Raw genomic sequence first — 57671 nt, 5'->3', positions numbered from 1 at the left:
CGATCTTGACCTCCTCGTACTCTTCCTTGTTCTTGTACTTGGACTTGGAAGGACGGTTGGTCAGCGTGGGAGTGCCCTCACTGCTCTTGAAGGACTTCAAGTTGTTCTCTTTGCGCCGCTCTGCCGCATTATTCCGCCGGATCTGGGTGTGCTGGCGACTCACCACTTTGGGCGTGGCCTCCGCGCGGGCGCGCTCGCTGGAAAGTAGCAGCACCCCGGAAAGGAGCAATACCGGGCCACAAGCAAGGGACACCGCCACCAGCGAAGCAAAGGCACGGCGGCGGTATAGACCCAGCTTTTTCAAGATTGCATAGTTCATTGTCAATAGTATACCCGCATTTCCCATAGAGGACAAGTACCTGTTTTGAACAAAAACTGGCAATTTCCCGATTCAATCTTGCGCTCGCACCGGTGCCGATGCTACGGTTAGGGCAACCCGAAGGAACCCACATTGCCTCACCGTTCGTCACCGGAAAATCGCGTCATCTCCTATCTTATCGATAGCGGAAAAACGATTGCAACCGCCGAATCGTGCAGTGGCGGCCTTATAGCCCATCGTCTCACTAATGTGCCCGGCGCGTCAACCCCTTTTATTGGCGGCATCGTGGCCTACAGCAACGCCGTAAAGATGGCGCTTCTCGCCGTTCCAGCTTCCACGCTCGAAATCCACGGCGCCGTGAGCGAGGAAACAGCCCGGGCGATGGCCGGTGGGGCGCGTAAAGCGCTCGGTTCCGACATCGCCGTCGCGGTCACCGGCATCGCCGGGCCGGGTGGCGGTACGGCGGAAAAACCCGTGGGCCTGGTCTACATGGCCGTGGCCGGTGCCGGGATTACCCGTGCGGTGAAGCACCAGTTCCAAGGGGACCGTGAGTCCATAAAAACGCAGACGGCGGATGCCGCATTGAATCTGGTTTGGGAGAGTTTGAATTCATGAGTTGTGGTTTTGTGCACCTTCACGTCCATTCCGACTACAGCGTGCTCGATGGCGCCTGTAAGACCAAGGAACTGTTGGACCGTTGCCAGAAGTACGGCATGGAAGCCTGTGCGCTGACCGACCATGGCAATTTGTTCGGCGCGGTGGAGTTTTACCAGGCCGCCAAGTCCAAAGGCATCAAGCCCATCATTGGCTGCGAACTATACGTGGCGCCGGAAAGCCGGACCGACACCAACAAGAAGTTTCTGAACTCCTACAACAACCATTTTCTTCTCCTGTGCGAAAATGTGACGGGCTACCACAATCTCTGCAAGCTCAGTTCTAAAGGCTACCTTGAAGGCTTCTATTATAAGCCCCGCGTGGACGATGAACTCCTCTACAAGCACCGGGAAGGCCTGATCGCCACGACCTCCTGCCTTGCCGGCCGCGTGCCCCAGGCCATTCTGGCGGGCAACATGGACCTGGCCGTTCAGGAGCTGAAGCGCTACATCGAGATATTTGGCAAGGACAACTACCTCGTCGAATTGATGATCCACGGTATCGAAGAGCAGGAGCGGGTCAATCCGGTGCTCTGCCAGCTCGCCGAAGACTTCGGACTCATGGTCATCGCGACCAACGACTGCCACTATATCGACAAGTCGGACGCGGAGGCCCACGAGGCCCTGCTCTGCGTGCAGACGGGCACGACACTGGAAGACGAGAAGCGCTTCCGATTCCCCACCAACGAGTTTCACTTCCGCTCCCCGGAGGAGATGGTCGAGGTATTCAAGGACTACCCTGAGGCGGTCTCCAATACCGTGAAGGTCGCCGAGCGCTGTAATCTGGATATTCCTCTGGGGGAGAGTCTGATTCCGAAGTACCAGCCGGAAGGCGGGTATAAAGAAGGGGAGACGCCCTTCACCTACCTCCGCGATCTGGTTCTCAAGGGGATTGAAGTGCGCTACGGCACCCCGCCACCCCAGGAGTTCGTCGACCGGGCCGAATTCGAGCTCAGCGTCATCGATCGCATGAAATTCGTCGATTATTTCCTGGTGGTGTGGGACCTGATCAATTTCGCCAATACCGAAGGCATCCCCGTCGGTCCGGGTCGCGGTTCGGGCGCCGGCAGCATCGTGGCCTACGCCCTCAAGATCACCAATATCGACCCCATGCGCTACAAGCTCCTCTTCGAGCGCTTCCTGAATCCCGACCGCGTGTCCATGCCCGACTTCGATATCGATTTCTGCTACAACCGCCGCGAAGAGATGATCGCCTACGCCTACCGTAAATACGGTCGGGAAAACGTCAGCCAGATCATCACCTTCGGCCGAATGCTCGCGAAAAACGTGATCCGCAACGTGGGCCGCGTTCTCGGCATGAGCTACGGCGACGTGGACCGCATCGCCAAGCTGGTGCCGGACGAGCTCAAAATCAAACTCAAAGACGCCAAGGAAAAGGTGCCGGAGCTCCAGGAGATCATCGCCCAGGATCCCCAGGTCGCCAAGCTCTGGCGTCTGGCCGAGCGCTTGGAAGGCACCATTGGCAACTGCGGCACCCATGCGGCCGGCGTCGTGATCTGCGACCATGATCTGACCGACCACGTGGCGCTTTACAAAGCCTCCAACTCCGACACCGTCGCCACCCAGGTGGAAATGAAGTGCGTGGAGGAGGTGGGCCTGCTGAAGATGGACTTTCTCGGCTTACGCACCCTCACCGTGGTGCATGAGGCCGTCCGCCTCATCCGTGAGGGCCGCGGCGTCCATATCGACATCGACAATATATCCTGCGACGACGACAAGACCTACGCGCTGCTCCGATCCGGCCAGACGACCGGCGTGTTCCAGCTCGAAAGTTCGGGCATGCGCGATCTGGCCAAGCGGATCGGGCTTCAGAGTCTGGAAGAGATGAGCGCCCTGGTGGCCCTGTTTCGTCCGGGTCCCATGCAGTTTATCGACACGTACATCCAGGGCAAGTACAACCCGGAGACGATCGAATACGATCACCCGGTGACCAAGCCCATCCTGGAAGAGACCTACGGTATCGCCGTGTACCAGGAACAGGTCATGCAGCTCGTGCAGGCCTGCGCCGGTTTCAGCCTCGGCCAGGCCGATATCGTGCGCCGCGCCATGGGTAAGAAAAAGAAAGATCTGCTGGACGAGCAGAAGGCGAAATTCGTCGCAGGCTGCAAGACCAAAGATATCGATGAAAAGCTCGCCAATGTGATCTGGGACAAGATCGAGACCTTCGCAGGTTACGGCTTCAACAAGTCTCACAGCGTGGCCTACGCCTTTGTGGCCTACCAGACCGCTTATCTGAAGGCGAACTACCCGGTGGAGTTCATGTGCGCCCTGCTCACCAGTGAATCGGGCAACCTGGACAAGGTGGCGCTGTACGTGGACGAGTGCCGCCGCATGGGTATCGATGTGCTGCCCCCCGACGTGAACCACAGTTGGAACCACTTCGCCGTGGACGGCAAGTCCATCCGCTTCGGTATGGGCGCCATCAAGAACGTGGGGGAGGGCCCCACCGCCGCCATTACGGACGAGCGCACGAAGAACGGCCCCTTTACCAGTATCTTCGATATGTGCCAGCGCGTGGATACCCGCACGGTCAATCGCCGCTGCATCGAAAGCTTGAACAAAGCGGGCGCCTTCACCGGCATGGGCTGGAACCGCCGCCAGGTGGAGGCCGTGCTCGACCAGGCCCTCGGCGAAGGGCAGAGCACCCAACGGGATCGCGACGCGGGCCAGTTCTCCCTCTTCGACATGGAAGGCATGGAAGACACCATGACCACCATGCACCAGAAGCCGGACCTTCCCGAATACCCCGACCATGAAGTACTCCAGATGGAGAAGGAGCTTCTCGGCCTCTATATCAGCAGCCACCCGCTGGATCCCTATGCCGACGTCTTGAAGCGATTCAGTTCGGCCAATCTGGCCAATCTCCGCGAATACAAGGAAGGCGAGATCGTCAACGCCGGTGGCGTGATCAGCACCCTGCGCATCCATGTGACCAAGACCAACAAGCGCATGGCCTTCGTCAATCTCGAAACCCTTCAAGGCCCCATCGAAGTCACCGTCTTCTCCGATGTCTTCGAACAGAAGGCCGGTATCATCGCACAGGACATGATCGTCATGATCCCGTCCAAAGTGGGCTATCGCAACGACGAGCCCGGCCTCCTGGCCAATGACGTGTTTGCGCTGGAAGACTCCGAGAAACACCTTTCCCGCGCCGTGCATGTACGGCTCCAGCCGGAAATCCTGCAGCAGGATCGCCTCGACAAGCTCGCCGAGCTCCTGGGCAATTCCCGGGGCAATTGCGATGTCTACCTCCACTGCAGCACCGCCGGGGGCAGGGAAGTGACCATCCACCCCCACGAGGCCTGCCTCGTACCCGCAACACGTCCTTTCCTGCGGGCGGTTGAGGCCATCGTGGGCCACGACAACGCCTGGCTCTCCGGCGGAATGGGCCTGCCGACCCACCGTCCCCAGGAAATTGCCCCGCGCGAGAAGAAGCCCTGGGAGAAAAAACGCAGCCCCGAAATGGCCCGGAACTGACAGTGCTCGCGGGCGCGGTCCCGCCACGTGCCGTGGTACCGGATGGAACGCCGCATTTTTCGCTGGCGTAAATCCCGCCTTCGGCGTACAATACGTTCAGGGTTGCGATTGCCTTCATGTTTCGTCGCTTCCGCCTGAGAATCTCAGGATTCCAGGCGAGACTCGCGGCTGGGAGGAGCCGGAGGCCCTTTGAGCCAACGGGGGAATTTTAGCGCCATCGATTGGATTTCAGGCGATGGATACGATCCCGAATCACGCGGGGGTGCCCGGAGTGCCGGTGGGACTGGCGGACTTTGAGCTGCTGGCCGAGGGGGGAGCCCTTTCAAACGGGGATGAATGCACGGCGCAGTTCCCCGACCTTGGCTCTTCGTTTCCCCCTGGGAGTCCCGCTTCGCCGCAAGTCAGCGAGACCACGAATTCACTCCCCGACCAGCGCGACGCCATCCTCGACGCCCTTCCCGCCCACGTTGCCCTCCTCGATGCCGAGGGGTACATCATCGCCGTAAACGAGGCCTGGCGCCGATTCGGGGCACAAAATATTCTCGAGATGGACGAATACTGCGTCGGATCCAACTACGTCTCCGTCTGCGAATCGGCACACGGCGAGTGTTCCAGCGAGGCCCCTATCGTGGCGGAAGGAATACGCCGGGTACTGGATAATTCGGCACAGGACTTCTCCCTCGAATATCCCTGTCACTCCGCCTCGGAGCAGCGGTGGTTTCGCCTGATGGTCACGCCCGTCCAGTTCGGCAAGCATGCCGGCGCGGTGGTGATGCATATCAATATCACCGAGCGCAAACTGGCGGAGAATGCGCTCCAGGCCAGTGAAGAGCGCTTCAGGCGAATGTTCCTGGACGCGGCCACGGGTATCTGCATCTGCACGCCCCAGGGCCGTTTCCTCCAGGCAAACGCCGCCTACTGCCGCATGCTCGGCTATACCGAAGCGGAGTTGCTCTCACTCGATTTTGCCGAAATTACCCATCCCGACGACCTGCCCCGAAACCTGGAGTTGGTCGGAGACCTCCTCGAAGGGCGCGTGGAAAGCTTCGTCATCCTGAAGCGCTACATCGGCAAGGCGGGCAATGCGGTGTGGTGCCGGGTAAGTGTTTCCGCCCAGCAGAGTCCCGAGGGCAAACCCGTCAACCTCATTGCCGTGGCCGAGGACATCACCCAGCAGCGGGAGGCCGAAGAGGAGCTGGCAAAGAGCCAGGCCCTCTTGCGCATGGCCACCCACGTGAGCCGCCTCGGCGCGTGGAGCATTGAAGTCGCCACGGGCGAACTATACTGGTCGGGGGACAACGTCATGTATCCCGATGTGCCCGACGACTTTGTCCCCACCCTGGAGGGCGCCCTTGCCGTTTGTTCCGCCGCATATCGCGAAAGCGTGGCGGAAGCCTTTGTCGCCTGCGTCCGCGACGGCGTCACCTTCGATGTTGAATTTGAGGTCGTGGGCGACGAGCGCTCCCGCGGCTGGGTCCGGGCCATCGGAGAACCAGTGATCGGACCCGACGGCGAGACGATCCGGGTTCAGGGCGCCTTTCAGGATATCACCGCGCTGAAGTTGGCGCAGAAGCGGGAGAACCAGTTGGCCGAACAACTGGCCAGCACCCTGAAAAGCATCACCGACGGCTTCCTGATGCTCGACCACGATGCCAACATCACCTACATGAATGAAAGCGCCGAAGTAATTTTGCGGTGCCCGAGGAGCGGACTCCTCGGCAAGAACGCCCTTATCGAGTTCTCGGAGTACACGGGCACTGTGCTCGAATCCCAATACAAAAAGGTGATATGCGACGGACTTCCCGCCGAATTCGATCACTACTTCCCCGCCAGTGACCGCTGGCTCGGGATTCGCGTTTTTCCCGTTCCCGAAGGCCTTGCCGTCTACGTGAAGGACGTCTCGGAGACCCGCCACGCGCGAAGGGCCATTGAAGAAAGCGAAGAACGCTTTCGCCTCCTTTCGAAAGCCACCAACGACGCCATCTGGGACTGGGATCTTACTTCCAACAAGCTCTGGTGGAACGAGGGGCTCGAAACCATATTCGGCTTCAAACGGGAGGAGATAGAACCAACCGTCGACTTTTGGGTCCACCTCATACACCCGGACGAACGGGACCGCGTATTCTCGGGAGTACAGCACGCGATCGATGGTAATGAGGATCAGTGGGCCGCCGAGTACCGTTTCCAGCGCGTGGACGGAACCTACGCTTTCGTCCTCGACCGCGGCTATATCATCCGCGACGCCAACGGCAAGCCGGTGCGAATGCTTGGCTGCATCACCGATCTTACCAGCCAGAAGCGGGCGGAAGCCCGCCTCGCCGAGCAGGCCGCCCTCATCGATCTGGCGAGCGACGCCATCATGGTTCGCGATCTGGACCAGCGGATACTCTCCTGGAACCGAAGTGCGGAAACAATCTATGGATGGAGCGAAGCGGAAATCCTGGGAAAATCCGTTCTCGATTTTCTCATCGAGAACCCGGAGGACGTCAGAATCGCCGAAGACGCCGTGCTTCGTGAGGGCGTCTGGTCCGGAGAGGTGAAGCATCAAACACATTCCGGTGGTACAGTCACGGTATTCGCCCGGTGGACCCTGGTCCGGGACGACGAAGGCAATCCCCGAGGCGTGCTCGCCATCAACAGCGATATAACCGAGCGAAAGGCCCTCGAAAAGCAGTTCCTTCGCTCCCAGCGCATGGAGAGCATCGGTACGCTCGCGGGCGGGATAGCCCACGATTTGAACAATGTCCTGGCCCCGATCCTGCTCTCCGTCGAAATGCTCCGAGAACGCATCACCGACGACAGCGGACGCGCCATGCTGAATACCGTCCAGAAATGCGCCCAGCGCGGCGCCGACCTGATCAAGCAGGTGCTCACTTTTGCCCGGGGAAATGAGGGGAGGCAAGTCCCCCTGAACCCCGGCCAGGTCCTCCGCGAAGTCGAGCGCATCATCTACGACACCTTCCCCAGAAACATTCACTGCGAAATCAAGCTGGATGCCGATCTCCTCGATATTAAAGCCGACCCCACCCAACTTCACCAGTTACTGATGAACCTGTGCGTCAATGCGCGCGACGCCATGCCCGGCGGTGGAAACCTGTCCATCCGAGTCGAGAACTGCCTCGTCGACGATGTTTACTCCGGCATGAATGTGGACGCTCAGCCGGGCCCCTATATCGTCTTCACCGTCACGGATACCGGCGTGGGGATCCCCCGCGAGCTGCATGATCGAATCTTCGAGCCCTTCTTCTCCACCAAAGACATCGGGCAGGGAACCGGGCTGGGGCTCTCGACCACCTTCGCCATCGTCAAGGAGCACGGCGGCTTTCTCAACATGGAAAGCGAGCCCGGCAAAGGCTCCGCCTTCCGGGTCTATCTCCCGGCCCCCCCCATGGAAAGCGCCCGCAATGAGAATTCCGGACGCGACCAACTCCCGCTCGGGCACGGGGAACTGATTCTCGTGGTCGACGACGAGGAAAGTATTCGCGACGTGACGCGCAGGGCGCTGGAACGTTTCGGATACCGCGTCCTGACCGCCGCGAACGGTGCCGAGGGTGTCTCTATCTACGTTCAGAACCAGGCCGACATCGCCGTCGTCCTGACCGACATGAGCATGCCCGTCATGGATGGCCCCGCCATGATTTTCGCCCTCAGATCGATTAATCCAGCGGTTCACATCATCGGCTCCAGCGGCCTGAATTCAGAGGACAGCGCGGCGAAGGCCGCCAGCGTCGGTGTCGAACGTTTCGTTCCGAAGCCCTTTACCGCATCGGTCCTGCTCAACATGCTGCACGACGTACTCGCCGCGCAACGTCCCCCCGAATCAGCCCGGCTGCTGGTCCTGATACACGACCGTGACGAGCGGGATTTGTGTTGCTACATGCTGGAGTCCGCCGGCTACACCGTGCGGACCGCCGCCAGCGAGGAGCAGGCCGCCCACCTGCTCGATGCGGAATCCGCCGATAGAATCCTCCTCATCGTGGATGCCCAACTGGCCCTGCAATGCGGCGACCGCCTCTTTGAGCGCGCGGCACGGGGCAACGCGAATTTCCGTGTGCTGCTCCTGGCCGGCCCCGAGGACCCACTACCCGCACTGCATTCCGGCGCCGACACCACCTTCAATATCTTCGAGAAGCCCCTCCGCGTGGAGTCCTTCATTCGAAAGATACAGGCCTGCCTCGCCCGCTGAGCGGCGCGGAGTGCCAATAATCTCTTTGCAAAATCCTCCCGATCTGCGGTAAACTGAGAAGTACAAGGCAGTTATCGCCAAAACAAAGGAAGCTTTGCATGTCGGTTGCCCTCGCTCTACTGGTGGGATTCGCGGCGGCCCTGGAAGTATCCCAGGAGCCCATCGCCGTGGTCGTTAAATACCCCGGAATGCAGCAAATCTCGCTGGCGCCGGAAGACGTCATGCTCTATTCGGAAGATATTCCGCAGGTCGAGACCGTCAACGGCGCCCAGGTGACCTACTCCCAGCGCAGCATGACGGACATGATCGCCGCCAACGTGCCGGAACCCCCACCCGAATCCAAGCCCACGCTGCCCAATGAAAGCCGTACCAAGAAACGCCTCGATCATACGCCCCCCTTCAACGGCACCGTCACCGGAGACGTTTCCATCATCGAGAGTGCGCCCGACGAGCGGATCATCGTGGTTTCAAACATTCAGGGCGATGGAGTGCTCCAGGTTCTCGTGAAAGGCGGCACGGCAAAGAAAGCCACCGGCGCGCCCGCCGCCGCCGTGGTGGAATCCCCCAAGGTTATCGTGAGGAATTCCAAGGCGGCGACCAAAGTGGCCGTCGGCGGCACAGCGGAACCCAAGGCCGCGTCCGCCATGAGTGCGCCGCAGAAAAGTTCCCTGGAGAAGCACTTCAAAGGGGCCCTGCCCGAGAACCTCAAGATTGTTTCCGAGCCCATCACCGTAAAGTGATGACCGATCACACGCGTCGCGTTGGTCGGTCCGGGGCGGTATTCACGTCATGAATGAAGAAATCGCCGCCCTGATCGAGTTGCATCGGGGACTCGAAAGACTGGGCCCCGGTTCTCGCGAGTTCTCCCTCCAGATACTGGCATCCCTGCCCACCCTCCGCGAAGCGCCACGGATCGCCGACTTGGGCTGTGGGGCGGGAGCCGCAACCCTGCTCCTCGCCGAATGGTTCAACGTGCCCGTCAAGGCCGTAGACCTCAGCGGTGTTTTTCTCCAGCACCTGGACGCCCGCGCTGCGGAATTGGGCCTGACCCCAATGATTCAGACCTTCCACGCCGACATGGGGGCGCTGAACTGGCCCGAACAATCCCTGGATCTCCTCTGGTCGGAAGGCGCAGCCTACAACCTGACCTTTCCCGGCGCGCTGAACGCCTGGCGGCCCCTGTTGACGCCAGGCGGACTTGCCGTAGTCTCGGAACTGAGCTGGTTTTCCGACAATCCGCCCGAAGAAGCCCGCGACTTCTGGGCGGCGGCCTATCCCACCCTGGCCGGCGAGCAGGCAAACACCCGTCACGCGCGCGAAGCTAATTTTGAAGTCCTGGCGACCCGGCGCTTGCCAACAGCATGCTGGTGGGAGTTCTATTATGGACCACTATTGGAACGTGTCGAAGCGCTCCGTGCCCAGGCCGATCCGGTGATGTCCCAGGTCATTCATGACACCGAGGTCGAAATCGACCTGTTTCGCCGCTACGCGGCGGAATACGGTTATACGTTCTATATCCTGCGCGCCCGCTGAGTGGGGCTTCCTTCCTTTCACGACGCCATCCTGCGAAGATGTCGGCCATTGACCACGGACTGTTTATTTGCTAAACTCAGCCTGATCAACTGGATACAACAAAGAGGCCCCGCAGGCGCTTATGGGACTCGATCCATCACATCTCGCGAAAGAACCGCGCGCCCGCGCAGCGACCCCGGAAATCCTGGTGGTCGGGGGTGGCAAGGGCGGCGTGGGGAAGACGTGCTTTTCCGTCAACACCGCCGTGGAAATCGCCCGGCGTGGATGGCGGGTAGTGCTCATGGATGCCGACCTGAGTTGTTCCAACATTGAGACCGTGCTCGGTTTTCGCTCCAATACCCGGCTGGACGATTTCTTCCACCAGAAGGGAGCGAAATCACTTAAGGACATCGTGTGTGATACGCCCTTTCCCAACCTGCGCCTGATTCCGGGAACCAGCGGGTTGATGGATGCGGCGAATCCGCGGTTTCAACAGAAAATAGCCCTGATCCGGGAGTTGAAGAAGCTTGAAGCGGATCTGGTTATCGTGGACCTGGATGCCGGAGCCCATCTCAATACCCTGGACTTTTTTTTGATGACCAGTTCGAATGGTGTGCTGGTCATTACACCGGAACGTACGAGTATCGACAACGCTTTTAAATTCTTGCGCGCCGCCCTTTTTCGGCGGATCGAGCGCTTCTATCAGAGCCCGGAGGTGGGCTTTCTCCTGAAGCGCAACGAAACTTTGAACGATTTTCTGGTCTCGATTCGCCGGGCGGACTGCTTCGATTTGAACGTGAAAGAGCAGCTCTGCAAGGAACTCGTGGCCCTGGCGGAAGCCTTCCGGCCCAAGGTGGTGGTCAGTAAGGCCACCAACGCGTACGAGGCCAAAATTGCGGCCAACATCCTGGCAAAATACACCCGACAGCACCTGTGTATCGAACCCGAGACCCTCGGTTTCGTCTATTTTGATAAGTACGTCTCCGACGCGATAAACTCCGGCGTTCCCTTTGTGATAGGCGAGCCCCGGCGCAAAATATCGGGCTGTATCGTCGATATGGCCAACCGATTGGGATATTTTTGACCATGACACAAGAAAAGACCACTGAAGTGAACGCCTCCCACCTGGAGTTGGATTTTGACAACGATTCCGACTTCGAAAAGATGGGCAACGCCGGCAAGAAGGGCTTGCTGGGGCGTTTCAATTCCCGGTTCAATGATAAGTTACAGACCAGCCGCGGCCAGGATCGCCAGCGGGACGTAGTTGCGGAAACCGCGAGTATTCCGGAAGTAAAAGCGGATGACCTCGCCATGCGAAGGGCCAAAACGGTGACAAGTGGTAGTGCACAGCGAATGATCATCCCCGAGGGGGTGATAATTGAAGGTTCATTGACGAGCAGCTCGGATACCGACATCGGCGGGCGCATCGAAGGGAATATAACAGTGGAAGGCCGCCTGAATCTCGGGCCGAGCGCACTGATTTCCGGCAATATCCGGGCGGGTTCCTGCAAAATTGAAGGGCTCGTTGAAGGCAAGGTCGAGTGCACCGAAGATCTCGAACTCGGACCGACCGGTCGCCTCAACGCCGACGTTCTCGCCGGCAAGCGAATATATCTCGCGGGCCAGGTGTATGGGAATGTGACGACCCCCGGGATGTTGCGCCTGGCCGCCACCTCGCGGGTCGAAGGCGATGTAAGAACGAGAAGTATCATGGTGGAGGAAGGTGCGACGTTGAATGGCCAGTGCACGATGCGGGCGCCTTCTCAACAGCAAACCCAGCAACCACAAAAGAAGTAGAAAGTAGGTAGTACCGACTATGATGATGTTTGACCCGATCAGCATTACAATTATGGTTGTCACCGGCGCACTCTCTCTCTGGGCGCAGGCGCGGGTAAAATCCGCCTATCATCGCAATGCCCAGATCGCGACGCGCTCCGGAATGACGGGAGCGGATATCGCCCGTCTCATGATGCGCAATGAGAACATCAACGATGTCGAACTTGAAGTGATTCCCGGCGAACTGACGGATCACTACGACCCCCGCGCCAAAGTGGTGCGGCTTTCACAGGCGGTCTATCACGGAAACAGCATTGCTTCCCTGGGTATCGCCGCCCATGAAGTGGGTCACGTGATCCAGCATGCCCACGGCTATGCGCCCATGCACCTGCGCTCCATCGTGTATCCCGTGGCCAGCATCGGCAGCGGCCTTGGACCCTGGCTCGTCGTGGCGGGCATCGTCATGCAGTTTCCCGGCCTGCTCTGGGCCGGCGTATTCCTCTTCGCCGCGGCGACCGCCTTCACCGTGGTCACGCTCCCCGTGGAGTTCAACGCCAGCAGCCGCGCCCTCCACGCGCTGGAATATGGCAATGTGCTGCTGCCCGATGAAATGAAAGGAGCGCGTCAGGTGCTCAACGCCGCCGCGCTCACCTATGTGGCCGCCGCGGTAACCTCCATCCTGTGGCTCCTCCACTATGTCATGATGGCCAACCAGGATCGCGAGTGATTTCGCCCATGAAGCGGGGACCCGGGGCACAACAGCGAATCAGGCAACTTTCGGCAATGCTGCTGGCGGTACTCACCGCCAGTAGCATTTTTCTTGTGGCCCGCGCGGCGCCCGCCGATGGCGAACTCGTTCTACGCATGCTCGGAAACGCCGAGGGGACCGGCTTCGCCGCGCGCCACGCCGCCGTTCAAGACGCCCGCGAAGACGTCATCTGGGAAATTCTCAAGACCAAGATCGCCTCGGGAGATTTGCGCCCCTTCCGCAGCATGGTTCGCAATGCGGACAAATATATCACCCGGGTCGTCGAGCTCCACCTCGACTCCGACAGCGGTCAGACCCGCGTGGAAATCGACGCCTATGTTGACATTCAGGCCGTGGAGCACGACCTCGCCACCCTCATGCTGCCCCGCCTGGCCACCCCGCCCCGCGTAACCTGCCTTGTCGCCCTCGAGGATGAAAAGGGGGAGCTGTACCTGGAAGAACCGGGGCTGGCGGAGACGACCCTCGCCGAAGGACTCAAGAACCTGGGGCTGGTACCCAGCAACCACCTCGAGACCGCCGCCCAGTTTACACCCGAGCACCTGAGAGCCGCCCTCACGGGCGATCTGGAGAAGGCCGCCTCCTACGCCAAGGAGTCCCTGGCCGATGCCGTCGTGCTGGGCATCATTTCCACCGAACGGGGACCCGACCTGGACAATGCCGGCACGGCCAAGACACGGGTTACGCTGGATGCGCGCATCTTCCGGGGCAGCGACGGCGATCTCCTGGATGCCTTTGCGCGCTCCGCGGCCATCACCGGAAACGACCCCGTAGCCTGCCAGGAGGAGGCCATCAGGGATTCCGCTCAGAAGATGCTGGGCGACATTACCGTGGCCACCGTGCTTTCGGTCTTGAGCACCCAGAAACGGGACGAGGTCCTGATCACGCTGCATAACCCAGGGACGCGCAGCCGCGTGGAGGCATTCATGGGCCTGCTGGATCAGGACACCACCGTCAACTCCATAGAAGAATCCTTTTTCTCCGAACGACTTGCCCGCCTGCGGGTGGGCTACGAGGGCCCCATGGCCTATATCGTGGACAAGATCACCAGTCACAGCTATGAAAACTGCACTGTGGAGGTACAGAATGTCATCGGGCGGGAAATGAATCTTCTCATGGTGCCGGGCAAGTCGCCAGCGGAGTGAAGGGATTCGCCGGATCAGGCAATACCATCGCGCTGTTGGACTTTTCCTTGCAGACAGATTCGGTGCTACGCGTTCCGCCCCGAACCCCAGTCTTCGATCACATGATCGTGCTCGGACGCGTGAGGCAATTCCCCTTCGGTCTCCAACGCCGCCACCGCGCCCGGATCGGGATACAGCTCGTTCCAGTAGCGCAGCCCTATCCCTTCGGTCACGAGCGGCAATGCAACAGGCAACCCACACACAAAATGCTCCAGCGCCGCTTCCGCCTCGTTGTAGCCGAAGTGGGCCCGGATGGGCGCACTGCCTGAAAAACGGGGATTAATTTCGAAGCACACCGGACCATGCTCGGTCATCCGCAACTGAACATTGCATGGGCCCCTGGGCCGAAGGGCCGACACGATCTCTTCCGCCGCGCGGCGAACGTCGTCGAAGGCCCCGATCACGGCGCGGTAGGTGGTTCCCGCCAGCAGCTCTCGCCGCATGCAGCAACTGGGAGCGAGCACACCGTCGCGCCCCATGAAACAGCCCACCGTATATTCATCGGCGTCTGTTCCCACCCGCGCCTGGAGCAGATAGTCGGCCTTGCGACAGGCATAGGCGAGGTCGTCGTCGCTTTCCACGAGGAACAGTCCCCGCGAGCCGCCGCCTCGTCGAGGCTTCGCCACAAGAGGATAACCGGACCTCTCCACCAGGCGCCTCGCATCCTCAGGCGCATCCGCGCGGGCGAAGGCGGGATGGGGGAGACCAAGGGCCTCCAGCCATTCGCAGGTTCTCAATTTATCGTCGCCGATTTCCATAGTTCCGAGGTCGCTGACGAGACATACCGCGCCCGTATCCCGCTCTATGGCATCCCGGTGATGCGCCAGCACCGTCAGCACGGCTTCCGCGCCGCTCAGAACCGCGTCCACCGATTCACGGCGGCAGGTCTCCAGCAGCCACGGCAGGAATTCCGGGGCATTGGCCCAGGGAGAAACGAAGGCCCGATCCACCGTGAAGAGCCCCATCTGGTGGGCGCTGATATCCGCGCCGATAATGCGATAAGCGCGACGGGATCGGGCCAGCGCCTTCAGGATGCCCTGACTCACATTGCCCCCCACGGCAAGCACCAGCACGGTCAGGGGACGCCCCGCCATCACTCCAGCTCCTCCTGGATGACAAAATAGGGCTTGGCCTGCACTTCGATATAGATCCGGCTGATATACTCGCACATCACACCCGTGGCAACCATCTGGCAACCGGAAAGAAAGAAGAATATTGCCACCACCGTCGCCATATGCTCCAAGTCACCCACGGTCACACGGACATAGGCCACGCGCAGGCTCATGCAGAAGCCGATAAGGGCAAAAAACCAGCCCAGGAGACCGATAAACTGGAGCGGGGCCGCCGTGATACTTGTTATCAGGTCGAAGGCCGTTCGGACAAGCTTGAGCAGACCATACTTGCTCTCCCCGTGGCCGCGCTGGTCGTGCCGCACTTCGATCTCGGCCACGCGACCGCCGAGCGCCGCCGCGTCGACGGGCAGATATCGGCACCGATGGGTCAGCGAAAGCATGTGATCCACCAGTTCCCGACGAAAGGCCTTCAGGGCGCACCCGTAATCATTGAGCGCAACCCGCGTTACGGAGTTTATGTAGCGATTCAGCAGCTTCGAAGCTCCGGTGCGGAAAAAGCTGTCCTTGCGATTGGCCCGCCACCCGCTCACCATGTCGTAGCCCTCTTCCAGTTTCGCGACGAGGCGGGGAATGTCTTCCGGGTAATTCTGCAGGTCCGCGTCCATCATCGCGACGTATTGTCCCCGAGCCCGCGAAAAGCCCGCGTAAAGCGCGGGACTCTGGCCAAAATTCCGGGAGAGAAACACCACCCGAATGCGCGGATCCCGGCTATGCCAGTCCCGCAAGGCCTGGCGGCTGCCGTCCGTGCTGCCATCGTCCACGGCGATGATCTCATATCCGCCCGGCTGGCGTGAGAGCGTATCGGTCAGTCGTCGAAAAAGCTCTTCCAGCGTCCCCACCTCGTTGAAGACCGGGATTACAACCGAAAGCAGGGGGGCGTCGCTGGGCATGCGGAATTCCTGTGCTGGGGGGAATATGGGAGTCTGAACCCACAGAATAGTACAGGCGCGGAGAGCGATGCAAAGATAGTTGTTGGAAGCGACCGCTCAACTATCGAGGGTCTTCCGGATCTTCGGCGCGAGCACTTCAGGGCGGAAGGGCTTCTTCACATAGGCATTGGCGCCCGCATCGAGCAGATCCTGCGCCCAGTCGTCCAATTCGTCGGAACCCGCGAGAATGATTTTCACATCAGGGTTCGCGGCGCGCAGATCCGCGACAAGATCGCCGCTGTAGCGATGGGTCGCGGCCGTATCCACGACGATGGCATCCACGGGGGGAACGCGAGAAGTCGTGCAGTGGATGGCCTCCTCCACATCCGTCGTGAGCACCACGGTATAGGCCAGGCGCTCCAGAATCCGCCGCGCCTCGTCCAGCACGCGCGACTCGGGATCAATAAATAGAATCGTCTCCGTCCCCGAAGGAATCTGGGGCGACGTGTTGCTCGATTCCAGGAGGGCTTCCGTGGCGGGGAGGTAGACCGTAAAGGTGCTGCCTTTGTCGACTTCGCTCTTGACGGTCACCAGGCCATTGTGCTCCTCCACATTGCGCGCCACCGAGGCCAGACCCATACCCCGTCCCTTGAACTTCGTGGTGATAAACGGCTCGAAAATCTTGCCCGCCAGCGACGGACTGATTCCCCGCCCCGTATCGCTGATTGCCAGGTACACGTAGTGCCCCGGTTTGAGGCGCGGATTGTCGCTGAGCCACTCCCGCGTGAGCTCGACGTTGCGCGTGGTATAGGTCAGATGCCCCCGACCGTCCATGGATTCCACCGCGTTTGTGGTGATGTTCAAGATCACTTGTGTGATCTGCGCGGAGTTCGCCACCGTATTCATGAGCTTCGGATCGAGGAGCTTGCGAATGGAAATGCCCGCCGGAATCTGGTCGATCTCCTGATGGATGGCGGCGACGAGAATATCGTTCAAGTTCAGAACGCGACGGTGGGGGACCAGCGGCGCGCCCGTCGCGGCGGGCTCCACACCGGGAAGGGCAGTGGGCCGACTTTCCGGCGCCTCGGCGCGCAATCGAAAGTAGCGGTAGAAGCGCCCCCCGTTTACCGGCAGGTAAACCGCCTCCACGTCAAACTCGACAATGGTGTTGGACTTGCTCCGGTGCAACGTGTGATAGGAACCCGTACCCAGCTTCATAATTCGCTGGTTTCGTTCCCCGTGCTCCTCGGGCGACCCCATCATTTCGATATCGCGCATGTTCTTGCCCAGGAGTTCTTCCCGACCGTAACCCGACAGCAGGCAGTAGGCGTCGTTTACGTCCACGATGTGATCATGGACATCGGTACACCAGAAACAGCGGTGGGCCGCCCCCGTCAGTATGTCCTGCTGATCCCGACAGCGGGCCAGCGCGCTTACGTCCTGCACAACGCATAAAATGCCGGCGCAGCGACCTTCCCTATCAAACACCGGCCGCTTCGTGAAGCGCAGCCACCGCGGACTATCCTGAAAGCTGACGCGCGTCTCGAAGTTGGCCGGCGCCGCCGCTTGCAGTACCCGCACATCATCCTGATGGAAGATTTCGGCCAGTCGTCCGGGAAAGACCTCAAAATCGCCCCTTCCGCGAATTTCGTGTTCCGGCAGACCGGTGAAACGACAAAAGGCGCGGTTCGCCGCCTGATAGGTGTAGTTCGTCCCCTTGATGGCGTAGAGGTCGGGAGTTCCAGAAAGGATGGCGTCCAGCACGCTCCAGTACTGGGCAAGGGCCCGCTCCGCGCGGAACAACTCGTTACGCGCCGACTGGGCTTCGGCCAATTGCTTGCGCAATTGCTGCACCTCCCGCTGGAGGGCCGATTTTCGCTTGCCGGAATCCTTCATGAGAGTGGATGTAACGCCTTGGTTGGAGCCGGTGATCTCGGCAATATTCTACCTGTTCGTGTGGCCCGCGCCATAGTGTGTGCCGTTGCCATTCGCAGCGCCATTCCCCGGAATCGCGCCGTTCTCGTCACCAGAAAAGGGCAGTTCCCGTTGGGAATCTTCCGCGGCCATCCGCCCATCGAGGTTCAATGCGCTCATCCACTTGCTGGAGGGGCCCCGCTGGGCGTCGCCCGTGTTGATCTGCGTGAGTTCCGACTGCAGCGCGGAAACGGTCTGGTGCAGGAGTTGGGCCGTGCGAATCTTCTCCTGCTGTACCGCGTTCTCCTTCTGCTGGATGGTCTCCTGGAGGGAGCGGATCGTGGCCTGGGCCAGGGACAGCTCCCGCGCGGTTTCCTTTTCGCGAATCGTCGCATTCTGAAGTTGCGTCGTCAGGCTCTCATTCTCCGCATCCGTAATAGCCACCCGCTTCTTCGCCGTGTCCAGGTCCTGCGACAGGGCGAGCCGCGCGCTTTCGAGCTGCTGCCGTGACCGCTGCTCGCGCCCGATAAGTTCTTCCTTCTCCTTCAGCACGTTGGCCAGCGCGCTGTTCTCGGCCCGCGTGCCCTGCAGCGCGGCCTCCGTCGCGCGGACGCGGTTGTTCGCCGCGTCAATATCGCACTCCAGCCCCGTGCGCACGCTCTCAAACTGTTCCTTCTGGGCCGCCAAGTTCTGTTCGAGGCGTGAAAGGGCCCGGTTGGCGGATTCCAGTTCTCCCTCGCGTTGCTTCACCAGCGCCGCGCGCTGGGTAAGTTCATGCTCCCGCTGCTGAAGTACCGTCTCCACCTCTTCGTGGCGCGCCTTGGCCTGCCGGAGTTCCTCGCTGAAGTGCGCCTGGATTTCCCGCGCCTGGACGGTCAGCGCGGCAATGGCCGATTCCGCGTGATTGATGCGCCGCTCCGAGGCCAGGGCCGCGTTCTCGTGATCCCGAATCACGGCCTGCAATTGCTGGGCCGCCGCCTGTTCCTCATCGATCGCGCGAAGGAGCGACTGCTGTTCCTCCCGCGCCTGGGTCAGGCTGGCCGTGTATTCCGCGCGCTCCGTGGCAAGCAACTGCTCCAAGTTCGCGTAGCGCTGGCGGGTCGATTCCAAGTCCGCTTCCAGCGTCTCCAGCACGGCCATCCGACCGCGAAGTTCCTGCTCCAGCCCCTGTTGGGCCTGCTCATGGGCCGCGACCGTCGCCGTCAGACGGTCGCGCTCCTCAGTCACGGAATCATAGCGAAGCCGCAGGGCCTCCCGATCCTCGGAAAGTCGCGCCAATTCCTGCCGGCGGCAATCGAGGTCGGCTGAAGCCTCGACCAGGCTCCGGGCCACGTCGTCGCGCTCGGCCCGCAGCGACGCCAAATCCGTCGAGAGTGATTGTTCCCGCGCTTCGGAAAGGCGCAACGAGTCCAGGAGCGCCGCATTGGTTTGATGGGTGTGCTCCAGCGTGCTCGCCAGCAGGGCATTCTCCGAGCCCAGCTCCGCGTGCGCCACCCGAATCTGTTCCAGGGACGCGCGCACTTCCGAAAGGGCCACCCGCTCTCCCTCAAGCTCCGCCTCCAGTTGACCCGCCCGCTCCAGCAATTCGGCGCCGAGCCGGCCCGCGCGCATGAGTTCCTCCCGTACCGCGCTAAGCTCCTTCTCGATTTCGGCGATGGCAAAGTCGCGGTCGGCCAGTTGAGCCCGAAGCTCCCGCTCCGTCGCGTCCCGCTCGGTACGAAGCCCTTCCTGGAGGGATTCGAGTTCGAGTACGCGGTCCCGCAACTCGCCCTTTTCCTCGCCCGTAGTCCAGAGGCTTTCCCGCAGGGAGGCGATTTCCTCGTTGGCCCCGAGAATGGCCTGGTCGCGCCCTTCCAGCTCCGCGCGAAGTGCTTCGACGGTGTGATGTCCGTCGGATATTTCGCTCCGTGCCGCGTCCAATCGGGTCGCCAGCTCGTGCTCACGGACCCGCAGCGCCTCCAGGCGAGCCTCCGCGTCGGCAAGGTGGGAACGCGCCTCGGCCAGAGACTGAATCGTTACATCATAGCGCTCCGTCGCGGCGCTGAGGGCCTCGCCACTCGCCGCGAGGCGGCTTTCAAGTTCCGCGCCGCTCGCCGCAAGCTGGCTCTTCTCACGCTGGAGCATTTCTCCGTGAGCTCGGGAGGCCGCAAGTTCGCCGTCCCGCCGCTCCAGTTCCCGGGTCAACCCGGCCCGCTCCTGCTTCAGCTTCTCCAGCGTTTCCCTGTAGGAGGCGAGGGCCGACTGCACCTGTTCGTGCGCGTCCTGAAGCTGAAGGTAGTCCTCCTGACGCTGCTGGGCACAGCGGCTGGCTTCCTCAAGCTCCGCCTGGCACTGCTCGAAATTTTCCTGCAGGCTGCTGTGGGCCTGTTGCAGTTCGTTCAGCGACCGCGTGGTCTCATCCAGCAGCCGCGAGCTGTCCGCCAGGGCGCTCCGCAGGCCCGCCAGCGTCTCGATGAGTTGCTCATTCTCCCGACGGATTTCCCACGCCTGCTGCGCCATCTGGGATATGCGCCCTTCAAGACTTGACTTCTCTTCCAGAACCAGGCCCGATTCGACCGCGAGTGTGTCGCGCTCCCGGCCGATCCGCGCGATTTCGATTTGCAGGCAGCCGATCTCGTTCTGGTTCTCGAGAATCTGCTGCTGCGCCGACGCCAGGTGCGCTTCCCGCTCGGCAAGCACACTGCCCAGTTGCTCGAGCTCGCGCTGCTTCAGGGCCAGATCCGCCCGGGCATGCTGGTGCTCCGTCTCGGAATTCGCAAGGCGCTCGGACAGCGTCCCCACTTCATGCTCGCCGGTCAGAGCACGGCGCGTAAGCGCGCTCAACTCTTCCTGCAGTTCGGCCATGCGGGCATTCAGCGCCTCAATGCGGGCCTTGTCCCCGTCGGCGTCCCGTTGCTGTTCCTGGATCGTATCGCGGCAGGCCGCAAGCTCAATCTCCAGGGCGGACACCCGCGCCAGCGCTTCACGCGTATCCATGCGCGACTCGCCCAGGGAACGATCAAGCTGTTCCCGCTCCGCGCGCAGCACCGCGATTCGTTCCTCGGCCTGAAGCTTCTGCTGCTCCGCAAGGGAGTTGCGACGCGCCAGGGTCTCACGCTCCGACTGCATTTGCTGCAGCTCCGAGTCCCGCTTGCGCACCGCCTCTTTCAGCCGGGCAATGTCTTCCCTGGACTTGGCCAGCGCGCTGGATTCGCCCTGGCGGCGCGCCATGATTGTGGAGAGGGTATCCAGTTGATCCCGCGCTTCCGCAATCTGGCTGGTGAGCTGGTTGTGCGCCTGGGTTACTTCCTCGGTCCAGTTCGCAATGGTGTTTTCCAACTGCCCATAGACGGGGTCCCGTGACATGGTCTTCTTCCTCTGTTCCCGCAAAAGAACATCGTTCTCGCCTTCCCAAGTAATGCCTTTGCCAGATGCCCCGACGCAAAGGTACCAACCAGGCGCCTCATTACGCATTCTTAGCTATCGGCACCCAACAGAAAAAACTTTAACTATCCCCTTGGCGCAGCAAAGACTTACACGCCTTGTACCCTGTGCGCCTCCCCTGAACCCGGCGACCCGGAGGCGTTTCCGGTCCCAGAGAAACAGGTTGATTGTCCACCGAAGGGAGAATATAATGTAAACACAATACATGTTTAAGCCGCCCCATCATCCACCACCATCGGGAGTCAGCCAGACCATGAAAGTCTCAGCAATAGCCCTGTTTTCCCTGTGTGTCGCCGCCACGGTGGCCGCCGAACTTCAGTCCGTGGAGGTGGGGGGGGAAGTCCGCATACGCGGTCGCTTCTGGAATGACAACTACAGCAACGCCGTCAACGGCCCGGCCACCCCGCGCTATGTGGGATACAATTTTGCCAATCGCCCCCTGGGGCCCTTTGGTTTGAACAGCCGCTTCGACTTCGATGACGCCGGGCACGATCTCGCTTACGTGGAGCACCGGACACGCGTTCAGGTAAAGGCCGACTTCACCGATGACGTAAGCACCGTTATCGAATTTGAAAGCTTCGACATCTGGGGTACGGATTTCCGAAGCAACTACATTACCGGCGTAGACCGGGCGGGCGGCGGGGCCGGTTCGGTGTCGCTGTACCAGTCCTACATCGAAACGCGCAATACCCTGGGCTACCCGGTGCGATTGCGACTGGGCCGCCAGGAGATGAAGCTCGGCAAGGGCTGGCTGGTGGATGACATTACCACCGCGATCATCGGGCGCAGCTTTGACGGGGCGCGGCTAACTTATTCCAGTGGAGCCCTCGAGGTGGACGGCTGGGCCATGAAGCTGTCCGAGACCCTCGCGGGCGACGAAGATGCCGATTTCTACGGGGTCTACGGCACCTATAAGGGCCTGGAAGAGGCGAAGCTGTCGGCCTACTGGATGCTGGTGCGGGATGGCGTCGAAGCCAACGACACCACCCTGAGCGGCGCGGGGGAGTGGGTGGAGTCGTGGTTTGGTCTCGACGACTATGAGCCAAGCTACCTCCACACGATTGGAACGCGGGTGTTCGGGGCCTATGGCGCGTTTGACTATGATTGGGAACTGGCCTATCAATTCGGCGATGCGGACAACGTGGGCGCGCTCTTTGCCCCTGTGGTCTTCGGCGATACGGAAGCGGAACACGACAACCTCGCCACCGATCTGGAAGTGGGCTACACCCTGGACATCAACTGGCAGCCTCGCATCTTCCTGGGGGGCGCTCTCTTTGAAGGGGAAGACAACCGGGACTTCCGCTATCGTGACTGGCTTTTCCCCGGCGAAGGTCGTGCGAGCGTTTCCTTCAATACGCTCTTTATGGGTACACCTTACAGCTTGAATCTCGGTATCGGGCAGGAGTTGACCAACTTCTGGCAACTCCGGGCGGGTATCGGCGCCAAGCCCACGGAAAAGATCTCGTTGCTGTTTCGCGTGGCCCATTTTGAAATCGACGAAACTTTCGACACGCCGGTCTGGCCGGCCTTCGCCGCCTGGACCCGGGCCAACGACGACGACCTGGGCTGGACCACCTTCCTGATGGCCAAATACCAGTATAGCGCCGACCTTTCCATTGCACTGGCCTGGGAACACCTCTTCACCGGCGACGGCCTGGAAGAGGGCCAGTTCTTCGCCCGCAACGGCCTCGAATTCGTGGGAGGCACGGATGGTGAAGACGCGGACTACGTCCATTTTGATGTTCAGGTGAAATTCTAAGGAAACTCGGGGGCCAACAGACTTTGATGGCAGCCTCAACCTTCCCGGCGCGAACGGGTCAACCGGATCGCGCCGGGAAGCAGCGTTACCACGGCGGGCAGATATCCCACGAATTCCCCATCAACTTCCACTTCCACCACCTCGTCGGCCTGGATCTCGACGCGGCTGCCGCGCACATACTTCACCACGTCGCGTCGTTCGCTGAGCCGTCCCGTGTAGAGCTTGGGCAGGGTCCGCAGGGCATCCAGGAATCCGATCGGGCCCACGTGGAAGCAGTCAAACAGTCCATTGTCCAGTCGGGCATGGGGCGCAAGCAGCAGGCCGCCGGCATCGTAGCAGCCCTTCGCGATCGCGAAGTCGAGGGTAGGCCCTTCAATTCGAAGTACCTCGCCAATCTGGATCTTCATCTCTTTGGGTCGGTAGCGAGTCAGCGTCACGAGAATGGCCCGCAAGTAGGACAGGAATCCACCCGGAGCTTTGCTGTGCTCGTTCACGAAGCGGCAGGCGGAAGCCCCTATGCCGATGTGGGCAATGTTCAGGAAATAGATCCTGCGCGTCTCGCCCCCGTAGGTCAGGGGGCAGGTGATGCACCCCACATCGGCGTGCAAGACCTCGCTATCCTTGAGAGATGTGATGCCCTGCAGCCCCGGTGCGATACCCAGCACTTTGGCGAGGTCGGAGCCCGTCCCCATGGGCAGTACCGTCAGGCGTGCTTCGGGATTGATGGGACTGCCGTCCTCAAACCAGCCATTGACCACTTCAAAGTGGGTGCCATCGCCACCCGCCGAAATAATGTGGTCGTAGCCCTCCCGCAGGAGGGCACGGGCCATTTCGGCGCCATGCCCGGGCCCCTCCGTGGGACAGTACCTCATGGGGCCGACCATCTCGCGCAGGGCCGACTGCTGCGCCCGCCAGCGGCGCTCGCAGCGCCACTGGCCCGCCCGGGGATTGACGATGGCCGCCGTCTTCACGGGTGCCTCAGACTCGCACGTCGGAAGAAACGCCCGCGCGGTCCTTGTTCCGATCCAGGATGGGGTCGATTTCGCCCTCAATGAATTCGACGACCTGCATGGGCGCGCGACCGACAAACTCCTTGAGATCGATGCTTGCGTGGATTTCTTCCAGTGTCATTCCGATGGCGGGGTCGCCAGCCAGGCGTTCGAGCAGGTCATTGTCCTTGCCTTCTTCCTTCACCACCGCGCCAGCCTTGTGGCTGTGGGTGCGGATGACCTCGTGGAGCTCCTGGCGATCGCCACCGCGCTTCACCCCGGCCATGATAATGTTTTCCGTGGCCATGAAGGGCAACTCGGCCCAGAGGTGCTTCTCGATGACCTTCGGATAGACCGCCGGATTCTCCATCACGTTGAGATAGAGGTTCAGCACGCCGTCCGCCGCGAGGAAGGCCTCGGGCAGGCTCAAGCGGCGGATCGCGGAGTCGTCCAGGGTGCGCTCGAACCATTGCGTCGCCGTGGTGAACTCGCTGTGCAGCGGCTGCACCATGAGGAAGCGGGAGAGGGCGCAGGCTCGCTCGCAGCGCATGGGATTACGCTTGTAGGCCATGGCGGAGCTGCCCACCTGAGTGGACTCGAAGGGCTCTTCGATTTCCTTCAGGTTTTGCAGCAGGCGCATATCCGTCGCGAACTTGTGGGTACTTTCGCCGATGCCCGCAAGTACGCGGAGCACCAGCGTGTCCACCTTGCGCGGATAGGTCTGCCCCGTGACGCCATAAGAGCTCTTGAAGCCGAGCTTCTCGGCTACGAGCTGATCGAGCTTACGCACCTTGTCGGAATCGCCGTCGAAAAGGGCCATGAAAGAGGCCTGGGTGCCCGTGGTGCCTTTTACGCCCCGGCAGCGCAACCGCGCCAGGATGTCTTCGAGATCTTCCACATCCATCGCCAGATCCTGAGCCCACAGGCACGCGCGCTTGCCCACCGTGACCACCTGCGCGGGCTGGTAATGCGTGAAGCCCAGCGTGGGGAGGTCTTTCCACTTCAGCGCGAAGACTTTCAATCGCGCCAGCACTGCCACGGCCTTCGCCAGAATGAGCTCCAACGACTCGCGGATCTGGATCAGGTCCGTATTGTCGCCCACGAAGCAACTCGTTGCGCCGAGGTGAATAATCGGTTTCGCCTTCGGGGCGATCTCGCCCAGGGCGTGAATGTGCGCCATCACATCGTGTCGTGTCTGGCGCTCGTAGGCCGCCGCCTTCGCGAAGTCGATGTCTTCCAGGTGCTCGCGCAGTTCCGCTATTTGCTCGTCGGTGATATCGAGACCCAGCGCCTGCTCCGCCTCCGCCAGCGCCAGCCAGCAGCGACGCCACGTGGAAAACTTCTTCTGGGCGCTCCAGATCTGCGCCATCTCGCGCGTGGCAAAGCGTTCCACCAGGGGGGATGTGTATACGTCGTTCATGAAAATACCTCAGTGAGGGTAAGTGTGAAAAATCACGATCCAGAATTTCACGGACAACAGCGACGGCAGCGACAACAGGAGGAAAAATGGTGATGGTGCGCTCTCGTCGGTAGGCCTTTGATCTGCCGTCCCTGTCGTCGCTGTTGTCCGTTTAACCCAGGGTCGGCTACCTCAGGCCTGCGAAGCATCCGTAGCCAGCAGGTCAAAGCCCGCGCCATTGTCCAGCGCGGCCACTGCCGTCACGGGATTCGTCCGCTCGGCGAAGACGCCTTTGCCCAGGATAAAGGCGCAGGCTTCTTCGGTGTTGGTCGCGTCGTAGACTCCGGATTGTGTCAGCGAAATCGAATTCTCTTCGTAGGTCGAGACATAGAAAAACTTGCCCGGTTCCAGCGGCATTCTGCGCACTTCGATGCCGTCGTGGCGCACCACGGCCAGCCAGGCCGATCCATCGCGCGCATCGGCCACGGCGCTGATCCGGGGCGTATTGTAGTCGTCCTTTTCAAAGTCCATTGCAAGACTTACGACGGCCAGGGCATCGCGCACCGGAAGGCCCTGGGCGATCTTCTCCGCGATGGGGTCGGTCTGTGAGCCGTTCGTCACCACGGCCACGCGCCCGTCGCACACTACCCGCACGCAGTTATAGGCGATGTAGGGATTCTTGTGGATATCTTCCTCGAAACCCGCTTTCGGCACGATGGAGACTTTGTTCGCGCCGGGTACCGCCGTGCGGTTGGGAAAAGAGCGGCTGGAAACGCGGTATACCGCCCCCAACTTGCCTTCGGGGGTCTGGACCACGCTGACGATACGACCGATATACATGAAAAAATGACTCCTCTTCGCGGGGACGGTGGGGGATAGAGCACATAGTATAACGAATTGCGGGCGGAATGGACAATCGGCAATGGACAATGAACAGTTGACAGTCGCCCGTTGTCCGTTGCCCGTTGTCCGTTGCCCGTTGTCCGTTGTCCGTTGTCCGTTGTCCGTTGTCAACTGTCAACTGTCAACTCCCACATTGCCTCGCCGCACCTCGATGTGCTTTTATAGCCCCAGCAGAAAGGCGGCCAGCGTGAACGACAGCAGTACCCTCAAACGAACCCTCGGGCCCATGGCGCTGATTATCTATGGCGTAGGCGATATCCTAGGCGCGGGAGTCTATGCCCTGACGGGGAAGGTGGCGGCGCTGGCCGGCGAGGACGCGTGGCTGGCCTTCGGGGTGGCCATGGTGGTCGCGGCGCTGACGGCCTTTTCCTACGCGGAGTTCAGCGCGCGCCATCCACACGCCGGCGGCGCGGCCTATTTCCTCACTCGGGCCACGCGCCGCCCCGAAGTGCCCGTGTTTATCGGCTGGCTCGTGCTTTGTTCGGGCATGGTCTCCATGGCGGCGGGCTGTCGTGCTTTCGCGGGTTACCTATGTACGCTGCTGCCCTTCCTGCCCAACGAAGCGGTTGTCGTCGCCTTTCTCGCCTTTACCGGCTTCGTCGCGTTCTGGGGAATCCGAGAAAGTTCGACCATGAACATCGTATGCACGATCATGACGTTGCTGGGCCTGGCCATCGTGATTGGTGCCGGGTTCGCCTATGTTATGGGCGGACATGCTCCGGTGGGCGTACCGACCAACGGGGAAGGGGTGCCGAGTCCCCGTGCGTGGCTGGGCATCGCCGCGGGGGCTGCCCTGGCCTTCTACGCCTTCATCGGCTTCGAGGATCTGGCCAATGTGGCCGAGGAGGCTAAGAGTCCGGAGCGCAATCTGCCGCTCGCCATAATCGTCGCCATGGGCGTCAGTGGACTCATCTACATGCTGGTGGCCTGGGTGGCCACGCGGATTATCCACCCCGCCATGTTGAGCGGTTCCGAGGCGCCCTTGCTCGATCTGGTGGGGGTGGCCGCGCCCGCCGTGCCCGCCGTCTTATTCACCATCTTCGCTTTGTTCGCCGTGGCGGATACCGCGCTCATCAACTGCGTCATGGGATCGCGCCTCCTCTTCGGCCTCGCCCGCGAAGGCTTGCTGCCCGCGCCGCTGGGCGCCGTGCACCCCGCGAGGCGTACGCCCCATATCGCGATCCTGTTCGTCCTTGCGCTGGTGCTGTGCCTCGCGGTAATGGGCACCATCGAAGGACTCGCGGGTACTACGGCCGCGTTGCTGCTCACCGTGTTCGCCTTTGTCCATGCCGCGCTCCTCGTGGTGAAATGGCGGGAACGCGATCACACCGGCTTCCAGACTCCGACTGTCGTGCCGGTGCTGGGGCTGGTCACCTGTCTGGTTCTCATTGGTTTTGCCCAGGGAACCTCGCTGGCGCTCGCCTGCGGGATTCTCGCGGTGGGCCTGGCGCTCGCGGCGTGGCGGGGGTGGGCGAACAGGAAGTGCAAAAAAATGCCTCGAAACTAACAACCCGTTGCGAAAGTCGCGCGAAGGCGAGAACGAGGAATCTTGCCCGAAGTCAAAGCGTGAAACCGCGGGAAATACCAGTATTTTCAAGGTTTCGCAACGCGGAATTCGGGCAAGTAGACCGTTCGCAGCCCGCGTTCGAGTTTTGCAGCGGGCTGCCAGGCCCGATACGCTTTTCCCTTCCCCCCAAAAAACAAAACCCAGAGAGGTGGCGCTCCTTGCGGAACGCCACCCCTGGGCAATGGGGGAGACACTTGGGAGGTGCCTCCTTGGAGAGCCGTTTCAACTGTGCAGGACCACAAGGATCCTGGAAGTTATCATTCATCAGTGGTCAGCCGATGGCCGCCATTCCCGTTTCACCGGTTCGGATGCGAATGCACTGTTCAAGGGGGACAACGAAGATCTTCCCATCACCGATCTTGCCGGTCTTCGAGCCGCGAATGATGGCGTCGATGGTGGGCTTCACAAAATCCTCGTTCACCGCAATCTCCAGCCGGATTTTTTTCAACAGATTCACCTCCACATCCACACCGCGGTAGGACTCGTGATAGCCGCCCTGCTGGCCGCAACCCAGAGAGTTGGTGACCGACATCTTCGTCACCCCGGCCTCATAGAGGCTCTGCTTAACCGAGTTCAATTTCTCCGGCTGGATATAGGCCACGATCAACTTCATTCGATCGAATCTTCCTCCAGTTAAGAAAACATTGGCGCGTTATTGGTTGTTGAATATCTGGAAGCCGGAATAGGCCTCCATGCCGTGCTCGCCCACATCCAGCCCGGCGATCTCCTCGTCTGACGACACCCGCAATCCCACGGTATACTTGAGCGCCAGAAACAGGATCAGCCCGGTCCCGAAGGCCCACGCGAATATCGCGGCGGCGCCGAGGGCCTGAACCCCCAACTGGTGGAGGCCGCCGCCATAAAAGAGACCCGACTCGAGGTTAAAGAGTCCGCACGATATCGTTCCCCAGAGCCCGCATACGCCGTGGACGCTGATGGCGCCCACGGGATCGTCCACCTTGAGTACCCGGTCGATATAAATGATGCTCAAAACCACCAACACGCCGCCGATGAAGCCCAGCGCTATCGCGCCCACGGGGCTCACCGAATCACAGGGAGCCGTTACCGATACCAGTCCCGCAAGAACCCCGTTCAGCGTCATGGAACCTTCGGGCTTCTTGAAAATGACCCAGGCCGTAAACATGGCGCCCAGCGCACCGGCGGCCCCGCCCATATTCGTCGTCACGGCAATGTAACCAATCATGCCGTCGCCCGTTGTCGTGCTGCCGGCGTTGAAACCGAACCACCCCAGCCACAGGATGAACACCCCCAGCGCACCAAGGGCCATGTTGTGCCCCGGGATGGCGCGGGCCTTGCCATCGGGCCCGTACTTGCCGATTCGCGGACCGATAACAATGGCCCCGGCCAGCGCCAGCCAGCCCCCCACCGAATGCACCACGCTCGAGCCGGCAAAATCCAGAAAACCCAACGATTCCAGCCAGCCCGAGGTCCCGGAAGTGTAAAGACTGTTCCAGGCCCAACTACCCGAAACGGGATAGATCACGGCGGAGATGACGAGGCTGTAAATCAGGTAGCTTATAAACCGGGTGCGTTCCGCCATGGCGCCCGAAACGATCGTGGCCGCTGTGGCGGCGAAAACGGTCTGGAAGATAAGAAAGGTGAAGGGCCACTGCGTATCAAAGGTGTCACCGTAGGGCGCGAGATCCAGCATAAAGTCCGACAGGCCGAACCATCCCGTCGTATTGCCGCCAAACATGACCCCGAAGCCCACGACGAAGAAGGCGACGGAGCCTATGCAGAAATCCATCAGATTCTTCATGATGATGTTGACCACGTTCTTCGCGCGGGTAAAGCCCGTCTCAACCATCGCGAAGCCGGCCTGCATGAAAAACACAAGAAAGGCCGCCACACAGGTCCAGACCATGTTCAGATTCGCCTGGAGTTCGTCCGCCGTCAGCGCCACGGCGCCGCCCGCGACGTCCTCCTGCGCCGACCCGTCGGGCATTGCCCCGAGCAGGCAATACGCCAGCAATACGCTGGCGAGTATCGTTCTTAGTTTTCCCATGCCCAGACTCTTTCTTTTCCCCGAACGCCACCCTGGTACGTGCCCCGGAAGTGCCGGGGTCAGACCAAATGGTGGGGGGAATCGATCTAAACTAATTACCGATACAACTATCTGGCACTTGCTGCGTTGCCGGGAACGCCTGTTGCTCCCGCACAAAAAGCGGTGGGGTGCGTACCCGAATCTCCTCGCTCAGCGAGGAGGACAACACGCAACACCGCAACGTAACAGCAAGGTGCATGCCAGTGCCGCAAAACCGGGCGTGACGCGGGTACGGGTGGGGGTGAATCGGGGAAAACTACCGGCGACCCCACGTTCCAGTGGAATTCCACCCGCTGATCCAGCCGGGACGAATGCTCGTGTATGTCGGCTTTTCACGGCAGCGTTCTCATCAGGACCACCATCCGGTAGGATTGAAGCAGGCTCCTACCCGCGCGTACGAATGAATAGCCGCGCCGGATCAATCCTGGACCGCGTAACGAATCCCTCGGCAAGCAGGCTATGTCTCTGGCCAACTCCGACAACGCCACACTCGCAACGGGGAGAGAAGCGCTTCGTTTGGGAATGAGAGCGGGGGGAAGCGCCGCCCCATCGCGCGGGAAGAAACACCTCGGAAATGCTTTACTTTCAGTCGCTTACAAGACGATCTCACTGTCGCCTGCATTTTCCCTTGACAGGATAGGAATCCGGGGCTATAATCCACTATATTTTTATTCAGTGCTTAAATTTTCAGCCAAATATTGACCCCGCCTTGGGAAGGAACTCGCAGTGATGGAGCGTCGAATCGTTCATATCGATATGGATGCCTTCTTTGCATCCGTCGAAGTCGCACGCGATCCCGCCCTCGCCGGAAAACCCCTCATCATCGGGGGAGCCTGGGAAGACCAGCGGGGCGTGGTGTCCACGGCCTCCTACGAAGCGCGAAAGTTCGGCGTCCATTCCGCCATGTCCCTGGCCCAGGCGAAAAAGTTATGTCCTGGGGGTGTCTTCATGCGGGGCAACTACGAGCACTACCGGGAAGCGTCGAGCAAGGTGAGGGCTATCCTCGAGACGGTCACGCCCGTCGTCCAGATGGCCTCCATTGATGAGGCCTACCTCGACGTGACCGGTTCCCAGCGGCTCTTCGGGGGCGATGAAGGCATCGCCGCCTATCTTAAATCGGAAATCAAAGCGCAGACGAAGCTGCCCTGCACCGTGGCCATATCGCCGAACAAACTGGTGTCCAAGGTGGCTTCGGACGAGGGCAAGCCCAACGGCTACGTCCGGGTGGCCGCCGGGGAGGAGGCTTCCTTCCTGGCGCCCCTGGCCGTCCGCAAGCTCCCCGGTGCCGGTCCCCAGACCTGCGCCGCCCTCGAGCGACTGGGTATCCGCACGCTGGGCGATCTGGCCGCCGCCAGCCTCGGCACCCTGGAGCGCGCCTTCGGCCACCAGACCGCCATCGGTCTACAGCGCCGCGCCCGGGGCATATCCACGTCGGAGGTGGAGGTGGAACGGGCCCCCAAGTCCATCAGCCGCGAGACCACCTTCCCCGAAGATGTGCTTGAGTGGCCCCAGGTGGAACAGACCCTGGCCTATCTTACGGAGCGGTGCATGTTCACCCTGCGCGAAGAGGGCCTGGAGGCAAAACGGGTCACACTGAAGGTGCGCTACAGCGATTTTGAGACGAAAACTTTTGCGCACACCCTGCCCGAGCCCACCGCGGTTGATGCGGAGGTCATTGGAGCCCTGCGCGAGCTTGTGGCGAAGGGCAAAGCCCGGCGGGCCCGTATCCGGCTTATCGGAGTGGGGCTCGACCAGCTTCGCTACAACCAGCACCAGTTGCCCCTCTTCGGGGGAAAGAACAATGAGAAATGGGAGAAGGTCCTTGAGCAGGCGGACGCCGTGCGCGGAAAACACGGCTTCAACAGCCTGCGCACAGGGAAGTCCATCGGTCTCGGCCGCGAGGTGACCCTGGCGACCCCGTCCCTGTCGCGATAACACGGAGGGCGCCGTGGCGGTCGGCCCGAAAGGGTACGGTACGGCGGCGTGGCCTCCGGCTAATGATAGAAAATAACACGAGCATCAATCAGGAGACACTGTCATGAGAAACAGCATCGCTTACATGATGATTTTCCGCAACCACGTCCGCTTTTTTGTCCGAAACCAGATCGCCGCCCGGCGTTTCGACGCCTGCGACGATATTGAGGCCCAGCCCTCCTGGCAGTGAGTGCGCACCGGACGCGCTCGTTGAAGCTATCGGTCCAGTACCGAATAGTCCACCGGCTGGTGCACCCCTTGCTCCAGGAAGCGCGCCACAATGTAGAAAAAGTCGCTCAGGCGGTTTACGAAGGCCAGGATCAGGGCCGCATCGAAGCCGGGTACGCTTTCCTTCAAGCCCACAAGGGCGCGCTCGAGTTCTCGGGCGACCGTCGCGGTGATATCGGCCTGTGCGGAAAGCAAGTTGGACGCCGAGGCGATGAAGGACCTGGGCAAGGTTATGCGTTCCTCCAGCGCCGTCTGAATCGCCTCCAGCTTATCCAGGTGCGCAGGGCCCAGATCGGCCACGCGATATTCCGGATGGGCGCATTCAGGGTCATTTACCTGGGTGCCGATAAGGAAACAGGCATGCAGCAACCAGAAAAGAGGTTCCAGCACCTCTCGCTGCTCTTCGTCGCCCTGTTCCATGACTTGAAGTCGAAGCAGGGCGGTATGCGCGCGCAAAGAGTCCAGCTTGCCGGTCGCCTCAAGGATGGGGTGGGACTTGGGGAGGCGCTGGCCGCCCAGAATGAGGGTTGTGCCGGTGTCGCCGCGCTTCGTGGTTACGGGGGATGCCATAGAGGGTACTCCTTGGGCTGATACTACGCGACGCGAATGCCCACGGGGCAGTGGTCGGAGCCGGTGACGTCCTGGAGGATGAAGGCGTCCTTCACCCGTGGCATGAAGTCCTTGTTGACCAGGTGATAGTCAATTCTCCAGCCGATGTTCTTCTCGCGGGAACGGGCGCGGTAGGACCACCAACTGTACTGGTCCGGCTCAGGATGGAAATGGCGGAAAGTGTCCACGTAACCGTGCTTCAGAAACGCGGTCATGGCGTCCCGCTCTTCAATGTAGTAGCCGGCGCTGTTCTCGTTGTCCTTCGGTCGCGCCAGGTCGATGGCCTGATGGGCGATATTCATATCCCCGCACAAAATGACATTCTTTCCCGCCTTCACCAGCTTGTTCGCCTGCTTCGCGAGGGTCTTGCAGTAGTCCAGTTTATAATCCAGCCGCGCCCGCTCCGCCTGACTGTTGGGCCAGTAGCCGTTCAAGATGGTGAACTGCTCAAACTCCAGGACTTGGACGCGCCCTTCGTCGTCAATATGATCCACCCCGGACACGCCCGTTGAAATCACGTTGATGCCATCCCGCACAAAAGCCGCCGTGCCGCTGTAGCCCTTCTTCTTCGCCGGATTAAAGTACGTCGTATAGCCTGCTGGCCGCAAAATGGACTCCTCCAGATCTCCCGGTAGCGCGCGCGATTCCTGAATGCACAGGATGTCCGGCTGAGCACGCTCGAACCACTCCATGAAGCCGTTCTTTAATACGGCGCGAAGTCCGTTTACATTCCAGGAAAGTACAGTGGTCATATCTCGAATCCTCGGGGAAGGCAGTGGGGGAGGGGTTGCCTGCGAAGCATACTGGGCGGAGGCCCGAAAATTCAATATCCAGGCTCGGCGGCCTGGAAGGAGCCCATCGGACGGATCGGACTGATCTGATCGGTCCAATCCGTCTGATCGGTCGGATCCACTTTTCATCATCGCAAGGATGGCCGCCACCATTGTACAATGAAGCCCAAGGAGCCTGACGCACTATGCCCAACCGAGCCGCCGCCGTGGCGGGCCAGTTTTATCCCGCCGCGCCCGACAAACTCCGCAGCGTCGTCGCCCGTTGCCTCGCGGATGCGGAAACGGCGCCCGCGCCGGAGTGTGTCACCGCGATTGTCGCACCCCACGCGGGCTACCCCTATTCCGGTCCCACGGCGGGTTGTGCCTTTCGCCGCATTCAGGGCATGGCGCCCCGGCGGGTCGTTTTGCTCGGCCCCTCGCACCACTATCGGTTTCGCGGGTTCTCCCTCTATACCGAAGGTGCTTTCGATACCCCACTGGGCGCCGTACCGGTGGACGGCGACTTCATGGCGAAGCTCGCCGGACAGTTCCCCAACACCTGCCCCGAGGCCCACGTTCCTGAGCACGCTCTGGAGGTGGAACTGCCCTTCCTGCAAACCGTACTTGCGCCGGGCTTCATGATCGTGCCGGTGCTCTTCGGCGACTACCCGACTCCGGAACACCACGCGCTGGCCGAATCCCTGGCGGAACACCTCGCACCGGGCGACCTCATTCTCGCCTCCACCGACCTCTCTCATTTTCTCACCGAGACCGAAGCACACCAGATCGACCGCCACTCCCTGGACACCGTCCTCGCGGGTGATCCCGAGGCCCTGACCACCGGCCTGCGCGATGGCTCCTATGCCCTCTGCGGCGGTACCGCGGTGGTGGTTGCCCTGGCCGCCGCCAATCTGCTCAGTGCAAGGTCCCGCACCGAGTGGGACTACCGCACCAGCGCCTGGGCCACCGGCGACCCCAGCCGCGTCGTGGGCTATGGTGGCCTGACGCTCGAACGCGCGGGCTGAATCCTGAGCGTATTGGACGGCGGGACCGCGACGCGCCCCAAGGGGACCGTCTCCCGCTTTCGCAACGCGGGACGATCCCGAAGGACCTGAATTGTCCATCAAGCGCCCGCCGCGTTATAGTGAGCGCGAATCGAAGCAACCAAGGGGAGACCAAATGACCATCACCGTAAACACCATTTGCCAGGCTATGGATTCCTGGGCTCCCCAATCCCTCGCATACGAATGGGACAAGGTTGGCCTGCAAATCGGCGAACCCGGCATGCCGGTGGAGCGGGTTCTCACCTGCCTCACGATTACCGCCGCCGCCGCCGCCAGGGCCGAGCAGTGGGGCGCCCAGATGATCGTGGCTCACCACCCGATTCTTTTCAGTGCCCTCAAGACCCTCCGCACGGACGATCCCCACACCCGACTATGCCTCCGCCTCGCCGCGCGCAACATCGCCTGCTTCGCCGCCCACACCAACCTCGATGTCGTCCCCGGCGGCGTGAACACCCTCCTTGCCGAAACCCTTGGCCTCCAGAAAATCATCCCCCTGGTTCCCAGCCCGAAGGCGGGCCAGGTCAAGCTTGTGACCTTCGTACCCGAGACCCACCTCGCAACGCTCCGCGAGGCCCTGTCTCAGGCGGGCGCGGGCGTCATCGGCGACTACGCGGAATGTACCTTCAGCAGCCACGGCACCGGCACCTTTCGCCCCGGAGCCGGCGCAAATCCCTTCAGCGGGCAAGTCGGCAAGCTGAACGAAGAGCCCGAGCTTCGCTTGGAGATCCTCGTCGCCAAAGCCACGCTCCCGCAGGCGCTCCAGGCGCTTCGCGCCGCCCATCCCTATGAAGAACCAGCCTGCGACATCGTTTCCCTCGAAAATCGCGACGCACGCTTTGGCCTCGGCGCCCGGGGAACCCTTGCGCGGCCCGCGACGCTTCGCGATTTCGCCGAATCCGTACGCCAGGCCCTGAAGCTGAGCCACGTGCGCATCGTCGGCGATCCCCGTCGCAAGGTCCAGCGTATCGCCGTCTGCGGTGGCGCCGGTGGGGGCGAAATTCCATCAATTCCTCGCGATATCGATGTCTATGTCACAGGCGACCTCAAGTATCACGAGGCCGATGCCGCCCAGGAACGCGGCCTCGCCCTCATCGACGCAGGTCACGACGGCACCGAGCGCAACATCGCCGCCGCCATTGCGAAGTACCTCAAGAAGGTGGTTCCCGGCCTCGAGGCGAAGGCCTTTGTCGAAACTGAGATTTTCCAGCTCGTGGCGCCCCCGCCGTAACTGAGGAAATCCGGGCGAGTTGTATTTCTATCGGATCGAAAACTTCTGTGCAACTGCCATTCCGTCTCCCCCGCGTGGGTAAATAGTTGATATCACCCTAATCAGCCATTAGGATGAAGGGTGTTCCGGTGACCGGTCGGGGGATCGGGCGCGGGACACGGAAGAGACGGATATGCGAGAGACAACCCGGGGACGTACCCGCAGCTTCACCAACTCCTTGCCCCCGCACATCCGTGCCCGGAGCGCGGTGCGATTCAACTGCGGCGGAGCCCTTTCCCGCGACCTCCTCGGCGCGATGGGTATTCTCGGCCTCGCTCTGATAATCCCAGTGCTTGCGAGGTCGGCTTCAATCGATCTGCGTGTGGTCGCTTTCGCGGGCTGGACCGCGGCCGGACTCGCGCTGTTCATTCTTTGGCGGGCTCGTTCCGGCACCCACGCCCGCACCGTGGAACTCCTGGAAAGCGTGCAGGCCCGCCGTGACCAGTTCTTCATGAGCCCGGCCATCATGCTCCTGATCTCCCCGAAAGAAGGCCGTATAGTCGACGCCAATCAGGCGGCCCTCGCGTTTTACGGCTATCCGGCGGAAAAACTCCTGGCGATGCGCATTGCCGATATCAACCTCCTCCCTGAGGAGGAAGTGCTGCGCGCCATGGCCTCCGTCGGGGAAAATCAGAGCAGACACTTCGATTTCAAACACAGACTGGCGGACGGCTCCATCCGGGATGTGGAGGTGTCAACACGCCTGACCCGCATCGCTGGCCGCCCCATGCTGAACTCCACGATTCACGATGTGAGCGCACGCCGGCTATCCGAGGTTTCGCTGAACAAAGCCCTCACGCGTTACCACACACTGCTCGAAACCGTCAGCGATGGCATCCATGTACTCAATGAGGAAGGGGAACTGGTCGAAGCAAGTTCGTCCTTCTATCGCATGCTGGGCTATGAACCGGGAGACCCCGGCCTGCGCCATATCTCGGATTGGGAATCGCGCTGGGCCCCGGGAGAGTACCGACCCCTCATGGCCGACTGGCTGGAGCGGTCCGAGTGCTTCGAAACGCGCCATCGATGCCGGGACGGGCAATCCATAGACGTGGAAATCAACCTGCGGGGGATCACCATTGAGGGGAAAAACTTCCTTTATGCGTCCTCGCGCGACATCTCCGAGCGCAGGAGAATGCTGGAGAATCTCAGTAAACTCTCCAAGACCGTCGATCAGAGTCCCGTATCCATCGTCATCACGAATGTGGCGGGGGACATCGAATATGTCAACCCCAAGTTCACGGAGATTACCGGGTACACGCCCGAGGAAGCGATTGGACAGAATCCGCGCGTACTGAAATCCGGCGACAAAGCCCCCGAGGAATACCGACAGCTCTGGGAGAACATCACCGCGGGCCACGAATGGCGCGGGGAATTCTGCAATAGGAAAAAAAGCGGTGAAGTCTACTGGGAGCGCGCGCTCATCTCCCCAATTCGGGACAGCGCAAACACCATCACCCACTTCCTGGCAATTAAAGAAGATATCACCGCGAGCAGGAGAACGGAAATGGCGCTCCGGGAGAGCGAGGCCCGCCTGCGCTCCATCACCGATGCCGCGCGCGATGCCATTCTGATGTTGACCCCGGACGGGCAGATTTCCTTCTGGAACCCCGCCGCCGAGCGCATTCTCGGATATACACGGGCCGAGGCCCTGGGCCAGGACCTCCAGTCCCTCCTGTCGCCCCGACACTACCGCGCCGACCAGGAGTTCGCACTCGCCGCCTTCCTCCAGGAGGGGCAGGGCGCACCGAGCGGCAAGGCCCTCGAACTCGAGGTGCGCCGCAATGATGGCGAGGCCATCCCGGTCCAGCTTTCTCTGTCGGGGATCCAGATGGAGGGACGTTGGCACGCCGTGGGGCTGCTCCGGGACATCACCGAGCAGAAGCGCGCGGAAGAAGCCCTCGTACTGACGAATCAAAATCTGGAAGCCGCCACCGCCCGCGCCAGTGAAATGGCGATTCGCGCGGAATCCGCCAGCGCCGCCAAGAGCGAATTCCTGGCGAATATGAGCCACGAAATCCGGACACCCATGAACGGCGTCATCGGCATGATCGGCCTCCTCATGGATACCGAACTCGATGCGGAGCAGCGGCGCTATGCCGAGATTGTCCGCGCCAGCGGGGAATCCCTGCTCAGCCTGCTTAATGATATTCTGGATTTTTCCAAAATCGAAGCCGGTCGACTCGACCTCGAAATGCTGGATTTCGACCTGCTCAGTCTGCTGGATGATTTCGCCGCCACCCTCGCCAGTCGGGCCCGCGAGAAGAAGCTGGAACTCTACTGCACGGCCGATCCGGAGGTGCCCGTGCTCCTCCGCGGAGACCCCGGTCGCCTGCGCCAGGTCCTCCACAACCTCGCCGGGAACGCCCTCAAGTTTACCGAAGCCGGCGATGTGGTCATCCGTGTTTCGAACGTGGAAGAGCGCGACGACGGCGTCACACTTCGTTTTTCGGTGCGGGATACCGGCATCGGTATCCCCGAAGAGAAGAAAGGGATACTCTTTGATAAGTTCAGCCAGGTGGACGCGTCCACCACACGGGTCTACGGCGGCACCGGGCTGGGACTCGCCATCTCGAAGCAACTGGCCGAGCTGATGGGCGGGGAAATAGGCGTGGAAAGCACCCCGGGCGTCGGCTCCACGTTCTGGTTCACCGCCCGCCTCGGCAAGCAGTCCCCGGAAGCGGCCCAGACCGCACCGCCGCCCCCCGAGCTCCGCGGCGTCCGCGCACTGATTGTCGACGACAATGAAACCAGCCGGGAGATTCTCGCCACACGCCTGCTTTCCTGGGGCATGCGCCCCGAGGCGGAAAGAAGCGGAGATCTGGCCGTGGAAGCGCTCCAGCGGGCCGCGCACAACCAGGATCCCTACCGGATCGCCGTGATCGACATGCAGATGCCCGGAATGGACGGCGCGGCCCTCGGGCGGACAATCCGAGAGGATGCGCACCTGAGCGACACCCGGATGGTCCTCCTGACTTCCCTCGGGGCCCGGGGCGACGCGCGACGTTTTCAGGAAATCGGCTTCGCCGGATACGCCACCAAGCCAATACAGCATCAGGAGTTGCGCGACGTCCTGTCCCTCGTGCTCTCCGGCGAGCCCGGTGCGGCGAGCCGCCCGATCACGACGCGCCATTCGGCCCGCGAAACGGCACTGCGATTTCAGGGCCGCAAGGCGCGCATCCTGCTCGCGGAAGACAACATCACCAACCAGCGCGTCGCTCTCGGAATCCTGAAACGCCTGGGCCTCAGCGCCGACGCCGTCGCCAATGGCGCGGAAGCGGTCCGGGCGCTCGAAACACTGCCCTACGACATTGTACTCATGGATGTGCAAATGCCCGAGATGGACGGGATCGAGGCGACCCGACAGATCCGCACCCCGGAGTCCGCAGTTCCAAACCACCAGATTCCCATTATCGCCATGACGGCCCACGCCCTTCAGGGCGACCGGGACAACTGCCTGAAAGCGGGAATGAACGACTACGTATCCAAGCCCGTATCCCCCCAGGCCCTGGCCGCCGCGTTGGAAAAATGGCTTCCGCCGGAAATTGCCGCGCGACCTGTTGGACGGTTGGAAACAAGGGCGACAAGCGCCGCAAGCCGCGTGGATGTCCAAGTCTTCGACCGAAAAGGCATGATGTCGCGCCTCATGGACGATGAAGAAATTGCGCGGAATGTGGTCAAATGCTTCCTGGAAGACATGCCGCGCCAGCTTCAAGCCCTGCGCGATAGCCTGGAAGCGGGTGAGGTCGATGGAATCCGTCGTCAGGCCCACACCATCAAAGGAGCCTCGTCGAATATCGGCGGCATGGCCCTCTGCGCCGCGGCCACCGCGGCGGAAGATGTAAACAATCTGGAAACCGCCCGAAATTGCGTCGCCGAAATAGACCGGGAATTCCAACGCCTGAAGGCCGTGCTATCGCTGGACTTTGACGGCCCGAAAGAACCAGAATGAGCCAGAACCCGACACCGAACACACGGGTGCCGGCACATCGTTTCACGAAAGCAAGTCGCCCATGCGGATACTAATCGCCGAAGATGACCTCACCTCCCGAACCGTCCTCGAGGCCGTGCTGAGAAAAGAGGGACACGAAGTCGTCGCCGTCGTGAACGGCGCCGACGCCTGGACCTTGATGCAGCAGGAAGACGCTCCATCGCTTGCCATTCTCGACTGGATGATGCCGGAAATGGACGGTCCGGAGCTGGCCCGACAGATTCGGGCCCAGTGCTCCAAGCGCAACGTTTACATCATTATGCTCACGACCAAGGGCGATAAATCCGATATCGTCGCGGCTCTCGAGGCCGGTGCCGATGACTACTTGACCAAGCCCTTCGACACTGGTGAGCTCCGCGCTCGGGTCGACGTGGGCCGCCGCACCATTGCCCTGCAGGAAGCACTCGCCGACCAGGCCGAAGAATTGCGCAAGGCCCTCGATGAGATAAAGACCCTGAGCGGCATCATCCCCATCTGCGCGACCTGCAAAAAAATTCGCGACGACAACGGCTACTGGAACCAGGTAGAGGTTTACATCCGCGACCACTCCGATGCCTCCTTTTCCCACGGCATCTGCCCGGATTGTATGGCGAAGTTCGAAGAACAACTCCGGATAGACAATCCCGACTTGAATCCAAATGAATATCGCGATACATGATGGATGCAGACCGGGCAAGAAAGCGGAGGCTGGAGATGAACTTGAGGTGCATGCGAGATGACCGACCTTTTGATTGGACGAACCAGCTACCTCCGATTCTTGTTTGACCTCGTTCTCTTGGCAAGAACAGGGCCCCGGTTACTGGCAGTCGTACTTTGCGTGGGGTGCGGTACCGCGCTGGGCGGGCTATCCTGGAGGTGGGCCAGTGAACCGCCAATAGGGCTTGTGTTGCTACCAGCGCTGGGTGTTCTGTTCGTGGCCCTCTTTATATGGGCCATCCAGCTTGGGCGCTTACGTTTGTTCTATCCATTCCCCCTTTGCCGACAGGGAAAGTGTCGCACCTATCGCGATTACACTTGGGATGTCCGAACCATTTACGGACGAGTTGGCTGGGGATGCTACGTTTACCGGTGCAGTTGTAATGACCATTACTTTCGTCGCGGCAAGCGATTCATGGAGATTATCCTGCCGGAGCATTTGAAGGAAACGTCGGGAGATATCGCCATCACGGGAGAGATCATGCGCCCGTATAAGCGGTTGACCGGATTTCGCCAGTGGGACGAAGACCGTGGCCCCGTGAAGGACGGCGACTCGTGATCGTCAGAAAGGGGGCGCCTTCGAATGGCACGTACTTACACACTGTCCAGGCAAAAAGAGAACTATGGGTGCCACCCCTTGACGGGACACCCATCCCGCCGTATACTTTTCTTACCCGCCTTGGCGGCGTCCCAATGCAGGACGTGGGTTGATGTTTCGTCAACCGGGCTACCAGGCCTTCGGTGAAAGTTCGTGCACTCGTCGCACGAGTAGCAGGGCGGGTTTGGCGCCGGAGCAATCCGGCGCCACTGTTCATTAAAGCACTCGGGAGGAATTCGGGATGTCCCTCTTTTCATGGCTGACGGGTGGGGGAGGGCGAACGCCGGAGGAACTCGCGGCGCGGGTCGGACTGCCCTTGTCCGAACTGGAGACGGCGCCCATTCGCTACCACGCCTTTGAACTGCCCAAGCGAAGCGGAGGCACCCGCACCATCCACGCACCGGACCCCGCGCTAAAAAACATCCAGCGCCAGATTTACCGTCGCGTACTGAAGCGTATGCCCGTCCACGCCGCCGTTACCGGCTTCCGCCCCGGCTATTCCATCGCGAGCAACGCCGCATGCCACACGGGCCAGGCGGTCGTCGTGCGGATGGACATCAAGGACTTCTTCGGCTCCACCACGGCCAAGCGCGTGGAGAAGTACTTTCGTCACCTCGGATGGAACAAGGCTGCGGCCGCGTTACTCACACGCCTGTGTACCCACGAGGGCGCGCTGCCCCAGGGCGCGCCGACCAGCCCCGTGCTGGCCAACGCCGTAAACTTCCAGATGGACGCACGCCTCGCCGGACTGGCCCGAAAGCACGGCGCGGTCTACACGCGCTACGCCGACGATCTCACCTTTTCCTTCGCGAAAGATAATCACAACAGCATCGAGCACATCATCTGCTGTACAAAGGACATCGTCCTGGATAGTGGCGGCTACAAACTCCACCAGAAGCGGAAGCTTCGCATCCGTCGGCGACATCAGCAGCAGAACGTGACCGGACTCGTGGTGAACGAGCGCATTACCTTGCCGCGCAAGACCCGCCGCTGGCTCCGTGCGGTCGATCATCGAATGGCGCATGGGGGAGAGGCGACCCTCACCCCGCAACAGCGCCAGGGTTGGGCCGCGCTGGAGCACATGATCGCCGCCCATCGTGATCCTACGAGGCAGGCGAGGTGAACGCGCAACGGGCTCTCGATGCCTTGCCGGGTTGGCGTCGGCTCAGTCCTTTCGATCGGGTACGGTCAGTTCGCGGTACAGGATCTCCTCGGCCCCGTCCCGGTTCGCTTCCGCGATCACGCCGCCCGTCGCATCATAGATCGTCGAACCTCCTGGACAATCCAGTCCCTGGCTGTTGCCGACGCGATTCGCCACCAGCGTAATCGCGCCAAACCGGGCCACGTGGCCCGGATAGGCATCAAAGGTCTTAGCGGCGCGGTTAATCGGGAAGAACACGAGTTCCGGTTTGAGGTCTGACACCCGCTGGATGCAACGCGGTGCGTCGGCATCGGCGCAGATCAGGCACGTGGCGCGAATTCCATCGATCTCGAAAATCCGGGGGCCATCGCCGGGATCGAACCGGGCAATCTCATTGCGGAATCCAGGGTCTTCCTTGTGCTTGAACAGCCACGTCTTTCGATATTTCTCGACGAAGCCCTTCGGCCCGAAAAACGCATAAGCGATATAGCGGCGGTCTTCCTCTTTCTCGGGTAGTCCAAAGGCGATGTAACAGCCCAGCTCCCGGGCGAGGGATTCAATTCGACGGCAGGAGGGACCACCGGGAACTTCCTCCAGCGCCGCACTCACATCTTCCAGATAGTCCGTGGTGGAAAGTTCGTGAAACATCACGAAGCGGGCGCCTTTCGCGGCGGCCTCGCGGGCCAGGCGCTCCATGGCGTCCAGATTCCGCTGCACCTCGCCTGGCACCGCGTCAAACTGCACCAAAGCGACCCGAACCGTTCGATCGGCAGGAACTTCTTCCGCCAATGTCGAAGTTAGCCACAGTACTCCGTTCAGCAGGAGTGCGAGCGTCAATCGTGAAGTGACTCGAAACATGACCGGGATCTCCAGAGGGACTCAAATCTACCACAGAGGCTGGACCGGGGCAACCATTCTAGAGCGCGTGAGTGGCGACGTTTAAGTCCATGAAGTCCGCATCAAGGGACGGTTATTCAGCGCCGTGACCCGCGCACACTTCCATAAAGCAACCGCGCAGCCAGCCATGAACCGGGTCGCCGTCCATGCGAGGATGCCAGAGTAACGACACCATGATCTCTGGAATGGTCACCGGCAGGGGAAAGGTGTACATCCCGCTGCGGAGCACGCCCGTGTGTCGTTCGGGGACCGTGGCGATAAGGTCGGTCTCGCGGGCAAGGGCCATGGCCGTTGAGAAGCCCCCAACGATGGTGACAACATTCCGCGCCAAACCAAGGGTCTCCAGGGCCGAATCGATGGGACCCTGCTTCGTTCCCTTGCGGGCCACGCTGATGTGCCTGCCTTCCGCATAACGCTTGACCGTGATTATGCCCTCCGTGATTGGGTGACCCGTGCGCACCACCCCCACGAAGCGATCGCGAAACAAGCCCTGTGCCCGCACCTCGGGGCCCATGGTTTTTCCCACCACGCCGGTTTCGAGGTCGACTAACCCATCGCGAAGCAGTGTGCTGTCTTTGTCCACCTTCTGCATGAAGCGTAGCCGAATCTCCGGAGCTTCGTCTGAAATGCGCGTAAGGAGTGCGGGGCCAAAGTTCTCCACGAAGCCTTCGCTCGTGCGAATCGTGAACGTCCGGCTCACCCCTTTCAGGTCGGGTCGCTCCACCGGGCGCAGCACCGCTTCCGAATCCTGCACAAGTTGGCGCACCCGTTCGCGGAGCTCCACCGCGCGGGGCGTGGGCACGAGACCCCGACCCGCCTTGACCAGAAGCGGGTCGCCCGTCACCGTGCGGAGTCGCGCCAAGGCGCGGCTCATGGCCGACGGACTCAGGTGGAGTCGGTCGGCCGCCCGGGCCACGCTGCCTTCGGCCAGCAGCACGTCGAGCGTGACGAGTAGATTTAAGTCGGGTGTGGTCATAATTCAATTATCACATTATACGCAATAAGGCGTCAAGCGCACTTATGGCCTGCAAGCCATGCTATTTACGCCATGCATCCAGTGCGGCTAAGATTCACGCAGTACGCTTCCAACGTGGCAGGAGCACCGAGAAAGGACCAAACATGGCTATAAGCGCAGAAACCAGTATCAGACTCCGAAGCGGAGAGGCGGGTGAAGCAGTCGCGGGGAGTCCGACGCAGGAAGCTTCGATCCGGGGGCCGCTGGCCGCTCTTTCGCTCTCCATGCTCCTTTCCTCCCTCGGCACCAGCATTGCGAACGTCGCCCTGCCGACTATCGCCCAGGCCTTCGGCGCTTCCTTTCAGGCGACCCAATGGGTCGTTATCGCGTACCTCCTAGCGATCACAACCCTGATCGTCAGTGTTGGACGCCTCAGCGACCTCGTTGGGAGCCGGAATCTCTTGCTTGTCGGCGTGTCGCTCTTCACGCTGTCCGCAGGGCTTTGTGGCGCGGCACCTTCCCTCGGCGTGCTCATTGTCGCCCGCGCGGCGCAGGGCCTAGGGGCCGCATCCATGATGGCCCTCACCATGTCCATGGTGGCGGGGATCGTGCCGGGCGCACGGCTGGGCAGCGCCATGGGACTTCTCGCGACCATGTCCGCCGTGGGCACCGCCCTCGGGCCTTCCCTCGGCGGCGTCTTGATCGCAGCCTTCGGCTGGCGGGCCATCTTCTTCGTCAATGTGCCTCTGGGCGTGCTCGCTTTGACCCTCGCGTATTACTGCCTGAGCACTGACCGTGTCGTGACAAGAACCAGGGCGAAGGAGTTCGACATCGCGGGCACCGTACTGCTTGCCCTCAGCCTGGCCACCTATGCACTTGCCATGACCGTAGGTCGAGGAAGCTTTGGCGCGCTCAACGCCGCCCTGTTGTTGGCTGCGGGATTGGGAACGGCCCTTCTCATATTCGTCGAGAGGCGTACATCATCGCCGCTCATTCGCCCCGCCATGTTCCGCGATCCGGTGCTGCGCTCCGGACTCGCCACGAGCGCTGCCGTCTCCACCGTGATGATGGCCACCATGGTGGTTGGCCCCTTTTACCTCACTCGGGCCCTGGGGCTCGATTCGGCCACGGCAGGTCTCATGCTTTCGGTTGGGCCCCTGGTGGTCGCGTTGACCGGAATGCCCGCCGGTCGCTTGACGGACCGCTTCGGCGCGCCGCCCATGACCATCGCCGGCCTTCTCACCATCGCGGCGGGCTCCCTGGCGATGGCGGTCGCACCCGTGAACTTCGGTATCCCCGGTTTCGTCGTCCCCCTCGCGATGATGACCATCGGTTATGCCCTCTTTCAGACGGCCAACAACACCGCCGTCATGTCGGACATCGAAGCCGAGCGGCGGGGCGTCGTCTCGGGCATGCTCAACCTTGCCCGCAACCTCGGACTCATCACCGGCGCATCCGCCATGGGCGCGGTCTTCGCCCTGGCCTCCGGTGAGCCCGACGTCGCTACCGCCCGCCCGGACAGTGTGGCTCATGGCATGGGGGTGACCTGCGCCGTGGCCTTCGTCCTGATTGTGCTCGCGATTGCCATCGCGGTTGACGGCCGTCTCACAGGGAGGCCATCCCGACGATGACTTCGCTCCCGCGTAACCAAAACGGGCGCTCCCGATCTTCGGGAGCGCCCGCTGCATTTCAATTCACTCGATTACAGACCGATGCAGTAGAGCATCTCCTGGCGTTGGGCGTCTTCGCCCTGGGCCACGCGCATGTAAATCTGGTTCCCGCAGATCGCCGGGGTCGCCTGGACCTCGTCCGCCGTTACGGTGTTTTCGCCGACCAATTCAAAGCCCGACGGGCTCGCCTTGAAAATGTGTGTGGTGCCCTTGTTGTCCGTGGCGAAGATTTGCTCGCCCACCAGAATCGGCGACGCCGCAAAATTCCCGCCGAGACGGTGCTCCCACTTCTGTGTGCCATCGGCCATGTCGTAGCAGAGCACTTCGCCCGAATCCGTCACCGCGTAGAGATGGCCGCCATGGACCAGCATGGAGGGTACATAAACCTGCGTGTCGTTCTTCCAGCGCAGTTCGCCCGAACCGTCGCCCTTCACCACCGAAATGTGCTTGGTCGGATAGCCGCCACTGGTCACCACCGCCTCGCCGTCGGAAACGAGGGAGGTCACGCACTCGGTAGTCGCGCCTTCGACCTCCCAGTTGAGCTTTCCGGTCAGGGGCTCATAGCTGGAAATGCGATCACAACCAAATAGCAACACCTGGTCCCGGCCCGCAACATTCAAGATGATGGGGGAGGTGTAGTTGGGCAGCTCCGGGCGCTTCTGGCTCCAGACCGGGGCGCCGGTCACCCGATCAAAGGCGGCCAGCGCGCCACCGGCCTTATGATCCGCCGAAACGATCACCAGCGGTCCGTAGAGCGCGGGGGAGGCGCCGTAGCCCTGATGCACCACAAAATCACTCACCTTCTGCTGCCAGAGCTGCTTGCCCTCCAGATCCAGCGCGGTAAGAATGATCGCATTGTTGTTTAAGAAGGGGATAAACACCCGTTCGCCATCGCAGGCCACCGTGGCCGACGCCTTGGTCGACCGTACATGACCCTGGCGCCCCTCGGAGGCAAAGCCGCCTTTGTGCACGTCCGTCTTCCAGCGCTGCTCACCCGTTTTCCGGTCGTAGCACAGCACCGACTGAATTTCCTGGGCCTCGTCCGCCGTGGCCACGAAGATCCGGTCGCCCACCACCGTCGGCGACCCATGACCGCGACCCGGCACGGGACTCTTCCACAACACATTCTTTTCTTCCGACCACTGCAGCGGCGGCGTCTGGCTGGCCTCCGCCTCGCCGTTTCGGCTCGGTCCACGCCACCAGGCCCAGTCCGTCGAGGCCAGGGACATGCCCGCGTCCGCGGAGGCCTCCGCTTGGACTGGCAGCGATCCATGAAAGAGCACCGCAAGCGCGGCGACCGAAAGCAATACTCTGAACGACATGTAGAATCTCCCTGAATAATAAACCTGCCCGGCATCGATCCCGCGCCCGCAGGAACGCCATGGACTTCGAGTTTCCATCAGAATACCGGGTTCACGCGGGGGTTGCAAGAACGGCAACCTGAGGAAGAGCCCCTTAGTCGTATGGTAGAGATCAGGACGCCGGTTGCGTCAGCCGCCCCCTGACCGTGCGATGCCCGGGGACGTACCGCTGCGCCGTGCTCCCGCATCTCCAACGGCACCGCGCTCTTCCGCAACACCTCGTCGTGCAAGACTCACCATGGTGCGGCGGCGTGCTGACGGGAGCCATGCCAATGCCCCCTGGGCCGCCGGGTCTACCACGAGGCCAACGACCGAGTTAACGTCGGGGTTGCAGGATCGCAGTTCGGAATTCCGCGCGCCGCGATTTTTCCCACTTTCGCCCGGGTCACAGCGAAACTGACACCCCAGTGGTGCCGGGCGTTACAGTAGCAGAACCACACCGGGTGCCAGGACCAGCGCAATGGGAGGAATGACGCCATGGGGCAATTTCGGAAGTGTCTGATACTCGGCTTATTCTCTCTCGCAGGGTTGAATGCCGGTACTGCGGAGGAAGTGGGGGAGCCGCTGCCCACCTTCGACGAAGTCATAACCCTGGTCCAGCAGGCGGCGACCAGGCGCGACGCGTTGCTTGAGCATTCCAAAGGTGCTTGTATGGTCCGGAGCCAGCGGGGTGAACCCTGGGGCGAGTCGGAGAGGTACAAGCATCTGGAGCCGGACGACACGGGAGCCGTCTGGCCTTCCGATCGGATTGAAACGGTCCAGTGGGCGCAGAGCGGCCCACGCCATCGCTTCGACTACACCTACGACGTCAAACGGAAAGCCTCGAGTGGCTGGACAATCCTTTCGAAGCGGGTATCCTTCGACGACTCGATCGAGCGCATATATGAGTCGGATATCCAGACGGGCTTCGTCAAGCTGCCGACACGCTTCGGTAACTTTATCCAGCTCCCCAACACCTTCGATATCGACTACTTCTATGGAAAGTCGAAAGTCGCTCCGGAGCGGCTCCTTCCACGCCTCCGGGAGGTTGGCTATGAGCCGGAAATCAAGCGCAGCCTGATTCACGGTATCCCCTGTATCTACCTCGCCTTCTACCGTAACTTTCCCGTCACCGGAGGCTATCAGGACAAGTCGGAATACCTCAGTGGCTTCCACATCGCCCCGGCGCTGAACTATAGCCTGATCAAGGCGGTCAGCGTACACCAATCGTTCTTCAAGTCTCGTATTCGGAGCTACGAAGTGATTGAATGGCTGGCAAGCTACCGGGAATCGGAATCCCAGCCCGGCATCTGGCTGCTGGAAAATCTGACTGCGTCGGAAAAGGCGGCCGGGGGCGGATTGGACCAGCCAATGTATGAGAAAATGACCGTGCTGTTCGCCCAGACCGATATTACCGACCAAATCCCGCAGGAGCATTTCACCTTCCGCGGCATGGGATTGCCCGAGGATGCCGCAATCTACGATGTGCGCTTTGCCGAGACTCCGGTTCCCCTGATGGAGCGGGAGGGAAGCTTACTGCCGCACCCCGACGTCCAACCCTGGTCCATGCCGTCTGAGATGTTTGATGGTAACTGGGTTGTCGCCCCGGAATTCCCCCGATTGGCGCAGGAGATCTCCAGCCTGTCCTGGCCGCAACTGGAAGCCCAGGTATTCAACCGCGCGGAGGCCCACGCGCCCTATCCCAGAGCCTTTCGCATGCTGGCCCTTAATCGCTATCGCAAGACTGAGGAACAGCAGGGAAAAGCACGCGCCCTGCTTGAGCATGGCCTCGCCATGCAGGACGACGTCATCGTCCAAGGCATGATTCGCCCCGCTTTTCCGTCACAGTCCGCCAAGACCTACTGGGCGGACTGGGGCGCCACGGCACAGGCGATTATCGAGGAGACCATGGACCAGACGCAGGAACACGTTACACCCCTTCACGTGGAAGCACTCCATCGATCCATTACCGTGATGCTGCCGGAAACACGACGACTCACGGGCGAGCGCCCTGTCGGATTCGAGAAGGCCTTCCGGCTCCTGAACCGTTGTATGGCGCACCCGGATGAACGGGTGCGTATCGCCGCAGTGAAGTATCTTCCCACCCGGAATCTGGACGATCCCGAGCTACTGGGCGAAATGGAATCCGCACTTCGCGCGTTCCTTGACGCGCGGGACGTGGGAGGGATCGAGCCGGACCTGCAGTCACCGGCGCGAACCAAACTTGACGCGATTCACACGCTGCGGGTGTTCTCCGCAGGAGAATGACCCCGCCATGCACGGAGAAACTTCCCGAAGTGCACAAGACCGGTGGATTGGTTTGAATTTAGCCCATAGCTAAAAAGATGCTCTGCCAGTCCCGGTCCAGATCCCTCGGAACCCGACCAGTCAACATACGAGAGGCGCCCCCGGCAGGCGTGGGGGATAAGTTCACCTTGTAGCAATGCACCGATGTCGCGCCATTGCGCGCCGCTGCGCCATCGGGTTATCGGCGCCGTGAGGTTCTGGCCGAAGTTTCCCGCGTAGCGTCCTGAAGAGAACGCTCGTCCACAGGGTTCTTGCACTGGGCAGTAAACGACACCGGTTCAATAATTACGTCGCCATCGGATTGACCGTCAACATCGTGGGCATCGCTCCGTGAGGCCCGCACCGTGGAAAAGGTGCGGGTCGGCCGGACGAGCGCAGTGGTCATTCCAGGGCACCTGCGGAACTTGGCAAGAACCGGCACAAGCATCCAGAGTTATCCCAGCGCACGTACTTTCCTGAAGCTCTAGAGCGTCTGATAATATATATTATGTAGCCAATAGAGAGATCTTTTTGTATGCTCCATCATAAAGCATTCATATCAACCCCAGGAAGCGCCGACACCAAGCTTGCCTCCTTCGATTTCCCGTGTCATATAATGACCTAATCCACTCCATTATAACACCCAATCTAAGTTGTTTTCTTGTAATGCATTCCCGAGCTAACTCCTAAACAAAGCAAGGTCTCCTGGGACGGATTTTCAGTGGTTCTGCGGAGGTGTGCAAAATTGCAGCAGCAGTGACGGGAGTACGGAGAACATGGCCTGGAGCCAGGAATGAGGGGCGTATGGCTGCCCTGCGGGGTGCCCAAACGGACACAGTTCTCCCAGGGGTGGATTTAGTGGGAGAACAAGGAGGAGAAATAAAAATGGAGCGGGACACGGGGATCGAACCCGCGGCATCCAGCTTGGGAAGCTGGCACTCTACCAACTGAGTTAGTCCCGCTCACGAGGTGGAGAAAGAATAGCACCTGCACCGGGCCGTGTCAAGTATAGTCAGGTCCCGGATTTTCTCTTAGAGCCGACCCAACAGAAGGACCGGGGCCGTACCAGCCCCACCGAATCACAACCAGCCTGCACTAGGGGGCTTTGCGCCGCCAGCGTCCACCTCCGAAGAGACGGGCCTGTATCTCACGGCTTCTCGAAGGCATGGGAGCAATTCACGCGGGCGGAGAATCCGCCCTACCGCAGGTTACCCTGCCGCACTCATGAGGAAGCCTCATCAACGTCTGATAATATACTGGCGTGGTGCCTGGCTTGCCATTCAGCCTGGTGCTGACACCCGCCCGGGAAGTACGAATCGGTCGCACCACTTCACACGTAAATCCCCCCGCTGAAGGTCAGGTCCCGCTCGATTTCGACATTGATGCAGGCCGCCTTTCCCGAGGCAAAAGCCCGCTCCAGCGCTGGCCGAATCTGGTCGGGCTGGGTCACGTACTCCCCATGTCCCCCCATCGCCTCCACGATCTTGTCGTAGCGCGTGTAGTTGAGCTGGGTCGCCACGGGCGGTTTCCCCGGGAAAAAGGCGAGCTGGGGACGCATCATCTGGCCCCAGGCGGCATCATTCCCCACGATGCCAACGATGGGCAGATTGAAGCGGATGGCGGTGTCGAACTCGAAGCCATTCAGCCCGAAACTGCCGTCGCCATACACGATTAGGACCCGCTTGTCGGGGTGTGCCTTCTGGGCGGCCAGGGCGAAGGGCATGCCAACACCGAGGGTTCCCAGCGGGCCCGGATCCATCCAGAACCCGTTTCTCGGCAGCGGCAGGACCTTGGCCGTTTTGGCCACGATATCTCCCCCATCCCCGATGACAATCATATCGTCGTTCACAAAGTCGGCAATCTCCCGGCATAACCGCTCGGCATGAATGGGCACCTGCGTGCTGGCGGCGGCGACACTCGCCTCGGCGCCCTTCGCGTCCTCCTCGGCGCGAAGCATGGCCGAATAGCCGGAGAAGTCCAGGACCATCTTCTCGGAGACCATAGCGCTTGTCAGGGCCTCAAAGGTACAGGCAAGATTGCCCACCAGCGCCACGTCCGATGGACGGTTCTGGCCGATGAGGGTATTATCCATCTCCATCTGGATGATCCGGGCACCCTTCGGGATCGACTCCCCGAAGGCCAGGCGAAAATCGAGCACCGCACCCGCCAGTATGACCAGGTCGCACTGCTCCATAGCCTTGCGCCGTGTGCGATTGAAAAGGTGCCGGGAATCCCGGGGCAGTGTCCCCCGCCCCATGCCGTTTGCAAATGCCGGGATGTTGGTAACATCGAGAAACTCGGTCATGGCGACTTGCGCCTGTGACCACTTCACACTGGTCCCCGCCATCAGCATGGGCTTCTCCGCCTTGGAAAGCAGATCCAGTGCGGCGCGAACCGTCTTCGGGTCCGGTGTTATCGACGGCGGCTGGGTGGATATCCGGGGTATGTCCACGTCCCACTTTGCTTCCGCCATGAGAATATCCATGGGGATTTCCAGGAACACAGGCCCCGGAATGCCGGAGACCGCGTGGCGCATGGCCAATTCGATGTATTCCGGCAGGCGCTCCGTCTGATAACATGCGTCGGCCCACTTGGTGATGGGGCGCATCAGGGCCACGTGGTCCATTTCCTGCAACGAGCCCTTGCCCCGGTTGGCAAAAGGCCCCTGGCCGCCGATGAGCAACATGGGCGAATTCGCGCGCCAGGCATTGGCAACCCCGGTCACCGCATCGGTAACCCCCGGCCCCGCCGTCACCAGCGCCACCCCGATGCTGCCGGGGCGCACGCGCGACCAGGCATCGGCCGCATGCGCGGCAGCCTGCTCGTGGCGCACGTCGATTATCTCGATGCCCTCGTCCTGACAACCGTCATAGATGGGCATGATATGCCCGCCGCTGAGGGTGAATACGCACTCCACCCCCGCCGATTTCAGTGCTCGGGCCACCAGTTGTCCGCCGTGCATCCGCATATCTCCTCAAGAACTGCGTTCCAGGCGCCCTATCGCGCCAATGGCCCGCATGGGAACATGTTCGTGGGGGTCAAGTCAACGTGATACAGCGCGGGAGAGTTCAACCCTCAATCGCCGGCAGAAAAAGCCAGGGATCGTAGATCTCGCCATCGATGAGGACTTCATAGTGCAGGTGGGGAGTCGATGCGTTCCCCGTGGCCCCGACGGTTCCGATGGGATCGCGCTGGTGAACCACGTCGCCGACCGCGACGGAAATCTCATTCATATGGCCGTAAACCGTCCCAACCCCATCTCCATGACTGATTTCCACCACAAGTCCGTACCCACTCCGCGTGCCCGCATAAGTAACTTCGCCGTCCGCAGCCGCCATGATGGGTGTGCCGGTAGGGGCCTTGATGTCCATCCCCTTGTGTTCCTTCTGGCCCCGTGGCCCAAAGCGGGAAATCACCTGGCGGTCCGGATGCTCCACCGGCCAAATGGAGGGCTCTTTGGTCCATTCCGACGCAACATGCTCCTCAGCGGGCGCAAATCGACGAAAACGAACATCGCGCAAGGACTCGGTCTGTACCGACACGGGAGGAATGGGATCAAAAAGTATGGGCTTCCCGGGGTCGGAAGCTTCGGCTTCCGGGATGGACTTGCACCCGGAAATCAGGGACACTAGCATCACGATCACTATTGACCATGCATATGGACGGTTCGGCAGGCAATGAATCATAGCTATTCACGGTACTCCAATTCGCAGATCGTTCCCCGCCCCGAAGCCCCCTGAACGCAGCCCCCTACTCTACCTAAAAAAAAGCCGCGCACGCAAACGGCTTGCGCCACCCGCGTGCGCGGGTCTGAATACTGATCGCTGGAATGAGTGACGCTTACAGCAGGCGGAAGATGAAGGGGTAACGGTAGTTCTCGCCATCCTTCGCCTTGATCGCCGCCATAACCATCAGGATCAAGCCCGCAATGCCGACGAGGGGGGCGAGGACGAAGCCAATCAGCACCATGATGCTAAGCGCCGCGACAAAAATATAGACGGTCAGCGCTATCTGGAAATTTACGGCTTCCTTTCCATGATAGTCGATATAGGCCGATCCCTCCTTTTTCATCTGCCAAAGTACAAGCGGGGCAACGATATTGCCGAAGGGAATCACATACCCCACCAGTCCCAGCAAATGACAAACCATCGCCATGGTCTTTTCATCACTACTTGGTGTCGTATCCATTTTGCTTCCTTCTCCCTGTGTTTGATTTCCTGACCCTGCACCATAGTGTCAAGAGATTATTTCATAGGAACGGGAAGGACTGCAATGAAATGGGCTCGTGGATCGCCACTCAGCGCCGACGGCGCTCCGGAGGTGGCAGGGCCTGACCCGGCGCGCGGTTGTCCATGCGCACCCGCAACTGAGACCAGTCGAGCGCGCGCTCGATTCGGGTATTCTCGGGCTTGAGCTGCTGAAATCGCTCATAGTTGCGGTAGAGGATATTCTCGATCAGCTCCGGGCTGAGGCCCAGGCCGCGCAGGGGCAAGTCGGGCAACAGGGGCGTCTTGTACTGCTCCGTTGAAAGCATGTCCAGATAGGCTTGGGTGCGATCGCGATACCAGGCGTGCTCCTTGGGGCGCAGTGTGGTCACGACATAGTCCGTGCCAAACATGAAGCGCTCGGGAAATTCCTGGAAGAGGGCCCGAAACGCATCGCGATCCGCCGAGACCCGCTGGAGTCCCGATTTCAAATAGTCGTCGTGGCCAAAGCTTATGTCCACATAGAGATTCGGAAAGGTCCTCAGCATCTCGCGGAGACGGGTATGCACCATGGAGGACATGAAGAAGTGGGGTGTGTTTACCTTCAGGTCGGGATTCGCCTTCAACACCTGCACGAACTCGTCCAGAAAACCCGGCTTCGCGGGATTAACATGAAAGCAGACGGGAATATGCGCCTCGGCGAGATAGGCGTAGAGGGGCATCATTCCGGGATCATCCATGGCCACTGGATGAAAGATGTACCTGTTTTCGCGCGAGGTGTAGCCATGGCCGAGGTAGAGCTTCACGCCGGTGGCGCCCTCCCCCACCATCTTTTTCACTTTGTCCAGCTTGGCCGGGTCGGTCGGGTTCACGGTGGGCCAGGCCTCGAAGCGCTCCGGGTGGGCCCGGGCCATCGCCAGTATCGCGGCGTTATTCTCATCGTAGCGGGTGAAACCGGCCCGCTCGTAGAGCGAAATAGTGAACCACGGGCTGCCTACCAGAACCGTCTTCCCCACGCCCAGCGCATCCATCTCCTGAAGCAGCGTGGCGGTGTTTTCCTCGCCCTGGACGTGTTCGTGGACATTGATGATGCGCTTCTCCTCCACCAGGCGGCGGACGGTGGCGCTGGAATCCTGGGCGGGAGCGGGGCCGGCGCCCGTGAAGAGACCGGTGACCAAAGCCCACGGGAGTACGGCGGCCAGAAACGGGGCCGAAAAGAGGACTGCTCTAGTGCGTACAATGCCGCAGGCTGCCAGGTACTTCATGGGGCAGCAGTGTAGCAAGGCGGCACCGGGGCTTCAAGCGGGCGGGATCTCGCTGAAACCTCGAGGCCGCCCGCACTAACGCTCACAGATCAAGGGGCGGCTGCGCTGGTATGCAGACCACTGGGCCGCTCCAGGGAGTCGCGTTCGGTGATGCGGAAATAGAATCCCCAGTTGAGCGCGGCCTGGCCGATCTTCAGCATGACGGTCGACGTGCCCTGGGGCAGAGTCACGGGAATCAGGTCGTTGTCCACGGACACGGCCCGCTCCAGTTTGTTGCTCCAGACTTCGCTTCCGTTGAGAAACACTTTTACGGAGTCGTTGCTTCCCACGCGGAACATGACGTCCCGAGGGCCTTCATCCAGCGTAACCCAGGTCAGCGCGTAGGCACAGGTCCAGTCGGCCTCGTCGAACTCCTTCACCAAGTCCACATAGCCCTGCCACTCGGGGGTGTTGTTCTTTTTCCATGCGACTGTTCGCCCGCCCTTGCCTTCATAACCTGCCGAGAGATCGATAGTCTGCTCTGGCGGATAAACCCGGTCGTGACCGTCCATGCCGAGATTGTCGAAGGGGCCGCAAAGCATCCAGCGGTTGATGAACCCGAATTCCGTCGCAAAGCGATCCGCAATGCCCACCCGGGTCTTCTCGTGGGCGATGTTGGCCAGAATATAGTCCTCATTGATAGCCCACATGCGGTCGATGGTATGGTCGAGTTTCTCCACCGCCCCTTTATAGGCCTCAAATGTGGTGGAAGCGTCGGCGCGCCGAATCTGGAGGTAGGCGTCCATCTGATCGAAGGACAGGCGGACCATCTCCAGCCGCTGCTGGACGGCCGGTGATACACTTTTCGTTTCGGCGGCTTCGAGGGCCTTGCGGCAGCCCTCCACTACGTCGGGTGTGAAGTACCTCGGATAGTCCACAAGCCCCCACTCCGCCTTGCGCTCGATCCCCTGAAAGACCGAGGCCTGCACGCGATAGTAGGCCGCCATCTCCGGGGCGGCATCGCCGAAGAAGACACTTAACATTTCATCAAAAATTCTCGGGCCGTCCTGGGTCGCATCCCACATGAACTGTGCCGCCGTGTAGTAGTTGGGGAAATACGCCGCCCACGAGTCCTGGCCCTCAAAATAGACACCGGCCACGCCGATCTCCTTGTAGGTCGCCATCGCGGCGGCGTTGGACTCCCACATGGGCCAGGGCAGACCACCGCTGTAGGGCACGGGGTCGTACTCGTAAATGTAGACATGCGAAGTCAGCGCGGTCCAGCGCTTGAGCAGCTCTTTGTAGCCCTGGCGTGACGGGCAGAAGGTATCGCCCACGCCATGGGCCGAGCAGAATTCACTGGTCGTCGAAAAGATACAGGTGCGGGGATCCACCGGCGTCTTGACCGGCGGATTGGTGTGATTCCGGTTGTAGGAGTACGTCGTGACGAGGACATCCGGGAATTCATCCTTCAAGCCGTTCAGGACCTGGTTCAGGAACGTCTGATAGCGATCTGCCACGCTCGGCAGGCCGCTCCGGTCCGGGACACCGGAATCCAGCGCCTTGCAATTTTCGCATTCGCAGAAATCCGTGTTGTCATCGGGACACAGCGAATAGGCTTTCGTCTCGGGATGTTCCGCGAGATACTGCTTGATGGATGCAACCACTCCCGCGACCGCTTCGGGGTTGGACGTGCAGATCTGCATTTTCTTCCGCTCGCCCTGGAGCAGGCCGTAGAGCTCGGGTCGTTTATCGAATGGCGCCACCCGTTCCAGTGTCGCGGTCAGATTGTGGCGGTGGTAGATCGGCGGCGACACCATCCGATTGCGGCGCATCCACTCGTCGTGGCGCGCCGCGGCCTCGGGCGAGCTCCCATAGGCGTACCAGATTTCGCGAAAGTTGAAGTCCGGCTTCTCCCGTCGCTCCTGCACGGGCACCGCAATATCCTTCGTCGCAGGCAGGCATTCGCCTATGGCACCCGGCATGACCCAGCGACAGCCCAGATCCCGCAGGAGCGAATAGGTGCCGTGGGACGTGCCCAGAGAACTGCCGCCAAGAATGTAAATCGCCTCGGGCGTTATCTTGAGAAGAAACTCTTCCTCCGCCAGCGCGGGAAGGGCCATGGGCAAATCCGAAAAGTCTTCCGCCTCGCCCACGTAAATCGGCAGAAGCCCCTCCCCCCCCTCACCAGAAAGCGAGGCACCCGACATCCGCAACACGATGGCCGCAAAATCTTCCGCCACCACACGGTTCAGAGTATCGGGGTTGCTGTCGAGCACGATATGGGCCAGCGGCTGACCGTTGCCCACCAGCGCGACCGGCGCCGCCGCCTGAGCGCCAAGACCGGCCCACGCGCAGGACATCATGCAAATGAGTACAGAAAAGTTTCGATGAAACATGGCAAGTCTCTCCTCGCGAGACTATAGAGGAAAAGCCCATCGCAAGACCAGCACCAGCCGAACGGAAAGGGCCGCGCATGCCGTCGGACCAGCCCAGGTTCACCCGAGTTACGGTGAAGTGCTTCATGCGAATAGGGTCGCATCGGCGCACAAAGAAAAAGGACCCGCGCAACATCAGCGCAAGTCCTTTAATTTCAATATGGTACCGGGGAGGGGGGTCGAACCCCTATGGTGTCACCACCGGCGGATTTTGAGTCCGCTGCGTCTGCCAATTTCGCCACCCCGGCGTGGGACGGCAAGTATAGCCTTAGTGTCGCGCTTACTTCAACTCCACGGGGGAGCGCGCTGAGCTATCCCCAGTTTGGTGCAGCCTGTGCGGTGGCCAGTATTTTGAGTGCATCCACGGCGTCCGATATTTTCTG

Annotated in this window: 40 protein-coding genes and 2 tRNA genes (1 of these 42 running past the window's edge); 20 read left to right on the top strand and 22 right to left on the bottom strand. The window is 61.1% G+C overall.

Translation table 11 applies throughout. The annotated features are described in order from the left end of the window. Positions 1-346 carry the 5' end (the start) of a lytic transglycosylase domain-containing protein gene (locus tag JNK74_19205; GenBank protein MBL7648311.1) on the bottom strand. The gene continues 749 nt to the left of window position 1, outside the view, so 346 of the gene's 1095 nt are visible here — the first part of the coding sequence; its start codon is at positions 344-346; its stop codon lies beyond the left edge, outside the window. 105 nt (positions 347-451) lie between these two features. On the opposite strand from JNK74_19205, the gene JNK74_19200 reads away from it, so the two are divergent. From JNK74_19200 to JNK74_19160, 9 genes are all read left to right on the top strand, one after another. Next, positions 452-934: a CinA family protein gene (locus JNK74_19200; protein MBL7648310.1), complete on the top strand. Its 483-nt coding sequence runs from the start codon at positions 452-454 to the stop codon at positions 932-934. Further along, on the top strand, positions 931-4470 hold the full coding sequence (dnaE, locus tag JNK74_19195; GenBank protein ID MBL7648309.1) for a DNA polymerase III subunit alpha: 3540 nt from the start codon (positions 931-933) through the stop codon (positions 4468-4470). Before JNK74_19200 ends, dnaE begins: the two co-directional genes overlap by 4 nt. A 235-nt stretch (positions 4471-4705) precedes the next feature. Next, the gene (locus tag JNK74_19190; protein MBL7648308.1) at positions 4706-8656 is read left to right on the top strand and encodes a PAS domain S-box protein; all 3951 of its coding nucleotides are present in this window, start codon (positions 4706-4708) and stop codon (positions 8654-8656) included. Between the two features lie 98 nt (positions 8657-8754). Beyond that, positions 8755-9396, top strand: coding sequence for a hypothetical protein (locus tag JNK74_19185; protein ID MBL7648307.1), 642 nt, complete (start codon positions 8755-8757; stop codon positions 9394-9396). A gap of 49 nt (positions 9397-9445) precedes the next feature. After that, positions 9446-10189, top strand: coding sequence for a class I SAM-dependent methyltransferase (locus JNK74_19180; protein MBL7648306.1), 744 nt, complete (start codon positions 9446-9448; stop codon positions 10187-10189). 187 nt (positions 10190-10376) lie between these two features. Continuing rightward, complete coding sequence (locus JNK74_19175) at positions 10377-11252, top strand: AAA family ATPase (protein ID MBL7648305.1); 876 nt, start codon at positions 10377-10379, stop codon at positions 11250-11252. A gap of 2 nt (positions 11253-11254) precedes the next feature. Continuing rightward, positions 11255-11965 (top strand): polymer-forming cytoskeletal protein, encoded by a 711-nt coding sequence (locus JNK74_19170; GenBank protein ID MBL7648304.1) that lies wholly within the window; start codon positions 11255-11257, stop codon positions 11963-11965. A gap of 22 nt (positions 11966-11987) precedes the next feature. After that, positions 11988-12671 carry a zinc metallopeptidase gene (locus JNK74_19165; GenBank protein ID MBL7648303.1) on the top strand — a complete coding sequence of 228 codons (684 nt, stop codon included), beginning with the start codon at positions 11988-11990 and terminating at the stop codon, positions 12669-12671. Positions 12672-12727: 56 nt separating this feature from the next. Next, on the top strand, positions 12728-13855 hold the full coding sequence (locus tag JNK74_19160; protein MBL7648302.1) for a hypothetical protein: 1128 nt from the start codon (positions 12728-12730) through the stop codon (positions 13853-13855). Positions 13856-13920: 65 nt separating this feature from the next. On the opposite strand, the gene JNK74_19155 is transcribed toward JNK74_19160, so the two are convergent. The 4 genes from JNK74_19155 to JNK74_19140 form a co-directional block, all read right to left on the bottom strand. Continuing rightward, positions 13921-14988: an ATP-grasp domain-containing protein gene (locus JNK74_19155; GenBank protein ID MBL7648301.1), complete on the bottom strand. Its 1068-nt coding sequence runs from the start codon at positions 14986-14988 to the stop codon at positions 13921-13923. Next, positions 14988-15917, bottom strand: coding sequence for a glycosyltransferase (locus JNK74_19150; GenBank protein ID MBL7648300.1), 930 nt, complete (start codon positions 15915-15917; stop codon positions 14988-14990). Before JNK74_19150 ends, JNK74_19155 begins: the two co-directional genes overlap by 1 nt. 96 nt (positions 15918-16013) lie before the next feature. Beyond that, a complete protein-coding gene (locus tag JNK74_19145) occupies positions 16014-17792 on the bottom strand; it encodes a PAS domain-containing protein (protein ID MBL7648299.1) in 1779 nt (592 codons plus the stop codon). A 48-nt stretch (positions 17793-17840) separates the two neighbouring features. Then, entirely contained in the window at positions 17841-21155 is a 3315-nt protein-coding gene (locus JNK74_19140) for a hypothetical protein (protein ID MBL7648298.1), read from the bottom strand. Positions 21156-21486: 331 nt separating this feature from the next. Between JNK74_19140 and JNK74_19135 the strand changes: the two genes are divergently transcribed. After that, positions 21487-22992: an alginate export family protein gene (locus JNK74_19135; GenBank protein MBL7648297.1), complete on the top strand. Its 1506-nt coding sequence runs from the start codon at positions 21487-21489 to the stop codon at positions 22990-22992. A 35-nt stretch (positions 22993-23027) separates the two neighbouring features. Here the strand turns inward: JNK74_19135 and JNK74_19130 are convergent, their stop codons facing one another. The 3 genes from JNK74_19130 to JNK74_19120 all read right to left on the bottom strand — a co-directional run bounded on the left by JNK74_19130 (position 23028) and on the right by JNK74_19120 (position 26220). After that, entirely contained in the window at positions 23028-23963 is a 936-nt protein-coding gene (locus JNK74_19130) for a YegS/Rv2252/BmrU family lipid kinase (GenBank protein ID MBL7648296.1), read from the bottom strand. Positions 23964-23970: 7 nt separating this feature from the next. Beyond that, positions 23971-25401 (bottom strand): adenylosuccinate lyase, encoded by a 1431-nt coding sequence (locus JNK74_19125; GenBank protein ID MBL7648295.1) that lies wholly within the window; start codon positions 25399-25401, stop codon positions 23971-23973. Positions 25402-25572: 171 nt separating this feature from the next. Beyond that, the gene (locus tag JNK74_19120) at positions 25573-26220 is read right to left on the bottom strand and encodes an IMP cyclohydrolase (protein ID MBL7648294.1); all 648 of its coding nucleotides are present in this window, start codon (positions 26218-26220) and stop codon (positions 25573-25575) included. Between the two features lie 250 nt (positions 26221-26470). On the opposite strand from JNK74_19120, the gene JNK74_19115 reads away from it, so the two are divergent. Next, positions 26471-27790 (top strand): amino acid permease, encoded by a 1320-nt coding sequence (locus JNK74_19115; GenBank protein MBL7648293.1) that lies wholly within the window; start codon positions 26471-26473, stop codon positions 27788-27790. 331 nt (positions 27791-28121) lie between these two features. Here JNK74_19115 and JNK74_19110 read toward each other — a convergent pair whose 3' ends face one another. Together JNK74_19110 and JNK74_19105 are read right to left on the bottom strand one after the other, a co-directional pair. Further along, positions 28122-28463 (bottom strand): P-II family nitrogen regulator, encoded by a 342-nt coding sequence (locus JNK74_19110; protein MBL7648292.1) that lies wholly within the window; start codon positions 28461-28463, stop codon positions 28122-28124. A 39-nt stretch (positions 28464-28502) separates the two neighbouring features. Further along, positions 28503-29816, bottom strand: coding sequence for an ammonium transporter (locus JNK74_19105; GenBank protein MBL7648291.1), 1314 nt, complete (start codon positions 29814-29816; stop codon positions 28503-28505). 828 nt (positions 29817-30644) lie between these two features. Between JNK74_19105 and dinB the strand changes: the two genes are divergently transcribed. Then, on the top strand, positions 30645-31850 hold the full coding sequence (gene dinB, locus JNK74_19100) for a DNA polymerase IV (protein MBL7648290.1): 1206 nt from the start codon (positions 30645-30647) through the stop codon (positions 31848-31850). Between the two features lie 255 nt (positions 31851-32105). On the opposite strand, the gene JNK74_19095 is transcribed toward dinB, so the two are convergent. Both JNK74_19095 and xth read right to left on the bottom strand, forming a co-directional pair. Continuing rightward, on the bottom strand, positions 32106-32687 hold the full coding sequence (locus tag JNK74_19095) for an ATP:cob(I)alamin adenosyltransferase (GenBank protein ID MBL7648289.1): 582 nt from the start codon (positions 32685-32687) through the stop codon (positions 32106-32108). A gap of 23 nt (positions 32688-32710) precedes the next feature. After that, positions 32711-33478: an exodeoxyribonuclease III gene (xth, locus tag JNK74_19090; GenBank protein MBL7648288.1), complete on the bottom strand. Its 768-nt coding sequence runs from the start codon at positions 33476-33478 to the stop codon at positions 32711-32713. Positions 33479-33702: 224 nt separating this feature from the next. Here xth and amrB point away from each other — a divergent pair, with 224 nt between their 5' ends. The 6 genes from amrB to JNK74_19060 all read left to right on the top strand — a co-directional run bounded on the left by amrB (position 33703) and on the right by JNK74_19060 (position 42235). Further along, entirely contained in the window at positions 33703-34521 is an 819-nt protein-coding gene (gene amrB / locus JNK74_19085) for an AmmeMemoRadiSam system protein B (protein MBL7648287.1), read from the top strand. 154 nt (positions 34522-34675) lie between these two features. Beyond that, positions 34676-35788 carry a Nif3-like dinuclear metal center hexameric protein gene (locus JNK74_19080; GenBank protein ID MBL7648286.1) on the top strand — a complete coding sequence of 371 codons (1113 nt, stop codon included), beginning with the start codon at positions 34676-34678 and terminating at the stop codon, positions 35786-35788. A gap of 172 nt (positions 35789-35960) precedes the next feature. Then, positions 35961-39779 (top strand): PAS domain S-box protein, encoded by a 3819-nt coding sequence (locus JNK74_19075; protein MBL7648285.1) that lies wholly within the window; start codon positions 35961-35963, stop codon positions 39777-39779. Between the two features lie 61 nt (positions 39780-39840). Then, a complete protein-coding gene (locus JNK74_19070) occupies positions 39841-40476 on the top strand; it encodes a response regulator transcription factor (GenBank protein ID MBL7648284.1) in 636 nt (211 codons plus the stop codon). Positions 40477-40929: 453 nt separating this feature from the next. Beyond that, positions 40930-41073: a hypothetical protein gene (locus JNK74_19065; GenBank protein ID MBL7648283.1), complete on the top strand. Its 144-nt coding sequence runs from the start codon at positions 40930-40932 to the stop codon at positions 41071-41073. 280 nt (positions 41074-41353) lie between these two features. Further along, entirely contained in the window at positions 41354-42235 is an 882-nt protein-coding gene (locus JNK74_19060) for an RNA-directed DNA polymerase (protein MBL7648282.1), read from the top strand. Between the two features lie 42 nt (positions 42236-42277). Here JNK74_19060 and JNK74_19055 read toward each other — a convergent pair whose 3' ends face one another. Both JNK74_19055 and JNK74_19050 read right to left on the bottom strand, forming a co-directional pair. Next, complete coding sequence (locus JNK74_19055; GenBank protein ID MBL7648281.1) at positions 42278-43111, bottom strand: carbon-nitrogen hydrolase family protein; 834 nt, start codon at positions 43109-43111, stop codon at positions 42278-42280. A 112-nt stretch (positions 43112-43223) separates the two neighbouring features. Next, positions 43224-44126: a LysR family transcriptional regulator gene (locus tag JNK74_19050; GenBank protein ID MBL7648280.1), complete on the bottom strand. Its 903-nt coding sequence runs from the start codon at positions 44124-44126 to the stop codon at positions 43224-43226. Positions 44127-44170: 44 nt separating this feature from the next. On the opposite strand from JNK74_19050, the gene JNK74_19045 reads away from it, so the two are divergent. Beyond that, positions 44171-45736: an MFS transporter gene (locus JNK74_19045; protein MBL7648279.1), complete on the top strand. Its 1566-nt coding sequence runs from the start codon at positions 44171-44173 to the stop codon at positions 45734-45736. Between the two features lie 71 nt (positions 45737-45807). Here the strand turns inward: JNK74_19045 and JNK74_19040 are convergent, their stop codons facing one another. Next, entirely contained in the window at positions 45808-47097 is a 1290-nt protein-coding gene (locus tag JNK74_19040) for a PQQ-binding-like beta-propeller repeat protein (protein MBL7648278.1), read from the bottom strand. A 516-nt stretch (positions 47098-47613) separates the two neighbouring features. Between JNK74_19040 and JNK74_19035 the strand changes: the two genes are divergently transcribed. Beyond that, positions 47614-49383, top strand: a complete 1770-nt coding sequence (locus JNK74_19035; GenBank protein ID MBL7648277.1) for a hypothetical protein — start codon at positions 47614-47616, stop codon at positions 49381-49383. Positions 49384-50287: 904 nt separating this feature from the next. Here JNK74_19035 and JNK74_19030 read toward each other — a convergent pair. The 7 genes from JNK74_19030 to JNK74_19000 form a co-directional block, all read right to left on the bottom strand. Further along, positions 50288-50363, bottom strand: a tRNA-Gly gene (locus JNK74_19030). Positions 50364-50731: 368 nt separating this feature from the next. Next, a complete protein-coding gene (locus tag JNK74_19025; protein ID MBL7648276.1) occupies positions 50732-52363 on the bottom strand; it encodes a hypothetical protein in 1632 nt (543 codons plus the stop codon). A 106-nt stretch (positions 52364-52469) separates the two neighbouring features. Continuing rightward, positions 52470-53039 (bottom strand): M23 family metallopeptidase, encoded by a 570-nt coding sequence (locus tag JNK74_19020; GenBank protein MBL7648275.1) that lies wholly within the window; start codon positions 53037-53039, stop codon positions 52470-52472. 202 nt (positions 53040-53241) lie between these two features. After that, on the bottom strand, positions 53242-53589 hold the full coding sequence (locus JNK74_19015) for a DUF4870 domain-containing protein (protein MBL7648274.1): 348 nt from the start codon (positions 53587-53589) through the stop codon (positions 53242-53244). A gap of 109 nt (positions 53590-53698) precedes the next feature. Continuing rightward, a complete protein-coding gene (locus JNK74_19010) occupies positions 53699-54871 on the bottom strand; it encodes an amidohydrolase (protein ID MBL7648273.1) in 1173 nt (390 codons plus the stop codon). 89 nt (positions 54872-54960) lie between these two features. Next, a complete protein-coding gene (locus JNK74_19005) occupies positions 54961-57249 on the bottom strand; it encodes a DUF4838 domain-containing protein (GenBank protein MBL7648272.1) in 2289 nt (762 codons plus the stop codon). A gap of 200 nt (positions 57250-57449) precedes the next feature. Then, positions 57450-57536 (bottom strand) — tRNA-Leu (locus JNK74_19000). Between the last annotated feature and the right edge of the window lie 135 nt (positions 57537-57671).

This window comes from Candidatus Hydrogenedentota bacterium (genome assembly GCA_016791475.1).
Classification (GTDB): domain Bacteria; phylum Hydrogenedentota; class Hydrogenedentia; order Hydrogenedentales; family JAEUWI01; genus JAEUWI01.
The sequence above is the reverse complement of the archived record's forward strand: the minus strand, read 5'-3'. Positions and strand labels throughout refer to the sequence as shown.

Excerpts from the sequence above, each read along its gene's own strand:
- dnaE (MBL7648309.1), top strand. The coding sequence starts at position 931 with ATGAGTTGTGGTTTTGTGCACCTTCACGTCCATTCCGACTACAGCGTG.
- JNK74_19190 (MBL7648308.1), top strand. The coding sequence starts at position 4,706 with ATGGATACGATCCCGAATCACGCGGGGGTGCCCGGAGTGCCGGTGGGA.
- JNK74_19185 (MBL7648307.1), top strand. The coding sequence starts at position 8,755 with ATGTCGGTTGCCCTCGCTCTACTGGTGGGATTCGCGGCGGCCCTGGAA.
- JNK74_19180 (MBL7648306.1), top strand. The coding sequence starts at position 9,446 with ATGAATGAAGAAATCGCCGCCCTGATCGAGTTGCATCGGGGACTCGAA.
- JNK74_19170 (MBL7648304.1), top strand. The coding sequence starts at position 11,255 with ATGACACAAGAAAAGACCACTGAAGTGAACGCCTCCCACCTGGAGTTG.
- JNK74_19165 (MBL7648303.1), top strand. The coding sequence starts at position 11,988 with ATGATGTTTGACCCGATCAGCATTACAATTATGGTTGTCACCGGCGCA.
- JNK74_19160 (MBL7648302.1), top strand. The coding sequence starts at position 12,728 with ATGCTGCTGGCGGTACTCACCGCCAGTAGCATTTTTCTTGTGGCCCGC.
- JNK74_19155 (MBL7648301.1), bottom strand. The coding sequence starts at position 14,988 with ATGGCGGGGCGTCCCCTGACCGTGCTGGTGCTTGCCGTGGGGGGCAAT.
- JNK74_19150 (MBL7648300.1), bottom strand. The coding sequence starts at position 15,917 with ATGCCCAGCGACGCCCCCCTGCTTTCGGTTGTAATCCCGGTCTTCAAC.
- JNK74_19145 (MBL7648299.1), bottom strand. The coding sequence starts at position 17,792 with ATGAAGGATTCCGGCAAGCGAAAATCGGCCCTCCAGCGGGAGGTGCAG.
- JNK74_19140 (MBL7648298.1), bottom strand. The coding sequence starts at position 21,155 with ATGTCACGGGACCCCGTCTATGGGCAGTTGGAAAACACCATTGCGAAC.
- JNK74_19135 (MBL7648297.1), top strand. The coding sequence starts at position 21,487 with ATGAAAGTCTCAGCAATAGCCCTGTTTTCCCTGTGTGTCGCCGCCACG.
- JNK74_19125 (MBL7648295.1), bottom strand. The coding sequence starts at position 25,401 with ATGAACGACGTATACACATCCCCCCTGGTGGAACGCTTTGCCACGCGC.
- JNK74_19120 (MBL7648294.1), bottom strand. The coding sequence starts at position 26,220 with ATGTATATCGGTCGTATCGTCAGCGTGGTCCAGACCCCCGAAGGCAAG.
- JNK74_19110 (MBL7648292.1), bottom strand. The coding sequence starts at position 28,463 with ATGAAGTTGATCGTGGCCTATATCCAGCCGGAGAAATTGAACTCGGTT.
- JNK74_19105 (MBL7648291.1), bottom strand. The coding sequence starts at position 29,816 with ATGCCCGACGGGTCGGCGCAGGAGGACGTCGCGGGCGGCGCCGTGGCG.
- dinB (MBL7648290.1), top strand. The coding sequence starts at position 30,645 with ATGGAGCGTCGAATCGTTCATATCGATATGGATGCCTTCTTTGCATCC.
- JNK74_19095 (MBL7648289.1), bottom strand. The coding sequence starts at position 32,687 with ATGGCATCCCCCGTAACCACGAAGCGCGGCGACACCGGCACAACCCTC.
- xth (MBL7648288.1), bottom strand. The coding sequence starts at position 33,478 with ATGACCACTGTACTTTCCTGGAATGTAAACGGACTTCGCGCCGTATTA.
- amrB (MBL7648287.1), top strand. The coding sequence starts at position 33,703 with ATGCCCAACCGAGCCGCCGCCGTGGCGGGCCAGTTTTATCCCGCCGCG.
- JNK74_19080 (MBL7648286.1), top strand. The coding sequence starts at position 34,676 with ATGACCATCACCGTAAACACCATTTGCCAGGCTATGGATTCCTGGGCT.
- JNK74_19075 (MBL7648285.1), top strand. The coding sequence starts at position 35,961 with ATGCGAGAGACAACCCGGGGACGTACCCGCAGCTTCACCAACTCCTTG.
- JNK74_19070 (MBL7648284.1), top strand. The coding sequence starts at position 39,841 with ATGCGGATACTAATCGCCGAAGATGACCTCACCTCCCGAACCGTCCTC.
- JNK74_19065 (MBL7648283.1), top strand. The coding sequence starts at position 40,930 with ATGGAGATTATCCTGCCGGAGCATTTGAAGGAAACGTCGGGAGATATC.
- JNK74_19060 (MBL7648282.1), top strand. The coding sequence starts at position 41,354 with ATGTCCCTCTTTTCATGGCTGACGGGTGGGGGAGGGCGAACGCCGGAG.
- JNK74_19055 (MBL7648281.1), bottom strand. The coding sequence starts at position 43,111 with ATGTTTCGAGTCACTTCACGATTGACGCTCGCACTCCTGCTGAACGGA.
- JNK74_19050 (MBL7648280.1), bottom strand. The coding sequence starts at position 44,126 with ATGACCACACCCGACTTAAATCTACTCGTCACGCTCGACGTGCTGCTG.
- JNK74_19045 (MBL7648279.1), top strand. The coding sequence starts at position 44,171 with ATGGCCTGCAAGCCATGCTATTTACGCCATGCATCCAGTGCGGCTAAG.
- JNK74_19040 (MBL7648278.1), bottom strand. The coding sequence starts at position 47,097 with ATGTCGTTCAGAGTATTGCTTTCGGTCGCCGCGCTTGCGGTGCTCTTT.
- JNK74_19035 (MBL7648277.1), top strand. The coding sequence starts at position 47,614 with ATGGGGCAATTTCGGAAGTGTCTGATACTCGGCTTATTCTCTCTCGCA.
- JNK74_19025 (MBL7648276.1), bottom strand. The coding sequence starts at position 52,363 with ATGCACGGCGGACAACTGGTGGCCCGAGCACTGAAATCGGCGGGGGTG.
- JNK74_19015 (MBL7648274.1), bottom strand. The coding sequence starts at position 53,589 with ATGGATACGACACCAAGTAGTGATGAAAAGACCATGGCGATGGTTTGT.
- JNK74_19010 (MBL7648273.1), bottom strand. The coding sequence starts at position 54,871 with ATGAAGTACCTGGCAGCCTGCGGCATTGTACGCACTAGAGCAGTCCTC.
- JNK74_19005 (MBL7648272.1), bottom strand. The coding sequence starts at position 57,249 with ATGTTTCATCGAAACTTTTCTGTACTCATTTGCATGATGTCCTGCGCG.